Raw genomic sequence first — 51,115 nt, 5'->3', positions numbered from 1 at the left:
TGAAGTGCTGGATATCCGCCTGGTGGACGCCGCCGGAAACACCTCGACCCCGCTGCCATTCGATGCACCGGACATCACCGCGCCGGCTGCCGTCAGCGACATCGTGGTCGGCACGGGTGGCCTGGCCCTGAGCGGCCGTGGCGAAGTGGGGGCCAGCGTCGAAGTGCGTGACGCCCTCGGCATGGTCATTGGCACCGGCACTGTCTTGGCCAACGGCACCTTCCTGATCGACCTCGACCCGGCGGCACTGCCAGGCGAGCGCCTGAGCCTGGTGCAGACCGACGCGAGCGGCAACGCCTCCGAAGCCCTGCAATTCGATGTCCCTGTGACCACCGCGCCGGCCAGCCCGAGCGAGCTGGTGGTCGCCGAAGACGGCACCAGCATCAGCGGGTCCGCCCCGGTCGGCAGCCGCGTGGAGGTCCACGATGCTGACGGCAACGTGGTCGGCAGCGTGGTGGTCGGCGCCGAAGGCACCTTCACCGTCGTGCTCACGCCAGCACAAGCCAACGGCGAACTGCTGGATGTAGTGGCAATCGACAGCACCGGCGCATCGTCCCTGCCGGTACAAGTCAACGCACCGGACATCACTGCGCCTATCACACCTACCGAACTGGCCGTCAGCACCGATGGCAGCGTGGTCACCGGGCGTGCCGAAGTGGGCAGCACAGTGCGCGTCCTGGCGGCCGATGGCACCGAGCTGGGTAGCGTTCTGGTGGGCCCGAGCGGTGCCTTCAGCATTACCCTTACCCCGGCACAGGTCGATGGCGAACAGCTGCAAGTCACGGCCACCGATACCGCAGGCAATACCTCGACGGCCGGCAGCGTTACCGCACCAGATATCGACAATGGCGACACCACGCCACCGGAGCCGGCCACCAACCTGGTGGTCAGCAATGATGGGCTTACCCTCTCTGGCCGCGGCGAACCTGGCGCGACCGTGGAGGTTCGCAACGATCAGGGCCAGGTGGTGGTCACGGGAACGGTACAACCCGGTGGCGACTTCACCGTGCAGCTGCCCCCCTCGGTTGCAGACGGCTCGTCGCTGCAGGTGACCTTGACCGATGCCGCTGGCAATACCTCGCAACCGAGCTCGGTGCTCACGCCAGACCTCGCCGCGCCGCTGCAACCTACCGACCTTGTCCTCAGCGAGGGCATCAGCCTGACCGGTAGCGCCGAACCTGGCGCCCGAGTGAACGTCCACGACGCGTCAGGCAACTTGATCGGCAGCGCCATCGCCGAACCCGACGGCACCTTCACCCTCACCCTGGACCCGATCCAGGCCAATGGCGAAACCTTGGCCATCACCGTGGTCGATGCCGCGGGTAACACCTCGGTGCCACTGAGTTACGTGGCAGCGGACATCACCGCACCGGCGATCATCACTGACGTCGTGGCGGGTGCCGGCAGCCTGGCGGTCTCCGGCCGCGGCGAAGCCGGCGCCAAAGTGGAGGTGAAAGATACCGATGGCACGGTCATCGGCACCGGCACCGTCGCCCCGAACGGCACCTTCGTGGTCGACCTCGAAACGCCGCTGGCGGCAGGCCAGGCCATCGTCCTGGTGCAAACCGATGCTGCGGGTAATGAGTCGGTGGGCATCGCCGTCATCGTTGCCGATGCACCGCTGCCCGAAAGCCCGAGCGGGCTGGTGCTGGCAGCCGACGGCTCGTCCATCAGCGGCAGTGCCCCTGCGGGCACGCAGGTCGAGGTGCGCGACGCACAGGGTAATGTGCTGGGCAGTGCCCAGGCCGGCCCTGGTGGCGCCTTCACCATCGGCCTCACGCCAGCGCAGGCCAACGGCGAAACACTGGATGTAGTCGCCATCGATGCCGATGGCAACAACTCACTGCCGACCCAGATCATTGCCCCTGATATCACCCCGCCGAACCAGGCCAGCGACCTGCAACTGAGCGCCGATGGCAGCACCCTCACAGGTCGCGGTGAGCCTGGCACCACCGTGCAGGTCACCAACGCCCAGGGCGATGTGCTGGGCAACGCCCAAGTGGGTGCCAATGGCGTCATCAGCGTGGTCCTGACCCCGCCGCAAACCGACGGCCAGGAATTGGACGTGACCCTGCGCGACGCCGCGGGCAACACCTCTACCGCAACCGTCAACGCGCCCGACCTGGACGGCCCGCTGCAGCCTTCGGGCCTGGCCATCGACACCAACGGCCTCCACCTCACCGGGCAGGGCCAGAGCGGCTCGACCATCACCGTGCGTGCAGAAGATGGCACCATTCTGGGCACCACCACGGTGGGTGGCGACGGCCGCTTCGACGTCACCCTCAACCAGCCTCAGCGCAATGGCGAAAGCCTGACCGTTGACGCCACCGACAGCCTCGGCAACAGCGCAGGCCCGGTCAACTTCACAGCGCCTGATACCACGCCACCGCAAGCGGTTGGCGAGGTAGCCATTGATGGCGCGGGCCTGACCGTCACCGGCACCGGTGAACCCGATGCAACTGTGACCGTACGCGCGCCGGATGGCAGCGTGCTGGGCACCGTTGTGGTCGGCGCTAACGGCGCGTTCGAAATCACCCTGGACCCGCCGCAAACCAACGGCCAGGCACTGACCGTGGAACAACGCGACCCAACCGGCAACCTGTCCACCGCCGTCACCCTGCCGGCACCCGACAGCGAGGCACCGGATACCCCGACCGGCACCACGTTGTCCGCTGATGGCCGAACCCTCACCGGCACCGGTGAACCCGGTGCGACGGTAACTGTGACCGGCACGGCTGGCGCAGTCGTGGGCACCGCCGTGGTCGAGGCCGATGGCAGCTTCCGCGTGACCATCGACCCGCCACAGCTCAATGGCCAGACCCTGTCCGTCACCCAGGCCGACAGCGCCGGCAATGACTCCCCCGCCGCCCTCGTGACCGCACCTGATCTCGAGGCACCGGAAGCTGCGCAAGGCCTGGGCCTGGACCCGACAGGCACGGAACTCAGCGGCCAGGGCGAACCCGGCAGCACTGTGGAAGTACGCAACGCTGCCGGGGACTTGCTGGGCACCATCCCGGTGAATGGCGACGGCACCTTCACCGTCACCCTCACACCCGCCCAGACCAACGGCGAAGTGCTGTCGGTGGTATTGATCGATAACGACGGCAATGCCTCGCCATCGGCCACCTTCACGGCCGACGACAGTACGGCACCCACCGCGCCGGCCGGGCTTACCATTACCCCGGGCGGCAACGCCATCCAGGGTACCGGTGAGGCAGGTTCGACCGTCGAAGTGCGCGCCCCTGACGGCAGCCTCTTGGGCTCTGTGGTTGTGCCAGCAGGCGGTAACTTCACGGTGCCGCTGTCCCCTGCGCAACTCGATGGCCAGGCGCTGGAGGTCACCTTGACCGACGCCGCGGGCAACGAGTCCCTGCCCACCCAGATCATTGCACCGGACATCACCCCGCCGGCACTGCCCACCGAGGTGGAGGTCAGCCCGGATGGCACCACCGTGACCGGCAACGCGCCGGGCGCAACGACGGTGACGGTGCGGGATGCAGCCGGCAACGAGACCACCGAGCCGGTGAACCCTGACGGCAGCTTCAGCGTGACGCTGCCGACTCCGCAGACCAACGGTGAACCCGTGACCGTGGTAGTCAGCGACGGGGCCAACAGCTCTGCGCCCATCACCGTCACGGCACCCGATACCACCGACCCACTCCCGGCCACGGGGGTCACCGTCAGCCCGGATGGCAGCGTGGTCGGCGGCGGCGCCGAACCTGGCAGTACAGTCGTTATCCGCAACCCGGATGGCAGTGAACGCGGCAGCGAAACCGTCGGGCCGGATGGCACCTTCGTGGTACCCGTCACGCCGCCACTGGCGGAGGGCGAAACCGTCGACGTGGTGGTGATCGACCCTGCCGGCAACGAGTCCACCCCCGTTTCGCTGGACGGCCCGGATGGCACCGAAGCCGTTACCCCAAGCGGCCTTGCCATCAGCGCCGACGGCTTCCTGCTCACCGGCCAAGGCACCGTCGGGTCACTGATCACCGTGACCTCGGGCGGCATTACCCTGGGCACGGCAACGGTGGGTAGCGATGGCACCTTCCGGGTGTTCTTCCAGAATGCCCAGCTCAATGGCGAGACCTTGGTGGTCACCGCGCGCACCACGGTCGATGGCGACCCATCGGTACCCGCCACCCTCGTGGCCAACGACACCACCGCGCCAGCCGCCCCGATCGTGGATGGCATCGACCGCACCGGCAGCACGCTGACCGGCCATGGCGAAGTGGGTGCGACCGTACGTGTGGTCAATGCCCAAGGCGACGTGCTTGGCACTGCCACCGTCGGCAGCAATGGCTTGTTCAGCATCAGCTTCGCGCCACCGCTGACCAATGCCCAGAACCTGATCGTCACCCAGGCCGATGCGGCCGGTAACGTGTCGCTCGCAGCCACCTTGCAGGCCCCTGACCTGCAGGCGCCGCTGGCGGCCAGCAACCTCAGCCTCAACAGCGCGGCCACCGTGCTCAGCGGCGAAGGTGAGGCCGGTGCCACCGTCACCGTACGCGATGCCAGCGGCGCCATTCTGGCCACCGGCACCGTCAACCAACTCGGCCAGTTCCAGATCACCCTGCCGAGTGCGCAAACCAGCGGCAGCCCGCTGCAGGTCACGCTCAGCGACGCCGCCGGCAACATTTCTGGCCCGGCCAGCCTGGCGACGCCAGACCGCACGCCGCCTGCAGCCATCAGCAACCCCGTACTGAGCCAGGACGGCAAGCAGCTATCGGGCAGCGGTGAGGCAGGCGCCACCGTCCAGGTGCGCAATGCCGCCGGGACTGTGCTCGGCACGGCCGTGGTCGGGGCCGATGGCCGCTTCACGGTGGTCTTCGACACCCCGCAAGCCACCGGCCAGGCCATCGGCGTCACGCAGGTGGATGCGGCTGGCAATACCTCGCCAGCAGTCAATGTCACCACCCCTGACCTGACCCCGCCAGCGCCGCTGACCAATGTGGTGCTGAACAACAACGGCCTGACCCTGACCGGCCTCGGCGAAGCCGGCGCCACCGTCACCGTGCGCGGCCCGGATGGCACCATCATCGGTACCGGCCTGGTAAGCGCTAACGGCAGCTTCACCCTGACCCTGGACAACGCTCAACTCAACGCCCAGCACTTGAGCGTGACCCAGACCGACGCAGGCAATAACACCTCCACCGCCGTGGCGGTCACCGCGCCGGACTTCACCCCACCGCCTGCCCCAACCGCGCTGGCCTTGGCCGCCACTGGCCTGCAGTTGACCGGCAGTGCGGAAGCCGGCAGTACCGTGACCGTGCGCGATGCCGCTGGCAACGTGCTGGGCACTGCGGTAGCTGGCAGCAACGGCACTTTCCAGGTCACCCTGAACAGTGCCCAGACCAATGGCCAGACCTTGCAGGTAACCGCCACCGATGCCGCAGGCAACGTGTCGCCGGCCGCGCCGTACACCGCAGCCGATACCACGCCACCCGCCGCAGTCGCCAACCTGGCGGTCTCCGCCAATGGCGCGACCCTCACCGGTACCGGCGAAGCCAACGCCACGGTCACCGTTCGCGCACCGGACGGTACCGCACTGGGCACGGCCACGGTGGGCGCCGATGGCAGCTTCACGGTCAACCTGTCACCTGCCGCCATCACCGGCGAAAGCCTCAGCGTGGTGCAGGCCGATGCCGCGCAGAACGTTTCACCTGCACAAACCGTCACCGCACCGGGCATCCTGGCGCCAGAGACGCCCGACAACCTGGTACTGGCCGCTGATGGCCTGGTAGTAACCGGCACGGCAACGCCAGGCAGCACGGTCACTGTCTACGGCCCCAACGGCGTATTGCTGGGCACAGCCCCGGTCGCCAACGACGGCACCTTCACGGTCAACCTCGGCAGCGTCCAGGCCAACGGCGAAGTGCTGCATGTGAGTGCGGTAGGCACCGATGGCAGCACGTCGCTGCCAGCCACCCTGCAGGCACCGGACACCACGGCACCGCTGCCACTGGCCAACGTCGTGCTGTCCAGCGATGGGCTGGTCCTCAGTGGCCGCGGCGAGCCGGGTGCCACCGTCTCCGTGATCGGTGAAGGTGGCGTCGACCTCGGCACCGGGGTGGTCGATGCCAATGGCAACTTCAGCATCAACCTGGGCAGCGCGCAGATCAATGGCGAACAGCTCAGCGCCAGCCAGTCCGATGCCGCCGGCAACGAATCCAACAGCATCAGCCTTATCGCGCCGGACCGCGTGGCGCCCGATGCCGCCGAGAACCTGGCCTTTGCCGGTGGCGGCAGCCTGCTCAACGGTACCGGCGAAGCGGGCAGCACTGTGCGCGTGCTGGCCGCCGATGGCAGCGTGCTGGGCACTGCGGTGGTGCGTGGCGACGGCAGCTTCCAGGTCGACCTCAACGCGCCTCAGGCCAACGGCCAGCAAGTGCAAGTCGTGCTGACCGATGCCGCTGGCAACCAGTCGGCTGCCAGCCCAATCACCGCGCCGGATACCACCCCACCCACCGCGCCAACCGAGCTGGCTATTTCCAGCGATGGCATCACCCTCACCGGCCGCGGCGAGGTCGGCGCGCTGTTGATCGTCACCGGGCCAGATGGCAGCGAGGTTGGCAGGGCCACTGTCGATGCCAGCGGCCATTTCACCGTGATCCTCAGCCCGGCACTGGGTAACAGCGAGCTGCTCAGCTTCACCCAGACCGACACTGCCGGCAACGTGTCGCCAGCAGCTACCCTGCTGACGCCAGACTTCACCCCACCCGCCGCGCTCACCGATGTCGACATCTCGCTCGACGGCAGCGTGGTCATCGGCCTGGGCGAAGCCGGTGCAACCGTCACCGTCAGCAACGCCGCAGGCGCGGTGCTGGGCTCTGGAATCGTACTGGCCGACGGCAGCTTCCGTGTCGAACTGACACCGCCACAAATCAACTACGAAATCCTGTCGGTACAGCAAGCCGACCCACCCGGCAACATCAGTGCGCCGGTCAACGTCCGGGCGCCGGACCTCACGCCACCGGAGGCCGCGACCGAACTGCGGCTCAACGCAGCGGGCGATCTGCTCAGCGGCGTCGGCGAAGCGGGTGCGACCGTTAGGGTCTATGTTGGCATCACGCAAATCGGCACGGTCCAGGTGGACGCGGACGGTACGTTCCAGGTCAACCTGAGCTCGGCGCAGCTCAACGGGCAGGTGCTGCAAGTGACCCTGACCGATGGCCGCGGCAACATCTCGCCGATCAGCACGACCACGGCAGTAGACATCACACCGCCCGCCTCGGTGATCGCCACGATCAACGACAGCGGCACCCAGCTGATCGGCACCGGCGAACCCGGCTCACGGGTCACCGTGGTCAACAACCAGGGCGACCTGCTTGGCCAGGTCTCGGTCGACCCGGACGGCACCTTCGTGCTCGACCTGAACGCGGCGCAAATCAACGGCGAAGTGCTGACCCTCATCGCCCAGGACGCCACCGGCAACCCGTCTGCGCCACTGCAAGTGACCGCGCCAGACCTGACGCCACCGGTACAGCCGAGCGACCTGCTGCTCAACCCGGCCGGCACCTCGATGACCGGTACCGCCGAAGCGGGTACCACCGTCACCGTTCGCGGGCCGAACAACAATGTGGTCGGCGAGGTGGAAGTCCCTGCAAACGGCCAGTTCACCGTCACCATCAACCCAGCCCAAAACAACGGCCAACTGCTGACTGTGGTGTCCACCGACGATGCCGGCAACAGCTCGCTGCCTGCCAGCTACCAGACCAACGACACCTCGCCACCTGCCGTGGTCACAGACATGGCCATCAACAACACCTTCGACGTGCTGACCGGTAAAGGCGAGCCGAATGCGATCGTCACCGTCAGCCGCGGTGGCACTGTGCTGGGCACTGGCCAAGTGGATGCGGCCGGCAACTTCCAGGTCACGCTGGTACCGCCTGCGGGTATTCTGGCTACGCTGGGGGTGACGCAATCTGACGGCTTCAACACCTCCGCGGTCGCGACCTATGTCACGCCATTGGTAGCACCGCCCGTGCCGCCAACCAACGTGACCCTGGGCAGCGATGGCCTGACCTTGCAGGGCAATGCGCCGAGCGGCGTCGGTATCCGAGTCTACGATGCCGCCGGCAACCTGATCGGCACCGGCGGGGCCACCCTCAATGGCACCTTCACCCTGCAACTGAACGCGGCGCAGCTCAACGGCCAGCACCTGACCGTGACGGCTGTGGCGCTGGTGGGCGGCGAATCGCAACCGACCTTCGTGCAGGCCGCCGACATCACGCCACCGGCCAACCCGGTGGTGACCGGCCTGTCTGCCAACGGCCTGGTACTGAGTGGTACCGGTGAAGCCGGGGCCACGGTAACCGTGCGCGACGCCAGCAACAACGTGCTCGGCACTGGGCAAGTGAATGCCGGTGGCGCGTTCAGCATCAACCTCAATACCCCGCAGCTCAACGGCCAGGTATTGGGCGTGAGCCAGGCTGACGCGGCAGGCAACGTGTCTGGCAGCACCAGCGTCACCGCCATCGACGTGCAGCCACCGGCCGCGCCGACCAACCTGGTCATCAATGGCGCTGGCACCGAGCTCACAGGGCGTGGCGAGGCGGGTGCAACCGTGACCGTGCAAGGCCCGAACGGCCCGCTGGGCTCGGCCGTGGTTCAAGCCGATGGCACGTTCACCATCACCCTGACCACACAGCAAAACGATGGACAACTGCTGGTGGTGCGCCAGTCCGACCCTACCGGCAACCTGTCCAGCAGCGTCAACGTGACGGCGCCGGACACCACACCGCCAGCCGCGCCGCTGGCCACCATCAACGCCAACGGTACGGCCGTCAGCGGCTCTGGCCAGGTCGGCAGCACCGTGACGGTGCGCAACGGCGCAGGCACTGTCATCGGCACGGCCACGGTGGGCAGCAACGGCCTGTTCGTGGTCAGCCTGACTGCGGCGCAGATCGACAACCAGGCCTTGAGCGTCACCCTCACCGACGGTGCAGGCAATGTCTCGACCGGCACTGCGCTCACCGCACCGGACCTGACCCCGCCTGCAGTCGCCGGCAACCTGGCGATCAGCGCCGACGGCAGCACCCTCACCGGTAGCGGCGAAGTGGGCGCCACCGTCACCGTGCGCAGTGCCAACGGCACCGTGCTGCAAACGGCGGTGGTGCAACCGGACGGCAACTTCACCGTGACCCTGAGCCCGCCTCAGGACAACGGCCAGTTGCTGTCGGTGACCCTCAGCGACGGGCGCGGCAACGTGTCCGGTAACGTCAACATCACCGCACCAGACGTCGATGCCAACGCCCCGGTAATCGCCAGCGACAACCTGGTGACCGCCGAGGTCAACCTGGCACCGGTGGTCAGCTCGCGCAGCTATCAGGACAGCTTCACCACCTTGCTGGCAGGCTTCACCAAGACCTACACCTGGACCGTCGGTGCCGGCACTACCGTGGACCCGACGCTGACCCTGACCACCAGCAGCGCACTGTCGCTGCTCGACAACGCCACCTTCACCCTGCAAGTGAAGAACGCTGCCGGCAACTGGGTGACCTTGGCCACGGGCACCAGCCAGGGCCTGCTCGACCTCATCCTGCTGCCGCTGGGCCAGGGCCTTCGTGTCGACATCGGCGAGCTGCAGGCCGGTGACTATCGCCTGACGGTCGGCAGTGGCGGCATCGGCCTGGTCACCAACGTGACCACCACGCTGGACATCGAGACCACCAGCCTCACGCAGTTCACCGGCACCGGCACGGCAAAAACCGGCAACGTCATTACCGACGTTGGCACCGACGGCAGCGTCGATGCCCTTGGCCCGGACAGCGCCGCCGTGCTGCAGGTGATGAAGAACGGCAGCTATGTGTCGGCGGGCAGCGCCACCACGGTGCAGGGCCTGTACGGCACCCTGGTGATCCGCGGTGACGGCAGCTACACCTACACGCCTAACGGCAGCCCCTCGAGCGTCGGCAAGGTCGATGTGTTCAGTTACCAGTTGCTGCACGCCAACGGCGCCTCCGATGCGGCCAACCTGTATGTGCGCATCGACAGCCCACAAGCCACGGAGATCTGGAGCGACACCAACTACAGTGCACCGGCCACAGTGCTCGACGCGGTCAACGACGCCGGCACCAGCCACCTCACCCTGGCCAACCGGGTGGACACCAGTACAGCCTCGCTGGGCACACTGGGCCTGCCTTTGATCGGCACACGCCAGGCCACCTACACCACCAGCGTTGCCGCCGACACCACGGCCAACCTGCAAGTGGTGGTCAACTCCACCAACTTGCTGAGCTTGCTCAATGGCACCACCATCGACCTGCTCAAACTCAACCCAGCGACCGGCCAGTACGTGCTGGTGCAGTCGGTCGGCGGCGGCTCGCTGATCAGCCTGCTCGGTGGTGGTGCGGGCTACACGTTCCAGAACCAGGGGGCAGGCACCTACCACGTGCGCGTCACCGCGGGCGGCATCGGCCTGGCCAGTTCGATCACCACCAGCGTCAACGCCACCACCACGCACCTGACCGAGTTCGTGGTCAGCGGCGCCACGGCGGTCACCGGCAACCTGTTGGCCGACGACAACCTTGGCTCGCCATTGACCGTGCTGAGTGTGATGACGGCGGCCAACACCTACACCATCCCGGGCTACAACGGGGTCAGTGTGGCGGGCAGCTACGGCACCCTGCTGGTGCAAGCAGACGGCAGCTACACCTACACCCTCAACGCCGGGCTGACCAATGCGGTGATTGGCCAGCATGAAACCTTCACCTACGAGCTGACCCACCCCAACGGCACCACCGACACCGCCAACCTGACCATCAGCCTGGACAACGCCGCCAACTTCACGGCCACCAGCTCGCTGCTGGCCGACAGCGGTGACGAAGGCGTGGCACTGGCCAGTCTCGCGGCCGTGGCCTCCAGCGAAGTGATTGCCGGCACCGATGGCAATGACCACCTCGATGGCAGCCAAGGCGGCCACATCACCCTGCTGGGTGGTGCGGGCGATGACACCCTGGTGGTGGTCGACCAGAACTTCGCCAGCGTCGAGGGTGGCAGTGGTAACGACACCCTGCTGTGGGGCGGCGGCGATGCCAGCATCGACCTGGGCAACCTGGTCGGACGGGTCCACGACATCGAAGTGATCGACCTCAACGACACCAGCTCGGTGGCGTTGACCCTGAACCTGGCGGACGTGGTCGCGATCACCGAAACCGGCAACGACACACTGGTCATCAAGGGGGATGAAAAGGACTCGGTTCACATGACGGACAACTGGGCGCTGGTCGGGAACCAAACTGCCGACGGCATCGACTATAACCAATACACGGCCCAGGAGGATCCGAGCCATCACCTGTGGGTGCAGAACGGTATCCATGTCGTCTGAGGCCGCTGCAATCCCGCCGGGCAATCGCCCGGCGGCAAGGACGAACAGCAGTAAGGGAACTATGTGAAGCGAAGCAGTCCGCTGTCACCGCTGTTGCTGGGGGCCTTCGGGCTCCTGGCCCTGAACTTCAACACGGCTGCCCAGGCAGCCGACGACATCGACCCACAACTGCGCCAGATCGGGCCTTCACTGCTACGTGATGCGCCCGACGCGGTGCCCGCCCGCCCACCTATCGGCATGGCCCCCGTCAGCAATGGCGACCGCCTCGGGCTGACCGAAGCGGTGCTGCAAGCCGCGCAATGGCACCCCAGCATCGCCGAGGCCATCGGCAACCTCTACAAGCAAGGCGAAGGCATCAACGTTGCCCGCGCCGGTTACTACCCGCAGATTTCCGGCGGTATCCGCACGGGCTATGACACCGGCTACGGCGGCGACCGCAACAGCCAGGCGCTCAACCTGTCGCTCAAGCAGATGCTCTACGACTTCGGCAAGGTCGACAGCGCCGTCAGCGCTGCCCAGGCCGCCGCCGCCCGCGCCCAGGCCAATATCCTTCTGGTGGTCGACGAACTGGCCCGCGACACCGCCTATGCCTGGGTCGAGACCCGCCGCTACGAGCAACTGATCACGATTGCCCGCGACCAGATCCGCGGGGTCGGCGACATCGCCGGCATGGCCCGCCAGCGCAGCGACATGGGCGCCAGCACCCGCTCCGACGTGGTGCAGGCCGAATCCCGGGTAGAAAGCGCCCGCGCCACCCTGGAGGAATACCAGTCACAGTACGAACGCTGGCGCTCGACCTTGGCGTCATTGCTCGGCCGGGTCACCCCGCCCATGCTCGCCGAAGAGTCGCCCCCTGAGCTGAACCAGGCCTGCAAGCGCCCACGGCAAGGTGATGATCGCCTGCCCGCCGTGTTGATGGCCTTGGCCCAGCGCGCCCAAGGCCAGGCCGAACTGGCCCAGGCCAAAGCCGAGGCCTACCCGACCGTGTCGCTGCAGCCGCAGGTCAACCACTACCTGGACAACGACTACAACCGCGACAACTCACGCATGGACCGCACCCAGGCGGGCATCTACCTGAACGTCGAGGTGCCCATCTACCAAGGCGGCGCCATCAGCGCCCGCACCCGCGCTGCGGGCCATTCGCTGACAGCCGCCGACTCGGCCGAAGATGCTGCACGCCTGCAGGCACGCCGTGGCCTGGCCGAGGCCATGGCGCAGACCTCGGGGCTGGGCCGTCGGCTGAGCTCACTCGAAGCCCGCCAGGTCAGCATTCAGGAGGCGCGCATGCTTTATGGCCGGCAGTACCTAGACCTTGGCACCCGGCCCCTGCTCGACCTGCTCAACGCCGAGCAGGAAATCTACCAGTCTCGTTTCGAACTCGCCGGCACCCGCTCCGACTTGCTGCGCCTGGATGTCGACTGCCTTTACAACACCGGCGCCCTGCGCACGGCCTTTGGCCTAGAGGGGCGTAACCTGCAAGGTGTGGAGATCCAGCCATGAACGAAACCGTCAATGTGACCCTGCCGAGCCAGGCCCCGGAGCAAACGGCCAATGCTCGCCCCGACCTGGGGCCTTGGCTTGAGGTCATGCTTCAGGTCGCGCACCACTATCGCCTGGACGTCTCGCCCCAGCGCATTCGCCTGGCGGCCGTCGAAGATGCCCGCCCGCTGGATGAGATTCTCCGCCACATGGCACGCCAGGCCGGCCTGGCGCTGCGCTTCGTGCGCTTCGATGCCAAAGGCCTGCGGCAGTGGCGCACGCCGCTGGTGCTGGAACTCGACGATGGCCAGTTGGCAGTGGTCGAATCGGTGACCGAAGAAGACGACCTGGCGGTGGTCTTCGCAGGCGACCAGGGCCTGACTTCGCGCCTGCCCCGCGACACGCTCAAGGGGCGCATCACCCGGGTCGCCCTGCTGCGCCCGGCGCGGCCATTGCGCGATGTGCGCACCGACGACTACACCGCCCCCTACGACCGCCACTGGTTCGCGCGTATCGTCCTGCGCGACCTGCGGCCCTATGGGCAGGTGATGGTCGCCTCGCTGGTGGCCAACGTGTTGGCCCTGGCCGGGGTGCTGTTTTCCATGCAGGTCTACGACCGGGTGATCCCCGCCGAATCCCTGCCAACGCTGTATGTGTTGTTTGGTGGCGTGGTGCTGGCGCTGGTGTTCGACTTCAGCATGCGCCTGCTGCGCCTGAAGGTCACCGACCTGCTGGGCAAACGCGCCGACTTGCGCGTCTCTGACCTGGTCTATGGCCATGCGCTGCGCCTGCGCAACTCGGTACGGCCCAAGTCCACCGGCTCGTTCATCTCGCAGTTGCGCGAGCTGGAGTCGATCCGTGACCTGATCACCTCGAGCACCGCCACCGCCCTGGCCGACCTGCCGTTCTTCCTGCTGTTTCTGTTCGTGTTCTGGCTGATCGGCGGCGTGCTGGTGTTCATCCCGCTGGTGGCGTTGCTGGCCATGGTGCTGCCCGGGCTGCTGGCGCAACGGCGCCTGGCACGCCTGGCCAATGCCTCGATGCGTGAGTCGGCGCTGCGTAACGCCATGCTGGTGGAAAGCATCCAGGGCCTGGACGAGATCAAGGCGCTGCAAGCCGAAGCCCGTTTCGAGCGGCAATGGAACCAGTACAACGCCGCCTGCGCCCACACCAACCTGCGCCTGCGCACCCTGACCAATGGCTTGGTGACCTGGACGCAGAACGTGCAGGGCGCGGTGTTCGCCGTGGTCATCGTCATCGGCGCACCGATGGTGATCGCCGGCGACCTCACCACCGGTAGCCTGGTGGCGGCGTCGATGCTGTCGTCGCGCATGATGGCGCCGCTGGCACAGCTGACCCATGTACTGACCCGCTGGCAACAGGCCAAGGTGGCCCTGCAGGGCTTGGACAAGTTGATGCAGTCACCGGTCGATCACCCTGAAAACGAAGCCCGCGTGCACCTGCCGGCCATCCGCGGCGAGTACCAGCTACGCCAGGCCAACTTCCGCTACAGCGCGGAGGCGCCTCCCGTCCTCACCATCGGCCAGCTGGACATCCAGCCGGGTGAACGCATCGCCGTGCTCGGCCGCAACGGTGCCGGCAAATCTACCTTGCTGCAGGCCCTGGGCGGCGCCATGGACCTGGTCCAGGGCGAAATCAACCTGGACGGCATCGCCCTGGCCCATCTCGACCCCGCCGACCTACGCCGCGATGTCGGCTTGCTGCCGCAATACTCACGGCTGTTTCACGGCACCCTGCGGGAAAACCTCACCCTGGGTGCCGGCCAGGCCAGTGACCAGGAGTTGGTCGCGGCGCTGGCCGCCACCGGCGCCCTGGAGTTCGTCCGCAGGCTACCCAAAGGTATGGACCACCTGATTCTGGAAGGCGGTGTCGGCTTGTCCGGCGGCCAACGCCAGGCCTTGGTGCTGTCGCGCCTGCTGGTGCGCCAGCCGCAGGTGCTGTTGCTGGACGAGCCGACCGCGTCCCTCGACGACATGACCGAACGCAAGTTGCTGGATAACCTCGACCGCTTCTGCCAGGGCCGCACCCTGGTAATCGCCACCCACCGCCTGAGCGTGCTGCAGCGGGTCGACCGGATTATCGTGCTGGATGGCGGCCGCATCGTCATCGACGACAACCGCGATGCCGCGTTGGCCAAACTGCAAGGAGCCCAGGCATGAGCAACCATGAACTCCCGGCGTCCTACCTGGACGGGCAGGACGACCAGGCGGTATTCCGCGCCGGCCGAATCATCACCATCTGTGCGCTGATGCTGGCAGCGTTCCTGGCCTGGGCGGCCTGGTTCGAAGTCACTGAAGTTTCCACCGGCACCGGCAAGGTGATCCCCAGTTCGCGCGAGCAGGTGATCCAGTCGTTCGAGGGTGGCATCGTCGCCCAGATGAGCGTGGCCGAAGGTGACCTGGTCGACCGCGGGCAGGTGCTGGCCCAGCTCGACCCAACCAAGACCGCCTCCAGCGTGGGCGAAAGTGAAGCCAAGTACCGCGCGGCCAAGGCCAGCCAGGCCCGCTTGCGTGCGGAGGTCACCGGCAAGCCGCTGGTGTTCCCCGACAGCCTGCGCGACTCCCCCGACCTGGTCGACGCCGAAACCGCGCTGTACCAGACCCGCCGCCGCGGCCTGGAGCAAACCCTGGCCGGTATCGACGATTCGCTGCAGCTGGTGCGCAGCGAACTGAAGATCACCGAGAACCTGGCGAAGATGGGCGCTTCAAGCCGCGTCGAGGTTATCCGCCTGAACCGACAGCGCTCGGAACTCGAGCTCAAGGCCAACGAAGCGCGCTCCGATTACCTGGTACGGGCCCGCGAAGAGCTGGCCAAGGCCAGCGCCGAGGCCGACAGCCTGTCCGAAGTGATCCGCGGGCGCAGCGACTCGCTGACCCGCCTGACCCTGCGCTCGCCGGTGCGCGGTATCGTCAAGGACATCGAGGTCAATACCTTGGGAGGTGTGGTCCAGCCCGGTGGGCAAGTGATGAAGATCGTGCCGATGGATGAACGCCTGCTGATCGAAACCCGCATTGCGCCCCGAGACATCGCCTTCATCCACCCCGACCAGGCCGCCAAGGTGAAGATCAGTGCCTATGACTACTCGGTGTATGGCGGGCTGGAGGGCAAGGTGGTCGGCATCTCGCCGGACACCCTGCAGGACGAGGTGAAGCCGGAGATCTACTACTACCGGGTGTTCATCCGCACCGAGCAGGACAGCCTGCAGAACAAGGCCGGCAAACACTTTGCGATCGTGCCCGGGATGATCGCCACGGTGGATATCCGCACGGGTGAAAAGACCATTCTGGATTACCTGATCAAGCCGTTGAACCGGGCCAGGGAAGCCCTGCGCGAACGCTGATGACCCGGTTATCCGATGCCCTGTAGGAGCAGCCTTGTGCTGCGAAGAGGCCGGTGAATACCCAGCAGTTAGTCATTGCTGTCACCGGCCTCTTCGCAGCACAAGGCTGCTCCTACACGGATTCGGCTGACAGGCTAAAGAGCCGGCTCGGCGGGCCGATATCCTTCTATCCTCTATTCCCACGAAGGTCACCATGGCCACGCAAAAAGCCCGCGCGGATTCGCTGTCCCTGCTGCTGTTCACCCTGCGCAGCGGCAAGCTGATGGCAATCAACCTGCTCAAGGTCAGCGAGATCATCCCCTGCCCTTCACTGACCAAGCTGCCCGAATCGCACCCCCACGTGAAAGGCGTGGCCACCTTGCGCGGCAATTCGCTGTCGGTCATCGACCTGTCCCGTGCCATCGGTGAGCGCCCGCTGGCGGACCCTGAAGGCGGCTGCCTGATCGTCACCGAGATCAGCCGCTCGCGCCAAGGCCTGCATGTGCAGGCCGTGAGCCGCATCGTCCACTGCCTGAGCACCGACATCAAACCGCCGCCCTTCGGCTCGGGCAACCGCTCGTTCATCACCGGCGTGACCCGGGTCGACAACGCGCTGGTGCAGGTGCTGGACATCGAGAAGGTCATTCACGCCATCGCCCCGCCCGCCGCCGAGCCACAGCACGGGGCACTGAGCGAAGAAGACGCAAGCCTGCTGGCCGCCGCCAACATCCTGGTGGTAGACGACAGCCAGGTGGCCTTGCAGCAGTCGGTGCACACCCTGCGCAACCTCGGCATCGAATGCCACACCGCGCGCAGCGCCAAGGATGCGATCAACGTGTTGCTGGACTTGCAGGGCACCGAGCAGGCGATCAACATCATCGTCTCCGACATCGAGATGTCCGAGATGGACGGCTATGCCTTCACCCGCACGCTGCGCGAGACGCCGGACTTCCAGCACCTGTATGTGTTGCTGCACACCTCGCTCGACAGTGCCATGAGCAGCGAAAAAGCCAGGCTCGCGGGGGCCAATGCCATCCTCACCAAGTTTTCCTCGCCCGAGCTGACCGATTGCCTGGTGGTGGCGGCGCGGACGGTGGTGTTTGCCGAGCATTGATACATCAAGCGACAAACTCCCCGGCTTGCCGTCGGGGGTGAGTCGGGCATAATTCGCTCCCCTCGGAAGATTTTTGCCGGAATCGCGTATGAAGTTTTTCAGCTCCCTCCTTGTCGCCTGCGCGCTCTTCAGCGGTGTCGCCCAGGCCTCCAGCAGCCAGGCCTGGAACGAGCAGCGCCAGCAGATGCTCAAGGCGTGCCTTGCCGCCAGCCAGTTCAAGGACGCTCACGCGCGTGGCAAGCCCGCCGAATTCGACGACCAGGTCGGCATGAGCGCCCTGCTGATCGAAGGCGTCTACCCGCAAAAACACATGCAGCAGCGCACCGGCACCGAACTGTGCCTGTACGACCGCCAGCACCAGCGCGCGTTCGTCAGCGAATGGAGCCCGGAAGCCAAGTGACCGACAGCGTGCAATTCGCCTGCACCGGCTGCGGCAAGTGCTGCACTGGCCACCATGTGCCCTTGACCCTCGACGAAGCCCGCCAGTGGGCGGCCTCCGCTGGCCAGGTGGTGGTGCTGATCGAGGCGTTCGTGGTCGACGGCCCAGGCATGCCGGTCGAGCAGCGCGAGCATGTGCTGCGCCGCTCCCACCCGGTGGCCTGCGGCGACAGTGAGGCCCGCGTTTCGGTAACGTTCGCGGCGTTCAACCCAGGGCGCTGTCGTAACCTCGACGATAACGACCTGTGCACCATCTATGACCAGCGCCCGCTGGTCTGCCGCATCTACCCGGTCGAGATCAACCCGCATATCCCACTGCGGCCCGAGAACAAGGACTGCCCGCCCGAGGCTTGGCAGCAGGGCCCTGAGCTGATTCACGGCACGCAACTGGCCGACCCGCAGCTGGCGGCGCTGGTGCAGGCATCGCGCCAGGCAGACCGAGATGACATCGCGGCGAAGGTTGCCGTGTGCCAGGCGTTGGGCATGACCACGAGTGCGCTAAAAGGTAATGGCTTTACCGCTTATCTGCCGGAGATGGGCGCGTTTGCCGCAGCGCTGGCGCAGGTGCCGGCGGACAACAGTGCGCGGTGGACGCTGCATGTGCAGGATGACGAGCTGACAGCCCGTTTGCAGTGCCATGGCTTGCAGACCACTTGCGAAGCACCGGTTTATTACGCCTTTATTGGTTTTTAAGTAGCCCATACCGGCCCCTTCGCGGGTAAACCCGCTCCCACAGGAGTTGCACCAGCCGCAAGATTGGCGCAATACCTGTGGGAGCGGGTTTACCCGCGAAGGGGCCGGTACTGTCAAACACTGAAACTGTCAGCGCTGTCAGCCAGGCGTCATGCTGCCGACCCGGTCCGGGGGCTATAAGCTTGAATACAGACAACCGTCCCCACCCTTCTGGCCAAGGTGCCCGCTCCGATGCGACGTCCTTCCCGTTCTGTCATCCTCGCCGCCTTGGCGTTGCTTGTCCTGGTCGTGCTGGGCGTCTGGTTCGGCCAGCGTCAGGAGGCCCCCGCCCCCCGCGCGCAGGCGGCTGTGCCGGTGCGCGTGGTCAGCGTCAGCCAGCAGGATGTGCCGCGCTATGCCAGTGCGATCGGCTCGGTGCTGTCGCTGCACAGCGTCGAGATCCGCGCACAGGTAGAAGGGGTGCTGACCCAGGTACTGGTCAAGGAAGGCCAGTGGGTAAAGGAAGGTGACCTGCTCGCAACCCTCGACGACCGTGCCATCCGCGCCAGCCTCGACCAGGCCCGTGCGCAGCTTGGCCAGAGCCAGGCGCAGATCCAGGTAGCCGGTGTCGACCTCAAGCGCTACCGCCTGCTGAGCACCGATGACGGGGTGTCAAAACAGACCCTCGACCAGCAACAAGCGCTGGTCAACCAGCTGCAGGCTACGGTCAAGGGCAACCAGGCGGCCATCGCCAATGCCGAGGTGCAACTGTCCTATACCCAAATCCGCTCACCGGTGACCGGCCGGGTCGGCATCCGCAACGTCGACCCCGGCAACCTGGTGCGCAGCAGCGACACACAGGGCCTGTTCAGCGTGACCCAGATCGACCCGATTGCCATCGAGTTCGCCCTGCCGCAACAGATGCTGCCTACCCTGCAGAGCTTGCTCAAGGCGCCCGCCCCGGCGCTGGTGCAGGCCTACATGGACGCCGACGGCGAACGCAGCCTGCTGGGTGAAGGCCACCTGGCGCTGATCGACAACCAGATCTCGGCGACCACCGGCACGGTGAGGGTCAAGGCCGAGTTCGACAACAAGGACGGGCGCCTGTGGCCCGGCCAACTGGTCACCATTCGCTTGCGCACGGCCATGCAGGAGAATGCCCTGGTCGTGCCGCCGCCGGTCGTGCAGCGCGGTATCGACGGCCATTTCGTCTACCGCCTGGACGGGGACAAGGTCACCAGCGTGCCGGTCAAGGTGCTGTACCAGGACAGCGGGCTGAACATCATCGCCGGGGTCAAGGCGGGTGATCAGCTGGTGCTCGACGGCCAGTCGCGGCTCAAGCCGGGCTCGCGGGTCGAGGTCACCACCGAAGCCCCCGCGCCTTCGGAAATGGCCGACCGCCGGAGCCAGCCATGAATACCCGCAACGGGGTTTCGGCCTGGTGCATCGACCACCCGATCGCCACCCTGCTGCTGACTTTCGCCCTGGTCCTGCTGGGCGCCATCGCCTTCCCTCGGCTGCCGGTGGCTCCGCTGCCAGAGGCCGACTTCCCGACCATCCAGGTCACCGCTCAACTGCCTGGGGCCAGCCCGGAAACCATGGCCTCGTCGGTCGCCACGCCGCTTGAAGTGCAGTTCAGCGCCATCCCCGGCATGACCCAAATGACCAGCAGCAGCGCGCTGGGGTCGACCACGCTGATCCTGCAGTTCACCCTCGACAAGAACATCGACACCGCAGCCCAGGAAGTGCAGGCCGCCATCAACACCGCCACCGCACGGCTGCCACAAGACCTGCCCAACCCGCCGACCTGGCGCAAGGTCAACCCAGCCGACAGCCCGGTGCTGGTGATGACCGTCAGCTCGAACCAAATGCCCGGCAATGACCTGAGCGACTACGCCGAAACCCTGCTGGCCCGGCAGCTGAGCCAGATCGATGGGGTCGGCCTGATCAACATCACCGGGCAACTGCGCCCGGCCATCCGCGTGCAAGCGCAACCGGAGAAGCTGGCCGCCATCGGCCTGACCCTCGCCGACCTGCGCCAGGCCATCCAGCAAACCAGCCTCAACCTGGCCAAAGGCGCGCTGTACGGCGAGCACAGCGTGTCGACCATCGCCGCCAACGACCAGCTGTTCCACCCCGAAGACTATGCCCAATTGATCGTCTCGTACCGCGACGGTGCGCCGGTGCACCTGCAGGACGTGGCCAAGGTCATCAACGGCGCCGAGAACGCCTACGTCAAGGCTTGGTCCGGTGACCAGCCGGGGTTGAACCTGGTGATCTTCCGCCAGCCCGGCGCGAACATCGTCGACACCGTCGACCGGGTGCTGGCCGCGCTGCCCAAGCTGAAGGAAATGCTCCCGGCGTCGATCGAGGTGTCGGTGTTGCAGGACCGTACCCAAACCATCCGCGCCTCGCTGCACGAGGTGGAGCTGACCTTGATGATCGCCGTGGCCCTGGTGATCGGGGTGATGGCCCTGTTCCTGCGCCAGTGGTCGGCGACCCTGGTGGTGTCCAGCGTGCTCGGCGTGTCGCTGATTGCCAGTTGCGCCTTGATGTACGTACTCGGCTTCAGCCTGAACAACCTGACCCTGGTGGCCATCGTCATTTCGGTGGGGTTCGTGGTCGACGATGCCATCGTCGTGGTGGAAAACATCCATCGCCACCTGGAGGCGGGTGACGACAGCCGCACGGCCGCCCTCAAGGGCGCAGGCGAAATCGGCTTTACCGTGGTCTCGATCAGTTTCTCGCTGATCGCTGCCTTCATCCCGCTGTTGTTCATGGGCGGGGTGGTCGGGCGGCTGTTCAAGGAGTTCGCCCTGACCGCCACGGCCACCATCCTGATTTCGGTGGTGGTTTCGCTGACCCTGGCACCCACCTTGTGTGCGCTGTTCATGCGCCGCCCGACCGGCGCGCAGCACGGCGGCTTCGGTGAACGCCTGGTCAAGTGGTACGAAAAAGGCCTGAACCGCGCCCTGGCCCACCAGCGCCTGACCCTCGGTGTGTTCGGCGTGACCCTGGCCCTGGCGGTGGTGGGTTATGTGGCCATCCCCAAGGGCTTCTTCCCGTTGCAGGACACCGGCTTCATCCTCGGCACCAGCGAAGCGGCAGCGGACGTGTCGTACCCGGCCATGATCGAGAAGCACCAGGCCCTGGCCAAGATCATCGAGGCCGACCCGGCCGTGCGGGCGTTCTCGCATTCCGTCGGCGTCACCGGCAGCAACCAGACCATCGCCAACGGCCGCTTCTGGATCGCCCTCAAGCCCCGCGGCGAACGCGATGTGTCAGCCAGCGAGCTGATCGACCGGCTGCGGCCCAAGCTCGCCCAGGTGCCGGGCATTGTGCTGTACATGCGCGCCGGCCAGGACATCAACCTCAGCTCCGGCCCATCACGCACCCAGTACCAGTACGTGCTCAAGAGCAACGACGGCGTGGCGCTGAACCTGTGGACCCAGCGCCTGACCGACCGCCTGCGCGAAAACCCGGCGTTGCGTGACCTGTCCAACGACCTGCAACTGGGGGCCAGCGTCACCCGCATCGACATCGACCGCCAGGCCGCCGCACGCTTCGGCCTGACCACCACCGATGTCGACCAGGCGCTGTACGACGCCTTCGGCCAGCGGCAGATCAGCGAGTTCCAGACCGAGACCAACCAGTACAAGGTCATCCTCGAACTGGACGCCCGCCAGCGCGGCAAGGCCGAGAGCCTCAACTACTTCTACCTGCGCTCGCCCCTGAGCAACGAGATGGTGCCCTTGTCGGCGGTGGCCCACGTCGCGCCGCCGAGCACCGGGCCGTTGTCGATCAGCCATGATGGCCTGTTCCCAGCCGCCAACCTGTCGTTCAACCTCGCCCCGGGCGTGGCCCTGGGCGATGCGGTAAGCATCCTTGAGCGCACCCAGCGCGAACTGGGCATGCCCGACTCCATCAGCGGCAACTTCCAGGGTGCGGCGCAGGCCTTCCAGAGTTCGCTGTCGAGCCAGCCGTGGCTGATCCTGGCTGCGCTGGTGGCGGTGTACATCATCCTGGGGGTGCTCTACGAGAGCTTCGTCCACCCACTGACGATCATCTCCACCCTGCCCTCCGCGGGCCTGGGCGCGCTGATGCTGCTCTGGGCCATGGGCCAGGACTTCAGCATCATGGGGCTGATCGGCGTGGTGCTGCTGATCGGCATCGTCAAGAAAAACGGCATCCTGCTGATCGATTTTGCCCTCGAGGCCCAGCGCCACCACGGCCTCACGCCCGAGCAGGCAATCCACCAGGCCTGCCTGACGCGCTTCCGGCCGATCATCATGACCACCCTCGCCGCCCTGCTCGGCGCAGTGCCGCTGATGTTCGGCTTTGGCACCGGCGCCGAGCTGCGCCAGCCACTGGGCATCGCGGTGGTAGGTGGGTTGTTGGTGAGCCAGGCCCTGACGCTGTTCACCACCCCGGTCATATACTTGGCCCTGGAGCGCCTGTTCCACCGCCGCCGGGCCGCCCATGCGGCCGCGCCAAGTGCCAGTTGAGACAAGACCATGCGTGTGCTGATCATCGAAGACGAAGAAAAAACCGCCGACTACCTGCACCGCGGGCTGAGCGAGCAAGGCTTTACCGTGGACCTGGCGCGTGACGGTATCGATGGCCTGCACCTGGCCCTGGAAAGCGACTACGCCGTGATCGTGCTCGATGTGATGCTGCCCGGCCTGGACGGCTATGGCGTGCTGCGCGCCTTGCGCGCGCGCAAGCAGACGCCGGTGATCATGCTGACCGCCCGCGAGCGGGTCGAAGACCGCATCCATGGCCTGCGCGAAGGCGCCGACGACTACCTGGGCAAGCCCTTTTCGTTCCTTGAGCTGGTCGCTCGCCTGCAGGCCCTGACCCGTCGCAGCAGCAGCCATGAACCGCTGCAGATCCAGGTCGCCGACCTGTGGATCGACCTGATGGCGCGCAAGGCCAGCCGCGCCGGCCAGCGCCTGGACCTGACCGCCAAGGAATTCTCGCTGCTCAGTGTGCTGGCCCGCCGCCAAGGCGAAATTCTGTCCAAGACCGCCATCGCCGAGCTGGTCTGGGACATCAACTTCGACAGTGATGCGAATGTCGTCGAGGTGGCGATCAAGCGCCTGCGCGCCAAGCTCGATGGGCCTTTCGACAACAAGCTGCTGCACACCATCCGAGGCATGGGCTATGTCCTGGAAAACCGTGCGGGCTAACTCCATCGCGCTGCGCCTGTCGGCGCTGTTCATCCTGGTGGCGGTGGGGGTGTTTTTGCTGATCGGGTCGGCGTTGTATCGCCAGGTCGACCACAGCCTCGACCTGCTGCCGGCCGCCGAATTGGATGCGCGGTTCAGTGTGCTTGAGTCCACCCTCAACCGCTTCGGCACCGCCGAGCACTGGGCCAAGGTCAGCAACAAGCTCAACCTGCTCAGCGAGGAGGACAAGCGTATCCGATTCTGGGTGGTCAGCAGCGATCCGGCATACGACTATGGCCACCCCAGCGAACTAGTGCGCGCGTTTGCCGAAGGCCCGCCAGGCATGCGCGACCTGCGCCTGCCAGACCAGCCCTACCCCTACAAAGTCCTGGTCAGCGAGTTGCCGGCCCTGGCCGACCGGCCGCCGCTGCGTTTTCTGATTGGCATCGACACCGAGACCTTCTGGCAGGCGCAACACAGCCTGCTGGTGGCCATCGTCGGCCTGGCGGTGCTCGGTGTGCTGCTGGCGTCGGTGCTCGGTTACTGGGTGGCCCGCATCGGCCTGCGCCCGTTGCTGGCGTTGTCCAACGAAGCCCAGGCACTGGCCCCACCGCGCTTGGACGGGCGCCTGCAAACTAATGATCTGGCCCCGGAACTGGCGCAATTCGCCGGGGCCTTCAACGCCGCGCTCGACCGGGTCAGCCAAGCCTACTCGCGGCTTGAGGCGTTCAACGCCGACGTGGCCCACGAACTGCGCTCGCCGCTGACCAACCTGATCGGCCAGACCCAAGTGGCCCTCACCCGCGGTCGCAGTGCCGAGCACTACTTCGAAGTGCTGCAATCCAACCTTGAAGAACTGGAGCGCCTGCGCAGCATCATCAACGACATGCTGTTCCTGGCCAGCGCCGACCAGGGCAGCAAGGCCACCGCGCTGACCCAGGCGTCGCTGGCAGAGGAAGTGGCGACCACGCTGGATTACCTGGACTACATCCTCGAAGACGCGCAGGTCCGCGTGGAGGTCAGTGGCGATGCTCAGGCGCCCATCGAAAAAGCCCAACTGCGCCGCGCGCTGATCAACCTGCTGAACAACGCGGTGCAGCACACCGCGCCCGACCAAGTGATCGAGGTCCAAATCGTAAACGGGCCGGAACAGGTCACCATCGCCGTGAGCAACCCGGGCCCTGCAATCGATGACGCGCACCTGCCGCTGCTGTTCGAGCGCTTCTATCGGGTGGATGCCGCGCGCAGTAACAGTGGTGGCGGCAACCACGGTTTGGGGCTCGCGATCGTCAAAGCGATCGCCCTGATGCATGGGGGCGAGGTTTTTGTGCACAGCGAGGCCGGCGCCAACACTTTCGGCATTCGCTTGCCAAGCGCTCAACGACGCGGGTTTCCAGCAAAAGCCTGAGTGTTCGCGGCACGATCGTTACCTTTTGCGCAACAGTGCTTATCGTACTTCGCTCTGTTTCCAAGGCCATTGAGGGACTAACTTTAGCCCTGTCCTCATTAGCACTTGCATCGCAAGAAGGTAGTTTCAAATGTCCAACAGTATGGGTATTGCCAGCGTCTTCGTCCTGTCTTCCCTGTTGTTGTCGCCCCTGGCCATGGCCGAAGAATCCCCCGCTTTCGTCGCCCGTAATGCCGAGCTCGCCGCGGTCCATCAAGAAGCCCGCGAAGCCGTAGCCGCACAGCAGACCGATGCCGTAAAAGACGCAAACCAGACAGCTTCCAAAGTGTCCAGCGACGTTAATGCCGATAGCTGATCGACCGTTGTACCTGCTCCCGATTTCCCTTGGCTACGCCATGGGCACCGCTGGTGCCGATATGTTAGCCTTTTAAAGCCGCTGCCAATCAGCGGCTTTTTTTATGTGCTTTAACTATCAGCCTCGCTGTAACGTCCCTAATAAAAAAGTTGCACATTCAAAAATAAAAACTGCCCCACCGTCAGACCAAAGGAGCTAGTACCGGTGCCTTCCGCGTTTCGTTTTACCCCGCTGTTCATTGCATTGACTGCAACGATTCCCACCGCCGCCCAGGCAGATGAAGACAAGGCTGATGGCTTCATCGAAGGTTCTTCGTTCAACCTGCATTTTCGTAATGCCTATTTCAACCGCGACAACCACAACGCCGGCGTGCGCGACACCCGCGAGTGGGGCCAGGGCGCGGTTGCACGCTTCGAGTCCGGCTATACCCCGGGCGTGATCGGCGTTGGCGTGGACGCCCATGCCATGCTGGGCCTCAAGCTCGACGGCGGTGGCGGCCATGCCGGCACCAGCATTCTGCCGACGCATGTGAAGGACGACGGCGAACTGGGCGCGGCCCCGCATTCGTTCTCTACCGCAGGCGCAGCGCTCAAGCTCAAAGCCTTTGACACTGAGCTCAAAGCCGGTGACCTGTTCCTCACCAACCCCGTGATCGCTGGCGGCGAAACCCGCATGCTGCCGCAGACCTTCCGCGGTGTAAGCCTGACCAACACCAGTGTCGACGGCCTGCTGCTCGAAGGCGGCCAAGTCAGCTTCACCAAGCCGTACAACCAGAGCGGCCACCGCCGCATCGACACCTATTACGGCTCGCTGGACGAACATGACAAGAGCAAGCACCTGAACTGGGCCGGCGCGTCCTGGAGCGGCACGGAAAACATCACCGCCAACCTTTACGCCGCCGAGCTGAAGGACATCTGGAACCAGTACTACGCTGATTTTGACTACACCTACGTGGTCAACGACCTGGTCAGCCTCAACCCGGGCGTGCACTTCTATCACACCCAGGACACCGGCCAGGCCCTGCTGGGCAAGATCGACAACAACACCTACAGCGTGCATTTCACCGTCAACGCCGGCTTCCACAGCGTCACGGCCGCCTACCAGCGGGTCAATGGCGATACGCCGTTCGACTACATCAACCTGGGCGACAGCGTGTACCTGGACAACTCGCGCATGTACTCGGACTTCAACGCCCCCAACGAGCGTTCGTGGAAGCTGCAGTACGGCTATGACTTCGCCGGCCTGGGCGTCCCCGGCCTGAGCACGACGCTGTCGTATTCGCGTGGCGAGGCAGACCTGACCAAGGCTGACCAGGGCAACACGCACTACGACTACTACCGCGCCGATGGCAAGAACGCCATGCACTGGGAGCGTGACCTGGACGTGAAATACGTGTTCCAGGAAGGCGACTTCAAGGACCTTTCGGTGCTGGTGCGTTATGCCGCTCACCGTGGCAGCCAGGGTTATGCGTCGATCGACAGCAGCAGTGACAACGATGAACTGCGCGTGATCGTTGATTACCCGCTGAACGTGTTCTGACCCGCGCCTAGTTTCATTGACTTAGCGCAGACCCAGTGGGAGCGGGCTTGCCCCGCGAACACCGGCGCAGCCGGTGCCAGGCACCGCATGAGGCCATTCGCGGGGCAAGCCCGCTCCCACCGGATTGAAGGCAGGCTTGCGACCACTGTTCTCTGCACCACCACGCGATTCCGTCGGACAAATCTTGTCCGACAATCCCCTCTTCCCTAGAATGTCGCCGCCGCGAATGGCCCTGCCTCAGCAGTAGCGAGCATGCTCACCCGATCACCGCGTTTCGCACTCTACAGGTCGCACCCCGAGCTGATCCTCAACCTGGGCAGTTGCCTCGCCGTGCTCGCCATCGTGGCCATCGTCAGCTACCTGCTGGCCCGTGAGCGCGACAGCGTCGAACTGTCGGCCATCCGTTCTTCCAACAACATCGTCCAGCTGATCGAAAGCGATATCCTGCGCAATGCCGAACTCTACGATCAGTCGTTGCAAGGGCTGATCTGGGCAGTCGGGCGCAAGGAGCTGCCTGAAGTGCCTGGCGTGTTGCGCCAGCGCCTGTTGTTCAATGAAGCCTTCGTCGACCGCAAACGCGGTGACGTACTCTGGCTCGACAAGCAAGGTAACGTGGTGGGCGATTCCACCAGCGCCATACCGCGCCAGGCCAACTTCGCCGACACCGGTGTGTTCAAGGCCCATCAGCACAACGCCAACCTCGGCATGCTGGTCGGCCCGCCGTTCAAGGCCAAGCTGGGCGACCTGGACTGGTGCATCAGTTTCAGCCGGCGCATCCCCGGCCCAGACGGCGAATTCGCCGGCCTGGCAGCGGGGGCCCTGCGCCTCTCGTACTTCAGCGAATTGTTCAAGCGCCTGGACATCGGCGATGACAGCAGCATCAACCTGTTCAATACCGACGGCCAGTTGCTGGCCCGCCAGCCGACCCGCCCGCAAGACCCGCTGATCGGCACCAATTACGCCGAGCGGCCCAACTTCAAGCGCATCCTTGGCGAGCGCAGTGGCAGCTTCACAGCCCTTTCTGCCACCCACGGCACCTCGCGCATGTACACCTTCGCCCGGGTCGCCGACCTGCCGCTGATCGTGTTGGTGGTGCACTCGGCCGACGAGGTGTTCCAGTCGTGGCGGCGCACCGCGATTCTGGTCAGCGTGGCCACCGGCGTGCTGTGCATCGGCATCCTCTGGCTAACCTTGCTGCTGGGCCGCGAGCTGCGCCGCCGCCACGAGGCCGAACAAGGCCTGGCCACCCTGGCCGCCACCGACAGCCTGACCGGCCTGGCCAACCGCCGCCGGCTGGACCAAGTGCTGCGCCAGGAGTGGGCACGCGCGCAGCGCAACCACAAGCCGTTGGCCGTGCTGATGGTGGATGTGGACCATTTCAAGGCGTTCAACCAGCGCCACGGCCACGCGGGTGGTGACCATGCCTTACGGGAGGTGGCGAAGTGCATCGAGGGGTGCATCAGGCGCCCGGCAGACCTGGCGGCACGCTATGGCGGGGAGGAATTTCAGGTGATATTGCCAGAAACCGATCTGGCCGGCGCCACCCTGCTGGCCGAGCGCATTCGGGCCAGCGTCGCGGCCCTGGCGCCGTTTGCCAATGACACCCGTGCCGTCACGGTCAGCATCGGCATCGGCCTGTACGAAGCAAACCCCCAGCACGATCTGGCGAGCGTGCTGGGGGCTGCGGATGAGGCGCTCTACCGGGCCAAGGCCAACGGGCGTAACCGGGTAGAAGGGCCTGGCGACTAGGAGCGGGCGCGGGCGGCGTTACGCAGCGCTTTCACCTGGTCGTGGTTACGTTGCACGCCTTGCAGTTGTTTTTCCACCAGGGTGTAGCTCTGATCGCTGGCGGTACGGCCCAGTTTGACCAGTTTCTCGCGGGCTTCCTTGTAGGCTTTCAGGGCATGGTCCTCGCCCCGCTCCACTTCGTTCAGCACGGCCTCTTCATCCTTGCCGGTGACCATCGCCTTGAGGTTGACCCAACCACGGTGCAGGTCGCCGCTGATGCTGGTGGACGTCTCAGGGTCGCCACCCAGGCGGCGCACTTCGCTTTGCAGTTCACCGGCGGCATTGGCGCACTCACCGGCGCGCTGCACGAAGAAGGCTTTCAGCTCTGGGTTCTTGACGTCATCGGCCGACGACTTGAAGCCTTTTTCGCCATCCTTGCTGTATTCGATCAGGTCGTTGAGCACATCAATTACGTCTTTGTTGGGGTTGCTCATTTCACGAACTCCTTGGCAGGTGATAGTCATCTGTAATGGAGCAGCGTTCGTGCCAACCTTAGACAGAAAAATAAATCGTTATAAATCAATAAGTTAAATAATTAGAAGAATGCACTCGAAGCGGCGTTCTGCATGATTGCCGCTTGGGCCTTCGTGCAGATTGCAGTATGGTCGGCGCTTTTGGACTGCCAGGTGCGTCGATGAAACCGGAAACCCTCGAACTGCTGGTCACCCGGACCATGCCCTTTGGCAAATACCAAGGTCGGATCATCGCCGACCTGCCGGGTGACTACCTGGCCTGGTTCGCGCGCAAAGGCTTCCCGGCCGGAGAACTGGGCGGGTTATTGGCGTTGATGCATGAAGTCGATCACAACGGGCTGATGGACTTGCTAGAGCCGTTGCGGCAAAAGCATCGGCGCTAATAGCGCCTCATTGTGTTCTGTAGGAGCAGCCTTGTGCTGCGAAAGGGCCGGTATGGCTGAACATTTTGGTAGGCAGTGATGGCCTCTTCGCAGCACAAGGCTGCTCCTACAGATACGGTGGCCAGCCACCTCAGGGTCGGCTTTTGCTGGTTCAATGCTGACCTCAGGCTCGTGCTTGACCTGTAGGAGCAGCCTTGTGCTGCGAAAGGGCCGGTATGGCTGCACAATTTTTAGGCGGTAATGGCCTCTTCGCAGCACAAGGCTGCTCCTACAGATACGGTCGCCAGCCGACCTCAGGGTCGGCTTTTTGCTGGTTCAATGCTGACTTCAGGCTCATGCTTGACCTGTAGGAGCAGCCTTGTGCTGCGAAAGGGCAGGTATGGCTGAACAATTTTTTAGGCGGTGATGGCCTCTTCGCAGCACAAGGCTGCTCCTACAGATACGGTCGCCAGCCGACCTCAGGGTCGGCTTTTTGCTGGTTGAATGCTGACTTCAGGCTTGTGCTTGACCTGTAGGAGCAGCCTTGTGCTGCGAAAGGGCCGGTATGGCTGAACAATTTTTTAGGCGGTGATGGCCTCTTCGCAGCACAAGGCTGCTCCTACAGATACGGTGGCCAGCCGACCTCAGGGTCGGCTTTTTGCTGGTTCAATGCTGACTTCAGGCTCGTGCTTGACCTGTAGGAGCAGCCTTGTGCTGCGAAAGGGCCGGTATGGCTGAACATTTTGTTAGGCGGTAATGGCCTCTTCGCAGCACAAGGCTGCTCCTACACAGTTCGCGGCTGGGTGGGGCTAGCCTTTCACCGGCGCGACGGCCAGTTCCACTTGCTCGCTCTTCTTGATCACCGCATACACCACGGCCGTCAGCAAGCTGCCGGCGACAATCGCCAGCAGGTACAGCAACGCATGGTTGATGGCATTGGGGATCAGCAGCACGAACAGGCCACCGTGCGGCGCCATCAGCTTGCAGCCGAAGTACATCGACAGTGCACCGGTCAAGGCACCCCCGGCGACACTCGCCGGGATCACCCGTAGCGGGTCCTTGGCGGCAAACGGGATGGCACCTTCAGAGATGAAGCACAGCCCCAGTGCCAACGCGGCCTTGCCCGCCTCGCGTTCACTCTGGGCGAACTTGCGCCGGGCGAGGAAACTGGCAATGCCCAGGCCGATGGGCGGCACCATGCCAGCGGCCATGGTCGCCGCCATGGGGGCATAGCTCGACGAGGCCAGCAGGCCCACCGAAAACGCATAAGCGGCCTTGTTGATCGGGCCGCCCAGGTCGACGCACATCATGCCGCCGAGTACCAACCCCAGCAGGATGGCATTGGTGGTGCCCATGCTGTCGAGGAACTGCGTCAGCCCTTCGAGCATGGCCGCCACCGGCTGGCCAACCACGTAGATCATCACCAGGCCCGTGAACAAGCTGGCAAACAGCGGAATGATCAAGATCGGCTTGAGCGCCTCCAGGCTGCTCGGCAAGCGTGCCCAGCGGGCAATGGCCTTGGCGCTGTAGCCGGCGAGAAAACCGGCGATGATGCCGCCGATGAAGCCCGCGCCCAGGGTGCTGGCCAGCAACCCTCCGATCATGCCGGGCGCCAGGCCCGGGCGGTCGGCGATGGACCAGGCGATGTAACCGGCCAACAGCGGCACCATCAGTTTGAACGCCGCCTCGCCGCCGATCTGCATCAACGCTGCCGGCAAGGTGCCCGGCTCTTTGTAGGCCTCAATGCCGAACACGAACGACAAGGCGATCAACAGGCCACCCGCCACCACCATCGGCAGCATGAACGACACCCCAGTGAGCAGGTGCTTGTACACGCCGGTCTTTTCACCCTTGCCGGTAGCGGAGGCCGCCGCGGCATCTGCAGCGTTCTCGACCTTGCCTTCAGCCAGGGCCTTGTCCAGGGTGGCGCGCGCCTGCTTGAGGGCGATGCCGGTGCCGCAGCGGTAAATGCGCTTGCCGGCAAACCGTGCGGTGGGGACTTCGATGTCAGCGGCCAGCAGCACCACGTCGGCTTCGGCGATGGCTTGGGCGGACAGCGGGTTGCGTGCCCCCACCGAGCCCTGGGTCTCCACGGTGAGTTGATAGCCCTGCTGCTGCGCGGCCTGCTGCAAGGCTTCGGCAGCCATGAACGTGTGCGCGACGCCGGTCGGGCACGCCGTGACGGCGACAATCCGCACGCCAGCGCCACTCAACGCTGCCGGGCTGTCGGGCGTATCCGCCAACAGCTGGGCGTTGGCCGCCGCCTCGTCGAGGAACCCCTCACGGTCGGCCAGGGCCTGGGACGGCGTGCTCTGGTACACGCGCTTGCCGACGAAGCGGGCCAGGTCGATCGGCCCGGTGCTTACTACCAGTACCCAATCGGCCTCGGCGAGCTGGGCCGCCGTCAGTTGCCGCTCGGGGTGCTCGGCGTCCTGTACCTCGACACGGGTGCTCCAGCCACGGCGCTGCGCAGCTGCCGCCAGCAAGCGCGCGCTCAGCACACTGGACACCTGGCCGTTGGGGCAGGCGGTGACAATGGCAATGTTCATCGGCAACCCTCTTGTTGTTCTGTCAGTTGCACGCCGGCTTCAAGGCGTGCCAGTTGCTCGCGGTCACGTATGCCAAAGCCGACCTGGGTCACGGCCTGGGCGGCAATGGCGGTAGCGCGGCTCAAGGTCTGCGCCGGCGCCTCGCCACGCAACAGGCCGTCGACCATGCCAGCCACCAGCGAATCCCCCGCACCCACGGTGCTGGCCACCCGCACCGTGGGCGGCTGGGCATGCAGGGCGAGGTCGCGGGCGAACCAGCTGACGCCGTGCTCGCCGGCCGACACCACCACATGCTCGATACCGCTGGCCAGCAGCCGCTCAGCAGCCGCGCGTTGCTGCGCTGGGGTTTGTACGGCCAGGCCCAGCACCTCGCCCAATTCCTCGGTGTTGGGCTTGACCAGCCAAGGCGCACTTTGCAGGCCGACGCGCAAGGCTTCGCCGCTGCTGTCGAGGGCGACCTTGAGGCCCTGAGCTTTGAGTTGCTCGAGCAACTGGCGGAACCATTCGGGGCTGATACCCCGTGGCAGGCTGCCGGCCACCACTACCGCGTCATGCCCTGGGGCGATCTGTTCCAGCCGCCGCAGCAACGCGGTACGGGCGGCTTCATCGACTTCTGGCCCCTGGCCGTTGATATCGGTCACGCGGCCGTCAGCTTCGACCAGCTTGATGTTGCTGCGCGTTTCGCCCGGCACGCGGACAAAGCAATCGGCAAAGCCGCGCCAGGCGATCAAGGCCTCGAACGGCTGCAGGTTGTCCTGCCCGAGAAAGCCGCCCACGGTGACGCTGTGGCCAAGGTCGGCCAAGACCTGGGCAACGTTCAGCCCTTTGCCCGCCGCATCGCTGTGCTGGGCCTGGCTGCGGTTGACGTGCCCCGGGCGCAAGGTATCGAGGCTGATGGTGATGTCCAGCGCCGGGTTCAGGGTAAGGGTGAGGATCTTGGCCATCAGTAACGCTCCACCAGCGCGCGAACCGCCGCGGCGCTGTCTTGTTGCAAGGCTTCGCGCGCCAGGGCGCGGGCCGTTTGGTGATCGGCCTGGCGAACCAGGGCTTTGACTTCGGCAATGCTGCGGGCGGCGACGCTCAACTCGTCAACATCCAGGCCAAGCAGCATGGCCACCGCCTGCGGGTCGGCGGCCAGCTCACCGCACACGCCCACCCACTTGCCTTCGGCATGGGCAGCGCGCACGGTCATGTCGATCAGGCTCAATACGGCCGGGTGCAGGCCGTCGGCCTGGGCCGACAGGCTCGGGTGGCCACGGTCGATGGCCAGGGTGTATTGGGTCAGGTCGTTGGTGCCGATGCTGAAGAAGTCCACTTCGCGGGCCAACTGCGGCGCCAGCAGGGCTGCCGAGGGCACTTCGACCATGATCCCCAGTTGCAGGTCGGCCACAGGGATTTCCTCACGCAGGCGCTCGACCATGGCCCGCGCTTCACGCCACTCGTGCACCTGGCCGACCATCGGGAACATGATCCGCAGCGGGCGCTGGTCAGCGGCGCGCAGCAAGGCGCGCAACTGGTCTTCCATGACCTGCGGGCGCTGCAACGTCAAACGCACGCCGCGCACGCCGAGGAAGGGGTTGTCTTCGGCAGCGATCGGCCAGTACGGCAGCGGCTTGTCGCCGCCGACATCCAGGGTGCGCACCACCAGGGGCCGGCCACCCAGGCCATCGAGCACGCGGCGGTACTCGGCCTCTTGGGTGGCGACGTCGGGTGCCTGGGGGTGGGCCATGAAAATCAGTTCGGTGCGCAGCAGCCCGACACCTTCCGCGCCCTGCTCCACCACCTTGTCGATACCGCTGCTCTCACCGATGTTGGCGAAAACCTCGACCGCATGGCCATCGCGGGTGACTGCCGGTTCATGGCGATGGGCCCAGGCTGCCTGCAAGCGCTGTTCGCGCTGGTCGCGCTCGGCCAGGGCACGCTGCAGCTCGGCGGCCGCTGGCGCAACACTGACCACACCGCGTTGCCCATCGAGCAGCAATGGCGTGCCGGCCTCGAGCAGCAGAATCGACGCACCGGCGCCGACCACTGCCGGAATGCCCAGGGCACGCGCGACAATGGCGCTGTGGGCCGTCGCGCCGCCTTGGGCGGTAACGATACCGGCGACCCGGCTCGGGTCCAGCCTGGCCACATCGGAAGGGCCGACCTCGGTCATCACCAGCACATAGGGCTGTGCGGGCTCGACCTGCGCCTGCACGCCGCACAACTGGGCCAGCACGCGCCGGCCGATGTCGCGCAGGTCAGCGGCCCGTTCGGCGAGCAAGGCGTCATGCAGCGACTCTTGCTGCCGGGCTGCCGCCTCGATCACGGCCATCCACGCCGCCGGGGCGCTTTCGCCCTGGGCCAAGCGCTGCTCGACATCGTCGGCCAACGCCGGGTCGGCGAGCATCTCTTGGTGGGTGACGAAGATCTCGCCGATGGCCTTGTCGCTGCGCTGCACCAAGTTGTGCAACTCGCTGTTCACCGTTGCCAAGGCCTCGCGCAGCTTGGCCCGTTCCTGGGCGCGGGATTCGCCGCGCAGGGGGTAATCGATGTCGCGCTCGACGCAGACGTGCGCCGGGCCACTGGCAATCCCAGGCGCCGCGCCTACACCCTGGATCCGGCTGCCTGCGGCGGGTGCCTGAAGCACTTCGAGCGGCAGGCTGGCTAGCGGTGCGGAGCTTTGTGGCAGCGGCTCGACGTCCTCGCCCAAGCCCGCTTCGATGGCCGCCAGCAGCGCTGGCAAGGCATCGGCGGCGATGGCGGGTTCGGCAATCAGTTCCAGCTCCTGGCCACGGCGGGCGCCGAGGCTCAGCAGCTTGCTAAGGCTCTTGACCGACACCGCTGGCTGCGCGCTGTCGGTCAGCCGCACACGGATTTCGCCCTCGAAGCCTTTGGCCAGTTGCGCGAGCACCTTGGCCGGGCGGGCATGCAAACCATGGGGGTTGGCCAACACGATGCGCGCGCCGGGCCAATCCGCCGGCGCCTCACCGCCCAGCACCTGCAGCACCGCACGGCTGCTGGTGGCCTGGTAGAGCATCTGCCCGCGCCCTTCGATCAGCACTTCGCACAAGCGCTCGAGCAAAGCCTGATGAGCGGCGCCGAGGCTGGCCAGGCAGAACAGGCCGTTGAGCGGCTGATCGCGATAGCGCAGCGGTTGCTGCGGGGTGATGAATGCCAGGCCCGGCTGGCGCACCTGGCGCTCGCTGTGCAGCCACCACAGGCCCTCGCCCAGTGGCAAAGGCTCGGCCTGCTGCAGCACGGCGGCAAAGCCACTGTCGACGCAACCGGCGCGCTGCAGCAAGCGCGCACCGCGCCAGGCCAGCTCGTCGAAATCTTCGGCCGGTAGGTTCAAGCCAACCAGTTGCGCATCCAACGCCAACGCCTGTGGCGCGCCTTGCAACAGTTTGAGCAAGGCCTCGGCAGAGCTGGCCCGGCGCAGCGCCTCGGCCAGGTCGGTCTCGCCCAGGGCACGGGTCAGCAATTGCAGCAGGCGCAGGTGTTCATCGGAACGGGCGGCGATGCCGATCGCCAGGTAGACCCTTTGGCCATCGCCCCAGTCCACCCCTTCGGGGAACTGCAGCAAGCGCACACCGGTGGTGTGGACCAGGTCGCGGGTCTGCGGCGTGCCATGCGGGATGGCAATGCCCTGCCCGAGGAAGGTCGAGCCTTGTGCCTCGCGGGCCTGCAGCCCTGCGAGGTAGCCCTCGGCGACCAGGCCGTCGGCCACCAGCTGATCTGCCAGCAGGCGCAAGGCCTCGGCCTTGTCCGCGGCCTTCTGGCCCATGGCTATTTGCCCTGTGGCGAGCTCGAGCATGCCCTTCTCCTTTTGCAGTACCCAGGTGGGGTACTGAGGTATTGTTGTCGAAAATGGCCAGTTGAACAGCCTTGCGCAGATGGCAGCCGAGGCAGAAAATTTGGCAGCTGAAACGATTAATCTGACCAGGCGGCCACGTTACTCGATAATCTCCCGAGGAAAAAGCCCCATCCTGTCGGACAATTGCGACAATGGTCGTCTGCGCGCGAGCGCAGCTCCGGGTCAAACTATCCGGTCTGGCCTCGCAGCCAGCCCCGGTAATAACAAGGAAAATTCGGTGAAACTCAGCGATATCGCCCGTCTGGCCGGTGTGTCCGTGACCACTGCCAGCTACGTCATCAATGGCAAGGCCGAACAGCAGCGCATCAGCAGCAGCACTGTCGAGCGCGTGCGCGCAGTGGTCGAAGCCCATGGCTTCACGCCCAACCCGCAAGCCGCCGGCCTGCGCAGCCGACATACCCGCACATTGGGCTTCATTCTCCCGGATCTGGAGAACCCCAGCTACGCCCGCATCGCCAAGCAGCTCGAGCAAGGCGCCCGCGCCCGTGGCTACCAGTTGCTGATTGCCAGCAGCGATGACCAGCCGGACAGCGAGCGCCAGCTGCAGCAACTGTTCCGCGCCCGTCGATGCGATGCCCTGTTCGTCGCCAGCTGCTTGCCTGTGGAAGACGACAGCTACCGTGAGCTGCAAGACAAGGGCCTGCCGGTGATCGCCATCGACCGTCGCCTGGACCCTGCGCATTTCTGCTCGGTGATCAGCGATGATCGCGACGCCAGCCGTCAGCTGGCCGCCAGCCTGCTCAGCGCAGCCCCGCGCAGCATCGCCCTGATTGGCGCCCGCCCGGAGCTTTCAGTCAGCCAGGCCCGTGCCGGCGGCTTCGACGAAGCCCTGCAAGGCTATGCAGGTGAGGTGCGCCGTTATCAGGGTGAGGCGTTCAGCCGTGAATGCGGTCAGCGCCTGATGCTGCAACTGATCGACGAACAGGGTGGCCTGCCGGATGCCCTGGTAACCACCTCCTACGTGCTGCTGCAGGGCGTGTTCGACACCTTGCAGGCGCGCCCCGCCGACTCGCGCCAGCTGCAGTTGGGCACCTTCGGTGACAACCAGTTGCTCGACTTCCTGCCGCTTCCGGTCAATGCCATGGCCCAACAGCACGGGCTGATCGCCGCCACTGCGCTAGAGCTGGCCCTGGCAGCCATCGAGGAAGAGCGTTACGAGCCCGGCGTGCACGCCATCGGTCGAACCTTCAAGCAACGTATCCCAGCGGCCTGAACATGCGCCTGATCGACACCCACACCCACCTGGACTTCCCCGACTTCGACGCCGACCGCTCGCGCCTGCTGGCCAATGCGGCGGCGCGCGGGGTGGAACGCATGGTGGTGCTGGGGGTGTATCAGGCGAATTTCCAGCGGGTGTGGGACCTGGCCTGCGCCGACACGCGTGTGGCTGCTGCCCTGGGCTTGCATCCGGTTTACCTGGGCCAGCATCGCCCAGAGCACCTTGCCCAGCTGCGCGACTGGCTGGAGCGCCTGCGCGGCGACCCGCGCCTGTGCGCCGTGGGTGAGTTCGGGCTGGACTACTACCTGGAAGCATTGGACAAAGATCGCCAACAGGCGCTGTTCGAAGCACAACTGCAGATGGCCTGCGAGTTCGAGCTGCCGGCCTTGCTGCATGTGCGCCGTAGCCATGCCCAGGTGATCGCCACGCTCAAGCGCTACAAGCCGGCCCGGGCTGGGGTCATCCATGCTTTTGCAGGCAGCTATGAAGAGGCGCGCGAGTACATCAAGCTTGGTTTCCGCCTGGGGCTTGGTGGGGCGGCTACCTGGCCGCAGGCAGTGCGCTTGCGCAAGACCCTTGCCCGGCTGCCGCTGGAAAGCGTAGTGCTGGAGACCGACGCGCCAGACATGGCCCCGGTGATGTACCCCGGGCAGCGTAATAGCCCGGAGCACCTGCCGGAGATTGCCGCAGCACTGGCTGAGGTGATCGGCATAGAGGTGGACGTGTTGGCTGACGCCAGCAGCAAGAATGCCTGTGAGTTATTTGGCTGGTAGCTGACTGCCCCGGCGCTAGCGCTGTAGGAGCAGCCTTGCGCTGCGAAGAGGCCATTACCGCCACAGCCTCTCTACAGCCTTACCGGCCTCTTCGCAGCTCAAGGCTGCTCCTACAGAGGTAGCTTCATTAAACCCTGAACGCCCCGATCAACCGTTTCAACTCCACCACCTGAGCAGACAATGCCCGGCTAGCCTCCTCGGTCTGGCAGGCTCCTTGGGTGGTGTCCTGCGCGGCGCTGTTGATCGCCACGATGTTCTGGTCGATGTCATGCGCCACGGCGGTCTGCTGCTCCACGGCAGCGGCAATCTGCTGGTTCTGCTCGACGATACTGCCCACCGCACCCAAAATATTGCCCAACGCCTGCTGCACCCGTCGCGTTTCATCGACGGTGCCAGCGGCCATCTGGTGGCTGCTGCCCATGGCACTGACCGCCGCTGCGACCCCCTCCTGCAAGCGCTGGATCATCTGCGCGATCTCTGCAGTCGAGTCCTGGGTGCGCCTGGCCAAGGTGCGCACCTCATCGGCGACCACCGCGAAGCCTCGGCCTTGCTCCCCGGCGCGCGCTGCCTCGATCGCGGCGTTAAGTGCCAGCAGGTTGGTCTGCTCGGCAATGCTGCGGATCACTTCAAGCACCCGCCCGATTGCCTGGCTGTCACTGGCTAGCTGATTGATGGCCACCACGCTCTGGTCGATCTCGGCAGCCAGCCGGTCGATGCTGCCTTGCTGGCGTTGCACCAGGCCACGGCCAGTGGCGCTTTCCTGGTTGACCTGTTGCGCGCCATCGGCCGCAAGCGCCGCGCTGCGTGCGACCTCCTGGGCAGTGGCGCTCATCTGGTTCATGGCCGTGGCCACTTGCTCGATTTGCTCACGCTGGCCGCTGACTGCCTGGTTGCTCCGCACTGACACCGCCAACACTTGGCTGGCCTGTTCTTCGACGGCCACCACGGTGCGGCCAACTTGGTCGATCAGGCCACGGATACGCTGCACGGTGTCGCTGAAACCTTGCCCCAGCTCGCCCAACTCGTCGCGGCTGCGGGCCTGGAAGCTAACCGTCATGTCGCCGTCGGCGACCTTGCCCATCGCCTTGCCGAGCTGGCGCAGGGTCGCCCGGGTCGAGACGTAGAACCCGCTGTACAGGTACACAATCAGCGCGAACACACCGGCCAGCACCACCACCAAGCCGATCATGCGCCACTGTTGCTCGCCCAGCCGGTTCTGCAGTTGGCCCTGCAGGTGCATGAGAATGGCCTCGTTGAGGCGGTAGGTGTGCCCCATCAGCTCATGGGTTTGCTGATAGAACGCAGGCCAGGGCGCGTCCAAGGTCTCGGCCACCACCACCTGTGTTTCGAATAACGCGGCGGCCTGCCTGACCGTCGCCTGGCTGGCCTGGGCGCTGCTGGCCAGGGCCGCTTTGGCCGCGGGGTCACTGCCCAGGGCGTCCTCCAAACGCAGTGCGTAGTCGGTGGCCAGGCGCTCGAGGCGCTGCAGCAAATCTTCGAAGCGCGCGCTGCCGGACGAATCCATGAAGCCACGCCCAAGGGCAATGGCCCCCATCGCCTGCCCGTCCGCCAGGGCCTGGGTGACCTGCGCCGTCGCCACACCAAGCAGGTCGTTCAGTTGCCGCACCGAGGTTTGGCTGTCCTGGCTCAGGCCAGATTGGCTGGCCACCAGGCGGGTCAGCACCTGGGCCTGGGCGAGCAAGGCGTCGAACAACGCCGTTTTGTTCTGCAGCGAGGACTCTTCGCGGGCGCGGGCAAAGGCATCGGCCAAGTCCTCGCGCTTGGCTTCCAGCTGCGGGTCGTCGCTATGCAGTGCCTGGAGATGCTCCTGCACGTTGCCCTGCAACGCAGCAATACGCGATTCAACATCACCGGCCTGGCCCGACTGGCCGATCACGGCATTGATCTGCAGGAGGCTGCCCAAGGCTTCGAAGCCTGCGCGCAGGGCCAGGCTTTCGCGCAGGGGGGCAATGCCCTGCAGCTCGGCGCGGGTGGCCTGAAACTGCTGGTACGCATCGCGTACCAGGTAGCCGCTGATGACCAGCATGGGCAGGAAAAACAGGACGCTGACAAGGCTGAACTTCTGACCGAAGCTCAGCCGGTTCATCAGTGCGATGGCCGGATAAAGCAGACGCTTCACGGGGCACCTCCTTGGATTCTTATTGTTCTACGGGGTAGCACAGTGCCACGTGTATACCGCAGATCGAATCGGAGGTTTGTAACTTATGGTTAAGCCCCGGTAGGAGCAGCCTTGTGCTGCGAAGAGGCCAGTTGCATCCCGAAGATTCAGGGGTGGTGCTACTGGCCTCTTCGCAGCACAAGGCTGCTCCTACAGGGCGCGTGTTACGGCGGTGAGGTCAGACCAGCACCGTCCACAACGCAAACCCGGCGTACCACAGCACCGCGCAGCGCAGCAGCAATTCCCAAAGGCTGTCCAGCCGGCTTAGGCCACGCTGGCTGTCTTCTTCGTCGGGGATATCGTCGGCAATGCGCCCAACCCTGGCCACCAGGTGGCCGGCGCTGATGTGCCAGTTGAGGAGCTCGTGCAGCATCACGCGGGTCACCGCGACGAAGTTGCCGACCAGCGCGAAGCTCAAGGCCATCACCCGCACCGGCAGCCAGTCCATGATGTGCCGCAGTTGCTCGGCACGCGCCTTGAGCGCGGGCTGCTTGCTGTGCTCGCCGCACAGCGCCAGCAGGCGATAGGCCAAGGCAGCACCTGGGCCGAGCACGAAATACCAGAAGATCACGGCGAAGAAGCTCTGGTAGGCCTGCCACAGCAGGTAACCCTGCACCCGCACCAGCAGGCTGTGAGGCTCGTCGGCCACCAGGCCCAGGTCGCGCTCGGCCACGTGCAGGGCGGCCTGATCGTCACCCCGCCGCCAGGCATCGCGAAACGGCCCCAGCGCCGCTTTCGCATCGCCGCGGCCCAGGCTGTAGATCAACACCAGCAGGTGCACCGGCAATGCCAGCAGGCCATAGGCGACGGGCTCCAGCACATGCAGCAGCAAGGCCAGCACCGCTACCGGCGCCAGCACCAGAATGGCCAACGTCCACCACGGCTGCACCTTGCCGCTGCGCTCCAGGCGCACCAGTTCACCGAGGAAAAAACCATCGCGCTGTATTCGATGGCGCAGTGCCGAGAATTTCTCGACCCACAGCGCCAGCAGCAAAACCAGAAAACTCATGAGTTGTCCTCGTTATCCTTCACGGTTTGGCGATAGCGGCCCCAGTCGAAGGCCGGGCCTGGGTCGGTTTTGCGCACCGGTGCTATGTCGCTGTGGCCCTGGATGCGTTCAAGGCTGATGACCGGCCAGGCGTCGCGGATTTGTCGGGTCAGCTGCGCCAGCGTGGCGTACTGGGCATCGGTGTATGGCAGGTCGTCAGTGCCTTCGAGTTCGATGCCGATGGAGAAGTCGTTGCAGCCCTCGCGCCCGTCGAAGCACGAGACACCGGCATGCCAGGCGCGGTCGAGCAACGACACGAACTGGGTCACGGCGCCATCGCGCTCGACGAACAGGTGCGCCGAAACCGTCAGGTGGCAGATGCTCTGGAAATAGGGATGTTCATGGGCGTCCAGGCGGTTCTGGAAGAATGCCTGAACCTTGCCGGTGCCGAAACACGCCGGCGGCAAGCTGATGTTGTGAATCACCAGCAGGGAAATCGACTCGCCCTCGGGGCGCGCGTTGAAGTTGGGCGACGGGCAGTGGGTGATTCCGTGGAACCAGCCGGTGGCACGGTCCAATTGCATGGGGCAGATCCTGAAAAAACGCCGGGTACAGAGCAGCAGTATGCCCTGCGTCCGCGGCCGTTTGCATGTGAATCATTGTAATGATGACTCAATGGACCTGCTGTTGCCGCAGCCCTTCGAGCACCGACTCCAGCGCCCGCTCGAACAGCGCGCCGTCATCGAGCACCCGCACCTCTCCCCGGTGCAGCGCCTGGGCGAGGCTGCCGGTGTTCCACTCACGCACTTTCATGCCCGTGCGATTGGCGAACACCAGCCGATCGTTGCTGTCGATGCGTGCCACCAGCTTGCAGCGCAATGGGTCGTCTTCATCGAATACCTCGACCCAGCTGCCGATACGCAGGCGCTGCACCTGGCGCAATGCCGAGGCATTGCCGTCGACAATGTGCAGGGGGGCGCAGGCGGGCTCTTCGGCAAGCGCTAGCACGATGTCCTCGTCCACCAGCACCTCGTCCAGCACGGGCGGGTCATCGGCCCTGTGCCCTTCGGACGCCGAGCAAGCGCGCAGGTGCAATTGCTCAAGCTGCTGGAAAAAGTCACGGGTGGCGGTGGAGTCCAGCGCCACGCCAGCCAGGCCTTCGCGCAAGGCCTTGAGCAGGCCGGGCACCTGTTGCAGCAGTTGCTGACAGGCCTGCGGGTCGTGGTGCGGGGCGATACTGGCGAGCAGCGTGTCCAGGGTGGCCAGGCCGTTGCGCCATGCCTCGGACCCTTCGCCCTGCTTGAGCCACGCCAGCAGCAGCACCTGGCTCCAGGCCTGCACCAGCATCTGCACCACCACGTGCGGCAGCACCCGCCCGCGCAGACGCTGGTTGAGCACCTGCTGCACCTGCTGCCGGGCCTGCAGGGTTCGCGCGCGGCCCTCTTCGGCGTCGCGGGTACGCTGTTCGAGTAATTCGTGGCGGCGCCGCTCGTCCTGGCTGAAGGCGAGAAACTCGTCGAGCAGCTCGGCGAACAGGCAGGCGTCATCGGTGAAGTCGTTGAGCAGACGCTGAACGATACGCTCCACCCGTACATGCAAACTGTCGCGCAGCCCTTCGGCGCTGCTCTGCCAACCGATCGCAGCACCCGCGATCTCGTTGAGCAAGCGCCGGGCCGGGTGGTTGGCGCGGCTGAACAACCCCTTGTCGAGCAGCGCGACCTTGAGCAGCGGGATGTGCAAACGCGCGATCAATGCCCGCAGGCTGGCGGGCAAGTTGTCGTCGTTGTGGATGAAATCGAACAGCAGGCCGATCAGGTTGATCATGTCTTCATCGGCCGTGGCGATGCGCCGACGCGTGCCACTGCGCACACTGACGCGCAACAACAGTTGTTCCAGCTGTTGGCCAAGCGCGAAGTCATCCGCCGCCTGCGTGGCGGGCACATAGTGCTGCAGGTGCGAAAGCAGGCGCAGCAGGTCGGCGGTGCTGATCGGCTGGGCAGCAGCCACCCGCTGCAAACGCGGCGCGATTTGCCCGCGCACGGGGGCCAGAAGCGTTTGCAGAGAAGCAAAATACGCTTGCCCGGCACTGTCCGCGCCCAGCGCCCCTTGCGCCTCCAGGCTGGACGGCCGGCGCCCGGCGCTCAGGCACCGATCCTCGGCGCGCCGACGCGGCGCAGGCTGCAGTTCGGGCAGCACACCGGCCGCGGCCAGCAGCTGGTTAGCCTCTGCGTAGAGCACCTCCACATCACGCAACACGTAGCGTTCAAACAGCTTCAAGAGGATCAGCTTGACCCGCAGCCCGACCCCCAGGTTGCGGCCCGCTTCGAGGAAATAGCCGCACAGCGCAGCGGGGCCCACGGGGTTTTGCTGCTCGCCCACCGGGCGATCGAGCAATGCCTGCAAGCGCAAGCCCAGTTGCTGCAGGGCAAGGCCGTCTCGCGAGAGCACCCGCGCGACCATGCCGTCGATGGCGGATGCACGCTCGCGCTGCGCCTTGTTGCCTGAACCCTGCGCTTCACCCAGGCCGCCCAGAGGGTCTGCCCGGCCGAGGCTGGCGAAGGTGTGATGGAAGGTGTCGAGAAAACCGCGCTCGATGCTTTTGCGCTTCAGGCGCACGTCGCGCATCGCTTCGAAATACAGGTTCTGGTCGCAGCGCTCAGCGGCCTTGTCGGCCATCTCGAAGAGGGTGACGTCGGTGTTGTCGAACAAGGCCTGCAGGCCTTGGCGCAATTGCAGCGCGGCTTTGTCGCGCACTTGCAGGAGCAATACCGGAAGGCAAGGCAGAGGCGTGCGCGCCCCTCGGTCGATGGCTGCCGCCAGGGGCACCACCTTGCCTTCTTTATGCATCCCTAACTCCTTGCAGGCTTGCTTGCCCCACGGGCAACGAATCGTCAAAGCTATGACGCCAAATACTGGTCACTATTATCGGCAAAAAAACGGACAGCTGCCAGCGCCGTTTCGCTTGCTGGGAAATGACCCTGTATTCGGCCAGATGCTCAGACGGGCCGACCAAAGGTCACCGGCCATGGCCCTGTACACACCGCTCCCCTGCCCTATAATCGCGGGCATCTAGCTTGTGGAGCCGACCATGCCGAACCTACGCCTCGCCGACCTGACCGCTGAAATCGAAGCCAACGTGCGCCGTGCACTGTTGGAGGACATCGGCAGTGGCGATATCACCGCGCAGTTGATCCCGGCCGAACGCCTGGCCAAGGCGACCATCATTACCCGCGAGGACTGCGTGATCGCTGGCACCGCCTGGGTCGACGCCGTGTTCCGCCAGCTCGACCCGCGGGTGGCGGTGCACTGGCAAGTGGCCGATGGCGACCGCGCGCTGGCCAACCAGCCGCTGTTCCACCTGGAAGGCCCGGCACGCTCGCTGCTCAGCGGTGAGCGCAGCGCGCTGAACTTCCTGCAGATGCTGTCGGGCGTCGCCACGCGCGCACGCTTTCTGGCCGACTTGGTCGCAGGTACCCAAGTGCGCCTGCTAGACACCCGCAAGACCCTTCCCGGCCTGCGCCTGGCGCAGAAATACGCGGTCACCTGTGGCGGTTGCGACAACCACCGCATCGGCCTTTACGATGCCTTCCTGATCAAGGAAAACCACATCGCCGCCAGCGGTGGCGTGGCCGAGGCAGTGGCGGCAGCGCACCGCATCGCCCCTGGCAAGCCGGTGGAAATCGAGGTGGAAAGCCTGGATGAACTGCGCCAGGCCCTGAATGCGGGTGCGGATATCGTCATGCTCGACGAGCTGACCCTGGACGAAATGCGCGAAGCGGTGCGCATCACTGCGGGCAAGGCCAAACTCGAGGCCAGCGGCGGCGTTAACGAGAGCACCTTGCGGGTAATTGCCAAGACCGGCGTCGACTACATCTCCATTGGTGCGATGACCAAGGATGTGAAGGCCGTAGACCTGTCGATGCGATTGAGCCTCTGAGAGGACGCGGTGCTTGTACCGCCCTCTTCGCGGGTAAACCCGCTCCCACAGGATCACCGCAGGCTTGAGTAATGTGCGCCCCCTGTGGGAGCGGGTTTACCCGCGAAGAGGCCCGCACAGGCGCAGCAAATCTCAGGCATAAAAAAACCGGCCAGATGGCCGGTTTTTTTTCGGGCGTGGATCAGAACGCGGCGTTGGCCAGGCCGTCCAGGTAGCGCTCGACGTCCAGTGCGGCCATGCAGCCTGCGCCGGCCGAGGTAATCGCCTGACGGTAAACGTGGTCGGCCACGTCGCCCGCAGCGAACACACCTTCGACGTTGGTGGCAGTGGCGTTGCCTTCGCGGCCGCCGTTGACCACCAGGTAGCCGTCCTTGAGGGTCAGCTGGCCTTCGAACAGCGAGGTGTTCGGGGTGTGGCCAATGGCGATGAACACGCCGTCGACCTTGATTTCATCGCTGCTGCCATCGTTGTTCTTCAGGCGCGCACCGGTCACACCCATGTTGTCACCCAGCACTTCGTCCAGGGTGGCATTGAGCTTGAGCTCGATCTTGCCTTCGGCCACACGGGCGTTCAGCTTGTCGACCAGGATCTTCTCGGCGCGGAAGGTTTCGCGGCGGTGAACCAGGGTCACTTTGCTGGCGATGTTGGCCAGGTACAGGGCCTCTTCAACGGCAGTGTTGCCGCCGCCGACGACTGCTACCGGCTTGTTGCGGTAGAAGAAGCCGTCACAGGTAGCGCAGGCCGAAACGCCCTTGCCCATGAAGGTTTCTTCCGACGGCAGGCCCAGGTAACGAGCGCTGGCGCCGGTGGCAACGATCAGTGCGTCGCAGGTATAGGTGCCACTGTCACCCTGCAGGGTGAACGGCTTGTTGGCCAGGTCGACAGCGTTGATGTGGTCGAAGACGATCTCGGTCTCGAAGCGCTCGGCGTGCTCTTGCATGCGCTGCATCAGGGCTGGGCCGGTCAGGCCATGGGGGTCGCCCGGCCAGTTGTCGACTTCGGTGGTGGTGGTCAGCTGGCCACCGGCCTGCATGCCAGTGATCAGCAGCGGCTTGAGGTTGGCACGGGCGGCATAGACTGCGGCGCTGTAACCGGCAGGGCCGGAACCGAGGATGATGACGCGCGAATGACGTACTTCAGACATGTCGAACTCCTGTCGAGCCGGCCGCACGGGGCCAGCATCGGTGTGCCGGCGGTGCCAGCTGGAATTTAAAAAGGACCCACGCAACCTTGGGGAAGGCTACTACGCGTCGATCCAAAACCTAAAAGTTGAGCGCACTGTAGCGAGGTCGCAAAGATTAAGGAAATATCCTTCGACAATCCACCTCATAGGCATTGTCTATCCAGCAATTTCATTCACGAAAAACGCCCTGGCGCTTTTGTTACAGCCGATTTCGCCAACATCGCCCGCCTTTCGTCGGCGCGACAAACTCGGTAAGGTCAGCGCGTTTTCCTTCTGTTCGGAGTGTCTCGATGCAAGCCCCTGTCCTCTCTGGCCCCCAGTACCTGCGCGAAGGCCTGAAACTGGTGCTGAGCCCGAACCTGCGGTTGTTCGTGCTGTTGCCCCTGGCGGTCAACCTGCTGCTGTTTGGTGGCCTGATCTACTTTGCCGGCCATCAGTTCAGTGTCTGGGTCGACGCCCTGATGCCAACCCTGCCCAGCTGGTTGAGCTTCCTCACCTACATTCTGTGGCCACTGTTCGTCGCCTTGGTGGTGCTGATGGTGTTCTTCACCTTCACCCTGGTGGCCAACGTCATTGCGGCGCCGTTCAACGGTTTTCTGGCCGAGAAGGTCGAAGTGGTGGTGCGCGGCCAAGACAACTTCCCTGCCTTCAGCTGGGCCGAGCTGGTGGCCATGGTGCCGCGCACCTTTGGCCGCGAGATGCGCAAGCTGGGTTACTTCCTGCCACGGGCCATCGGCCTGTTCATCCTGTCGCTGATCCCGGTGGTCAACGTGGTCGCCGCGCCGCTGTGGCTGATCTTTGGTGTGTGGATGATGGCTATCCAGTACATCGACTACCCGGCGGACAACAACAAGATGAGCTGGCAGGACATGCTCGCCTGGTTGCGCCAGAAGCGCTGGCAGTCGCTGGGCTTTGGCGGCATCACCTACCTGGCCCTGATGGTGCCGGTGGTGAACGTACTGATGATGCCGGCCGCAGTGGCGGGGGCTACGTTGTTCTGGGTGCGTGAACGCGACTAAATCCAAACGCAGCCCTGTGTAGGAGCAGCCTTGCGCTGCGAAGAGGCCAGTACTGACAATACCTATCTGTGGCTAGTACTGGCCTCTTCGCAGCACAAGGCTGCTCCTACCGTCATTGACCGAGCCGGCTGGAAAACTGCCCCACTACATCCACCACCCGCTTCGCCCCCTCCTGGATTTCGACGATCACGTTGCCGGTTTCATCGGCCAACGACAGCCCCTGCTCGGCCTGGCGCTTGCTGGTGTCGATGATCGCCACCGCAGCCTGGGCCAATTGCTCGTTCTGCTGCACCACCCGGGCAATCTCTTCGGTGGCCGTGCTGGTACGCGAGGCCAGCTGGCGCACTTCATCGGCGACCACGGCAAAACCACGCCCCTGCTCGCCCGCCCGGGCCGCCTCGATGGCAGCGTTGAGCGCCAGCAGGTTGGTCTGCCCGGCAATGTCACTGATGGTCTTGATGATCGAGCCGATCACCCGCGACTGGGTGTCCAACGCCTGAATGCCCTCGGCGGCGTCTTGCATCGACGACTCCAGGCCACGCATGACATTTACCGTCTGCGTGACTACGTCGGTGGCCTTGCGCGCGCTGGCGTCAGTGCTCAGCGAGGTATTGAAGGCGATGTCCGCCGCCTCGGCAACCGCCTGCTCCTGGTTGACCTGGTCGGTGATCACGGTGGCGAACTTGACCACTTTGTACAGCACATCATGGGCGTCGAAGATCGGGTTGTAGGACGCTTCCAGCCAGATTACCCGGCCATGGGCATCGATACGCTTGAAGCGCTCAGCCACGTATTCGCCACGGCGCAGCTTGTCCCAGAACGCCTGATAGCCCGACGAATTGGCCTCTTCGGGTTCGCAGAAAATACGGTGATGCTTGCCGCGTATCTGTTCAAGGCGATAACCGACCGACGTCAGAAACCGTTCGTTGGCCGTCAGGATGGTGCCATCAAGGCCGAACTCGATGACTGCGGTCGAGCGCATCAGGGCCTTGATCAGGCTTTCGTGCTCACGGGAGGTCTCAATCGTGCGGGTGAGGTCGCTCGAGTGCAGGGTGAAATACTTGATGCGCCCTTCGCTGTTCTTGACCGGCTGCAGAATCGAGCGCAACCAGGCTTCCTGGCCATTGCCGCGCAGCAGGCGGAACGCCCCGTTGAGGTGCTCGCCCCGGCTGATCGCGCTTTTCATGCGTTGGTAGAAGTCGAGCGACTTCACGTGGGGCGGGACAATGTCCTCGAGTTTGCGTCCAAGCAATTGGTCGGCACGGTAGAGCATCTCGCTCTCGAAGTTGCCGTTGACCATCTCGATCCGTCCTTGGGGGTCGAGTTGGAGCACCAGCATCTCGCTGTCGAGGCTGCACTTGACCTGTTCGACCGACAGCAGGTCTTCGCGCAACTGCTGGATTTCTTGCTTGAGCTTGTTGTTGAACATTACCGCTCTCCTGGAGCGCAGCACGTAATCGAATGCATCTTCATCGGCTGCCAGTGCCAGGTTCTTGAGCGCCGCCCACGCAAATATTCACACAATTGAAACAGCCGGCAATCAGGCGTCATTTGCACGTCACAAGGCCGTCACATCGGCGCAATGATGCGAGCGGAAACTTTTTGTCATGAATACACCCGCCCTACGCATCACCCTCGTCAGCGAAACCTTCCCACCCGAGATCAACGGTGTCGCCAACACCCTTGGCCGCCTCAGCGAAGGGTTGCGCCAACGCGGGCATGACATCGAGATCGTCCGCCCCCGCCAAGCCGGCGAGGAGCCTGTGCACAACGATCCGCAGCTGATGCTATGCCGCGGTTGGGCGTTGCCCGGCTACCCCGGCCTGCAATGGGGTGAAGTGTCGATGCACCGGCTGTTGCGGCGTTGGCGCAGGCAGCGACCGGACGTGCTGTACATCGCCACCGAGGGGCCTTTGGGGTTGAGCGCATTGCGTGCGGCACGGCGTCTGGGAGTACCGGTGGTCAGCGGGTTCCATACCAACTTCCCGCAGTATTCCGGCCAGTATGGCTTGGGCTTGCTGGCACGCCTGCTCACCCATTACCTACGCTGGTTCCATCGCCGCACGGCAGTCACCCTGGTGCCCAGCGTCAGCCAGCGCCTGGAGCTAGAACGTCGTGGTTTCGAGCGCCTGGACCTGTTGGCCCGCGGCGTCGACGCCTGCCTGTTCAACCCGGCCCGGCGCAGCCAGGCGCTGCGCGAAAGCTGGGGGATCGGGCCGGACGATATCGCCGTGCTGCATGTCGGCCGGCTGGCGGCGGAAAAAAACCTAGGGGTACTGCGACCGTGCCTGGATGCCCTGCAGAAGACTTATCCACACAAGCGCTTGCGCCTGATCGTGGTCGGTGACGGCCCACAGCGCGCCACCTTGCAGCAGCAGGTGCCTGATGCCGTGTTCTGTGGTGCCCAGCGGGGCGAGGTGCTGGCCGAGCACTATGCCAGCGGTGACTTGTTCCTGTTCCCGAGCCTGACCGAAACCTTTGGCAACGTGGTGCTCGAAGGCATGGCCTCAGGCTTGGCGGTGGTCGCCTATGATGAGGCAGCGGCTGCCCAGCACATTCGGCATGGCCATAGCGGTGCGTTGGCGATGCCCGGCGACCAGGCGGCCTTCATCGATGCCGCTTGCTGGCTACTGGAAGAGGAAGAAACCCTGCGCCGGGTGCGCCTGAACGCACGGCAGCACGCCAGCCGACAGGGCTGGCCGGCGATTGTCGAGCAGTTCGAAACCTACCTGTGCAGTGCTTGCAAACAACGCACAGGCGACACGCAAAAAGCTTCAGGTGCTGCACTGGCGATCAAGCCAGGTTCGACAGCGCATCGCGGCTGACCTTCAGCCGCCGCGCGCGCCCATGCTTCAGCCCAGCGCCTTCTCGATGGCCTGAACCACGGCTGGATCATCCGGCGCAGTGCGGGGCGAGAAACGCGCCAGCACGCGCCCATCCTTGCCCACCAGAAACTTTTCGAAGTTCCAGGTGATGTCGCCTGGGAACTCAGCACCTTCCCCCGCCAGCAGGCGATACAGCGAATGGCGGTGCGCCCCGTTGACCTCAAGCTTGGCACCCAGCGGGAAGCTGACACCATAGTTGAGGCTGCAGAACTCCTGGATCTCTTTCTCGCTGCCGGGCTCCTGGCCGGCAAACTGGTTGCACGGCAGCCCCAGAACGCTGAAGCCTTTGCCCTTGAACTGCTGATGCAGCGTCTCCAGCGAAGCGTATTGCGGCGTCAGGCCACACTTGGAGGCAACATTGACCACCAGCACCACTTGGCCCTTGAACGGTGCGAGGGGCAGTTCCCCGCCGTTCAGCGCCTCCAATTTCAGGTCGTGAAAAGCACTCATGATGTAATCCCCTCTCAGGTTCCCGATGGCCGCAGGGCGAAATCCGCCCAATAAAAAAGCGCTCGTCCAAGCCGTCCACCTCCCGTTGGGAAGGCAAATCGGCTTGCCCGAGCGCCTGGCGACTCTCTGAGCTTAGCGCAGAAAATCAGTGGTGATGGCCACCTTCACCGTGGATGTGACGGTGCGCGATTTCTTCTTCGCTGGCGTCACGTACGTCGACAACCTTGACCTGGAAGGTCAGGCGCTGGCCGGCCAGCGGGTGGTTGCCGTCAACGGTGACGTCGTCGCCGTCGATGTCGCGAATGGTGACGATCTGCATCTGGCCATCCGGCGCCGACGCGTGGAACTGCATGCCGACTTCCAGCTCGTCGACGCCTTCGAACAGGCTGCGGTTCAGGGTGCTGACCAGCTCGGCCAGGTATTCACCGTAGGCCTCTTCTGGCTCGATGGAAACGTTCAGCTCGTCACCGGCCTGCTTGCCTTCCAGGGCCTTTTCCAGGCCCGGGATGATGTTGCCGGCACCGTGCAGGTAAACCAGCGGCGCGCCACCGGCGGAGCTGTCGATGGTCTCCCCGGCGTCGTTGGTCAGGGTATAGTCGATGGAGACAGCCTTGT

Annotated in this window: 31 protein-coding genes and 3 pseudogenes (1 of these 34 running past the window's edge); 20 read left to right on the top strand and 14 right to left on the bottom strand. The window is 65.1% G+C overall.

Translation table 11 applies throughout. The features are described 5' to 3' along the window. The 14 genes from AC5PZ0_RS18270 to AC5PZ0_RS18205 all read left to right on the top strand — a co-directional run. Positions 1-11,326, top strand: an 11,326-nt coding sequence (locus AC5PZ0_RS18270; RefSeq protein ID WP_493855446.1) for a BapA/Bap/LapF family large adhesin, incomplete at its 5' end; no start/stop codon positions are given. Between the two features lie 63 nt (positions 11,327-11,389). Continuing rightward, positions 11,390-12,826, top strand: a complete 1,437-nt coding sequence (locus tag AC5PZ0_RS18265; RefSeq protein WP_493855445.1) for a TolC family outer membrane protein — start codon at positions 11,390-11,392, stop codon at positions 12,824-12,826. Then, positions 12,823-14,985 carry a type I secretion system permease/ATPase gene (locus AC5PZ0_RS18260; protein ID WP_099452940.1) on the top strand — a complete coding sequence of 721 codons (2,163 nt, stop codon included), beginning with the start codon at positions 12,823-12,825 and terminating at the stop codon, positions 14,983-14,985. Before AC5PZ0_RS18265 ends, AC5PZ0_RS18260 begins: the two co-directional genes overlap by 4 nt. Further along, positions 14,982-16,166 (top strand): HlyD family type I secretion periplasmic adaptor subunit, encoded by a 1,185-nt coding sequence (locus AC5PZ0_RS18255; RefSeq protein ID WP_027595497.1) that lies wholly within the window; start codon positions 14,982-14,984, stop codon positions 16,164-16,166. Before AC5PZ0_RS18260 ends, AC5PZ0_RS18255 begins: the two co-directional genes overlap by 4 nt. 193 nt (positions 16,167-16,359) lie before the next feature. After that, on the top strand, positions 16,360-17,259 hold the full coding sequence (locus AC5PZ0_RS18250) for a chemotaxis protein (protein ID WP_099428348.1): 900 nt from the start codon (positions 16,360-16,362) through the stop codon (positions 17,257-17,259). A gap of 88 nt (positions 17,260-17,347) precedes the next feature. Beyond that, a complete protein-coding gene (locus AC5PZ0_RS18245; RefSeq protein WP_027595495.1) occupies positions 17,348-17,659 on the top strand; it encodes a hypothetical protein in 312 nt (103 codons plus the stop codon). After that, a complete protein-coding gene (locus tag AC5PZ0_RS18240) occupies positions 17,656-18,390 on the top strand; it encodes a YkgJ family cysteine cluster protein (RefSeq protein ID WP_493855444.1) in 735 nt (244 codons plus the stop codon). Before AC5PZ0_RS18245 ends, AC5PZ0_RS18240 begins: the two co-directional genes overlap by 4 nt. A gap of 231 nt (positions 18,391-18,621) precedes the next feature. Further along, positions 18,622-19,785, top strand: a complete 1,164-nt coding sequence (locus AC5PZ0_RS18235; RefSeq protein WP_493855443.1) for an efflux RND transporter periplasmic adaptor subunit — start codon at positions 18,622-18,624, stop codon at positions 19,783-19,785. Continuing rightward, positions 19,782-22,874: a multidrug efflux RND transporter permease subunit gene (locus AC5PZ0_RS18230; RefSeq protein WP_454242508.1), complete on the top strand. Its 3,093-nt coding sequence runs from the start codon at positions 19,782-19,784 to the stop codon at positions 22,872-22,874. Before AC5PZ0_RS18235 ends, AC5PZ0_RS18230 begins: the two co-directional genes overlap by 4 nt. A 9-nt stretch (positions 22,875-22,883) precedes the next feature. Then, entirely contained in the window at positions 22,884-23,558 is a 675-nt protein-coding gene (locus AC5PZ0_RS18225; protein ID WP_265970308.1) for a heavy metal response regulator transcription factor, read from the top strand. Beyond that, a complete protein-coding gene (locus tag AC5PZ0_RS18220; protein WP_493855442.1) occupies positions 23,533-24,945 on the top strand; it encodes a heavy metal sensor histidine kinase in 1,413 nt (470 codons plus the stop codon). Before AC5PZ0_RS18225 ends, AC5PZ0_RS18220 begins: the two co-directional genes overlap by 26 nt. Positions 24,946-25,075: 130 nt before the next feature. After that, complete coding sequence (locus AC5PZ0_RS18215) at positions 25,076-25,300, top strand: hypothetical protein (RefSeq protein WP_027595489.1); 225 nt, start codon at positions 25,076-25,078, stop codon at positions 25,298-25,300. Positions 25,301-25,504: 204 nt separating this feature from the next. Further along, positions 25,505-26,839, top strand: coding sequence for an OprD family porin (locus tag AC5PZ0_RS18210; protein WP_027595488.1), 1,335 nt, complete (start codon positions 25,505-25,507; stop codon positions 26,837-26,839). Between the two features lie 252 nt (positions 26,840-27,091). Then, positions 27,092-28,588 (top strand): sensor domain-containing diguanylate cyclase, encoded by a 1,497-nt coding sequence (locus AC5PZ0_RS18205; protein ID WP_099428341.1) that lies wholly within the window; start codon positions 27,092-27,094, stop codon positions 28,586-28,588. Here the strand turns inward: AC5PZ0_RS18205 and AC5PZ0_RS18200 are convergent. Beyond that, entirely contained in the window at positions 28,585-29,061 is a 477-nt protein-coding gene (locus AC5PZ0_RS18200) for a ferritin-like domain-containing protein (RefSeq protein WP_027595486.1), read from the bottom strand. The genes AC5PZ0_RS18205 and AC5PZ0_RS18200 overlap by 4 nt on opposite strands. Before the next feature lie 200 nt (positions 29,062-29,261). Here AC5PZ0_RS18200 and AC5PZ0_RS18195 point away from each other — a divergent pair, with 200 nt between their 5' ends. Next, positions 29,262-29,483 carry a DUF3820 family protein gene (locus tag AC5PZ0_RS18195; protein WP_027595485.1) on the top strand — a complete coding sequence of 74 codons (222 nt, stop codon included), beginning with the start codon at positions 29,262-29,264 and terminating at the stop codon, positions 29,481-29,483. A gap of 788 nt (positions 29,484-30,271) precedes the next feature. Here the strand turns inward: AC5PZ0_RS18195 and AC5PZ0_RS18190 are convergent. From AC5PZ0_RS18190 to ptsP, 3 genes are read right to left on the bottom strand one after another with little or no spacing between them, the layout of a single operon-like run. Then, complete coding sequence (locus tag AC5PZ0_RS18190; protein WP_493855441.1) at positions 30,272-32,011, bottom strand: PTS fructose-like transporter subunit IIB; 1,740 nt, start codon at positions 32,009-32,011, stop codon at positions 30,272-30,274. Then, positions 32,008-32,955 carry a 1-phosphofructokinase gene (gene pfkB, locus AC5PZ0_RS18185; protein ID WP_265969974.1) on the bottom strand — a complete coding sequence of 316 codons (948 nt, stop codon included), beginning with the start codon at positions 32,953-32,955 and terminating at the stop codon, positions 32,008-32,010. Before pfkB ends, AC5PZ0_RS18190 begins: the two co-directional genes overlap by 4 nt. Continuing rightward, a complete protein-coding gene (gene ptsP, locus AC5PZ0_RS18180) occupies positions 32,955-35,807 on the bottom strand; it encodes a phosphoenolpyruvate--protein phosphotransferase (RefSeq protein ID WP_493855440.1) in 2,853 nt (950 codons plus the stop codon). The genes pfkB and ptsP overlap by 1 nt, the downstream gene beginning before the upstream one ends. Positions 35,808-36,084: 277 nt before the next feature. On the opposite strand from ptsP, the gene cra reads away from it, so the two are divergent. Both cra and AC5PZ0_RS18170 read left to right on the top strand, forming a co-directional pair. After that, on the top strand, positions 36,085-37,080 hold the full coding sequence (cra, locus tag AC5PZ0_RS18175) for a catabolite repressor/activator (protein WP_493855439.1): 996 nt from the start codon (positions 36,085-36,087) through the stop codon (positions 37,078-37,080). A gap of 2 nt (positions 37,081-37,082) precedes the next feature. Further along, complete coding sequence (locus AC5PZ0_RS18170; RefSeq protein ID WP_274888134.1) at positions 37,083-37,859, top strand: TatD family hydrolase; 777 nt, start codon at positions 37,083-37,085, stop codon at positions 37,857-37,859. A gap of 127 nt (positions 37,860-37,986) precedes the next feature. On the opposite strand, the gene AC5PZ0_RS18165 is transcribed toward AC5PZ0_RS18170, so the two are convergent. The 5 genes and pseudogenes from AC5PZ0_RS18165 to AC5PZ0_RS18145 all read right to left on the bottom strand — a co-directional run bounded on the left by AC5PZ0_RS18165 (position 37,987) and on the right by AC5PZ0_RS18145 (position 43,873). Then, the gene (locus AC5PZ0_RS18165; RefSeq protein WP_493855451.1) at positions 37,987-38,691 is read right to left on the bottom strand and encodes a methyl-accepting chemotaxis protein; all 705 of its coding nucleotides are present in this window, start codon (positions 38,689-38,691) and stop codon (positions 37,987-37,989) included. A gap of 153 nt (positions 38,692-38,844) precedes the next feature. After that, positions 38,845-39,048, bottom strand: a pseudogene (locus tag AC5PZ0_RS18160) (HAMP domain-containing protein); the annotation flags it as partial. Positions 39,049-40,216: 1,168 nt separating this feature from the next. Next, complete coding sequence (gene ampE / locus AC5PZ0_RS18155) at positions 40,217-41,047, bottom strand: regulatory signaling modulator protein AmpE (protein ID WP_493855438.1); 831 nt, start codon at positions 41,045-41,047, stop codon at positions 40,217-40,219. Further along, the gene (gene ampD, locus AC5PZ0_RS18150) at positions 41,044-41,610 is read right to left on the bottom strand and encodes a 1,6-anhydro-N-acetylmuramyl-L-alanine amidase AmpD (RefSeq protein ID WP_186681763.1); all 567 of its coding nucleotides are present in this window, start codon (positions 41,608-41,610) and stop codon (positions 41,044-41,046) included. The genes ampE and ampD overlap by 4 nt, the downstream gene beginning before the upstream one ends. Positions 41,611-41,698: 88 nt before the next feature. Beyond that, on the bottom strand, positions 41,699-43,873 hold the full coding sequence (locus tag AC5PZ0_RS18145) for a DUF1631 domain-containing protein (RefSeq protein ID WP_493855437.1): 2,175 nt from the start codon (positions 43,871-43,873) through the stop codon (positions 41,699-41,701). A 241-nt stretch (positions 43,874-44,114) separates the two neighbouring features. On the opposite strand from AC5PZ0_RS18145, the gene nadC reads away from it, so the two are divergent. Next, positions 44,115-44,963 (top strand): carboxylating nicotinate-nucleotide diphosphorylase, encoded by an 849-nt coding sequence (gene nadC / locus AC5PZ0_RS18140; RefSeq protein WP_493855436.1) that lies wholly within the window; start codon positions 44,115-44,117, stop codon positions 44,961-44,963. 181 nt (positions 44,964-45,144) lie between these two features. Here the strand turns inward: nadC and trxB are convergent, their stop codons facing one another. Further along, entirely contained in the window at positions 45,145-46,107 is a 963-nt protein-coding gene (gene trxB / locus AC5PZ0_RS18135) for a thioredoxin-disulfide reductase (RefSeq protein WP_099428332.1), read from the bottom strand. Between the two features lie 329 nt (positions 46,108-46,436). Between trxB and cysZ the strand changes: the two genes are divergently transcribed. Then, the gene (gene cysZ / locus AC5PZ0_RS18130; RefSeq protein WP_027594431.1) at positions 46,437-47,165 is read left to right on the top strand and encodes a sulfate transporter CysZ; all 729 of its coding nucleotides are present in this window, start codon (positions 46,437-46,439) and stop codon (positions 47,163-47,165) included. A gap of 112 nt (positions 47,166-47,277) precedes the next feature. On the opposite strand, the pseudogene AC5PZ0_RS18125 reads toward cysZ, so the two are convergent. Both AC5PZ0_RS18125 and AC5PZ0_RS18120 read right to left on the bottom strand, forming a co-directional pair. Further along, a pseudogene (locus tag AC5PZ0_RS18125) lies at positions 47,278-47,703 on the bottom strand (methyl-accepting chemotaxis protein); the annotation flags it as partial. A gap of 114 nt (positions 47,704-47,817) precedes the next feature. Continuing rightward, a pseudogene (locus AC5PZ0_RS18120) lies at positions 47,818-48,504 on the bottom strand (PAS domain-containing protein); the annotation flags it as partial. A 268-nt stretch (positions 48,505-48,772) separates the two neighbouring features. Between AC5PZ0_RS18120 and AC5PZ0_RS18115 the strand changes: the two are divergent. After that, a complete protein-coding gene (locus tag AC5PZ0_RS18115) occupies positions 48,773-49,990 on the top strand; it encodes a glycosyltransferase family 4 protein (protein WP_186681756.1) in 1,218 nt (405 codons plus the stop codon). A 27-nt stretch (positions 49,991-50,017) separates the two neighbouring features. Here the strand turns inward: AC5PZ0_RS18115 and AC5PZ0_RS18110 are convergent, their stop codons facing one another. Continuing rightward, the gene (locus AC5PZ0_RS18110) at positions 50,018-50,500 is read right to left on the bottom strand and encodes a glutathione peroxidase (RefSeq protein WP_027594434.1); all 483 of its coding nucleotides are present in this window, start codon (positions 50,498-50,500) and stop codon (positions 50,018-50,020) included. Between the two features lie 145 nt (positions 50,501-50,645). Beyond that, positions 50,646-51,115, bottom strand: partial view of an FKBP-type peptidyl-prolyl cis-trans isomerase gene (locus AC5PZ0_RS18105; RefSeq protein WP_027594435.1) — the 3' portion only. Its footprint extends 16 nt past the window's final position; only the last 470 of its 486 coding nucleotides appear in the window; its start codon lies off the right edge, out of view — the gene reads right to left on this strand; its stop codon occupies positions 50,646-50,648.

It is taken from the genome of Pseudomonas sp. 5.2 (assembly GCF_059025405.1).
This window is presented reverse-complemented; position numbering and strand designations above follow the sequence as displayed.

Excerpts from the sequence above, each read along its gene's own strand:
- AC5PZ0_RS18255 (WP_027595497.1), top strand. The coding sequence starts at position 14,982 with ATGAGCAACCATGAACTCCCGGCGTCCTACCTGGACGGGCAGGACGAC.
- nadC (WP_493855436.1), top strand. The coding sequence starts at position 44,115 with ATGCCGAACCTACGCCTCGCCGACCTGACCGCTGAAATCGAAGCCAAC.
- trxB (WP_099428332.1), bottom strand. The coding sequence starts at position 46,107 with ATGTCTGAAGTACGTCATTCGCGCGTCATCATCCTCGGTTCCGGCCCT.
- AC5PZ0_RS18230 (WP_454242508.1), top strand. The coding sequence starts at position 19,782 with ATGAATACCCGCAACGGGGTTTCGGCCTGGTGCATCGACCACCCGATC.
- AC5PZ0_RS18260 (WP_099452940.1), top strand. The coding sequence starts at position 12,823 with ATGAACGAAACCGTCAATGTGACCCTGCCGAGCCAGGCCCCGGAGCAA.
- AC5PZ0_RS18145 (WP_493855437.1), bottom strand. The coding sequence starts at position 43,873 with ATGCATAAAGAAGGCAAGGTGGTGCCCCTGGCGGCAGCCATCGACCGA.
- ptsP (WP_493855440.1), bottom strand. The coding sequence starts at position 35,807 with ATGCTCGAGCTCGCCACAGGGCAAATAGCCATGGGCCAGAAGGCCGCG.
- AC5PZ0_RS18250 (WP_099428348.1), top strand. The coding sequence starts at position 16,360 with ATGGCCACGCAAAAAGCCCGCGCGGATTCGCTGTCCCTGCTGCTGTTC.
- ampD (WP_186681763.1), bottom strand. The coding sequence starts at position 41,610 with ATGCAATTGGACCGTGCCACCGGCTGGTTCCACGGAATCACCCACTGC.
- AC5PZ0_RS18215 (WP_027595489.1), top strand. The coding sequence starts at position 25,076 with ATGTCCAACAGTATGGGTATTGCCAGCGTCTTCGTCCTGTCTTCCCTG.
- AC5PZ0_RS18235 (WP_493855443.1), top strand. The coding sequence starts at position 18,622 with ATGCGACGTCCTTCCCGTTCTGTCATCCTCGCCGCCTTGGCGTTGCTT.
- pfkB (WP_265969974.1), bottom strand. The coding sequence starts at position 32,955 with ATGGCCAAGATCCTCACCCTTACCCTGAACCCGGCGCTGGACATCACC.
- AC5PZ0_RS18245 (WP_027595495.1), top strand. The coding sequence starts at position 17,348 with ATGAAGTTTTTCAGCTCCCTCCTTGTCGCCTGCGCGCTCTTCAGCGGT.
- AC5PZ0_RS18220 (WP_493855442.1), top strand. The coding sequence starts at position 23,533 with ATGTCCTGGAAAACCGTGCGGGCTAACTCCATCGCGCTGCGCCTGTCG.
- AC5PZ0_RS18115 (WP_186681756.1), top strand. The coding sequence starts at position 48,773 with ATGAATACACCCGCCCTACGCATCACCCTCGTCAGCGAAACCTTCCCA.
- AC5PZ0_RS18205 (WP_099428341.1), top strand. The coding sequence starts at position 27,092 with ATGCTCACCCGATCACCGCGTTTCGCACTCTACAGGTCGCACCCCGAG.
- AC5PZ0_RS18110 (WP_027594434.1), bottom strand. The coding sequence starts at position 50,500 with ATGAGTGCTTTTCACGACCTGAAATTGGAGGCGCTGAACGGCGGGGAA.
- AC5PZ0_RS18225 (WP_265970308.1), top strand. The coding sequence starts at position 22,884 with ATGCGTGTGCTGATCATCGAAGACGAAGAAAAAACCGCCGACTACCTG.
- AC5PZ0_RS18190 (WP_493855441.1), bottom strand. The coding sequence starts at position 32,011 with ATGAACATTGCCATTGTCACCGCCTGCCCCAACGGCCAGGTGTCCAGT.
- cysZ (WP_027594431.1), top strand. The coding sequence starts at position 46,437 with ATGCAAGCCCCTGTCCTCTCTGGCCCCCAGTACCTGCGCGAAGGCCTG.
- AC5PZ0_RS18195 (WP_027595485.1), top strand. The coding sequence starts at position 29,262 with ATGAAACCGGAAACCCTCGAACTGCTGGTCACCCGGACCATGCCCTTT.
- AC5PZ0_RS18170 (WP_274888134.1), top strand. The coding sequence starts at position 37,083 with ATGCGCCTGATCGACACCCACACCCACCTGGACTTCCCCGACTTCGAC.
- AC5PZ0_RS18200 (WP_027595486.1), bottom strand. The coding sequence starts at position 29,061 with ATGAGCAACCCCAACAAAGACGTAATTGATGTGCTCAACGACCTGATC.
- ampE (WP_493855438.1), bottom strand. The coding sequence starts at position 41,047 with ATGAGTTTTCTGGTTTTGCTGCTGGCGCTGTGGGTCGAGAAATTCTCG.
- AC5PZ0_RS18165 (WP_493855451.1), bottom strand. The coding sequence starts at position 38,691 with ATGAGCGCCACTGCCCAGGAGGTCGCACGCAGCGCGGCGCTTGCGGCC.